This window comes from Nitrosospira briensis C-128 (assembly GCF_000619905.2).
Taxonomy (GTDB): Bacteria; Pseudomonadota; Gammaproteobacteria; order Burkholderiales; family Nitrosomonadaceae; genus Nitrosospira; species Nitrosospira briensis.
The window spans coordinates 1,498,005-1,555,675 of sequence record NZ_CP012371.1 but is presented as its reverse complement, the minus strand read 5'-3'; the positions used below and the strand labels follow the sequence as shown (position 1 = coordinate 1,555,675).

42 protein-coding genes and 1 riboswitch (2 of these 43 cut by a window edge) are annotated in these 57,671 nt (G+C 55.7%); of the genes, 33 read left to right on the top strand and 9 right to left on the bottom strand.

Annotated features, from left to right (window positions below; genetic code table 11):
• The 5 genes from F822_RS06970 to F822_RS06950 all read right to left on the bottom strand — a co-directional run.
• Positions 1-1,166, bottom strand: partial view of a Y-family DNA polymerase gene (locus F822_RS06970; protein ID WP_025041372.1) — the 5' portion only. 337 nt of this gene lie to the left of the window's left edge; the window shows 1,166 of its 1,503 coding nt (coding positions 1-1,166); it begins with the start codon at positions 1,164-1,166; its stop codon lies beyond the left edge, outside the window.
• Positions 1,167-1,179: 13 nt separating this feature from the next.
• Positions 1,180-1,908, bottom strand: a complete 729-nt coding sequence (gene imuA / locus F822_RS06965) for a translesion DNA synthesis-associated protein ImuA (RefSeq protein ID WP_025041371.1) — start codon at positions 1,906-1,908, stop codon at positions 1,180-1,182.
• Between the two features lie 12 nt (positions 1,909-1,920).
• A complete protein-coding gene (locus tag F822_RS06960; protein WP_231623592.1) occupies positions 1,921-2,580 on the bottom strand; it encodes a LexA family protein in 660 nt (219 codons plus the stop codon).
• Between the two features lie 386 nt (positions 2,581-2,966).
• Entirely contained in the window at positions 2,967-4,079 is a 1,113-nt protein-coding gene (locus F822_RS06955) for a hypothetical protein (RefSeq protein WP_197272886.1), read from the bottom strand.
• 126 nt (positions 4,080-4,205) lie between these two features.
• The gene (locus tag F822_RS06950; RefSeq protein WP_025041368.1) at positions 4,206-5,153 is read right to left on the bottom strand and encodes a polysaccharide pyruvyl transferase family protein; all 948 of its coding nucleotides are present in this window, start codon (positions 5,151-5,153) and stop codon (positions 4,206-4,208) included.
• Positions 5,154-5,734: 581 nt separating this feature from the next.
• Here F822_RS06950 and gspG point away from each other — a divergent pair.
• Genes gspG through F822_RS06895 form a run of 11 tightly spaced genes read left to right on the top strand, consistent with a single transcriptional unit; the run spans position 5,735 to position 15,409 of the window.
• Positions 5,735-6,169 (top strand): type II secretion system major pseudopilin GspG, encoded by a 435-nt coding sequence (gene gspG, locus F822_RS06945; protein WP_025041367.1) that lies wholly within the window; start codon positions 5,735-5,737, stop codon positions 6,167-6,169.
• 6 nt (positions 6,170-6,175) lie between these two features.
• Positions 6,176-7,360, top strand: coding sequence for a type II secretion system F family protein (locus F822_RS06940; protein WP_025041366.1), 1,185 nt, complete (start codon positions 6,176-6,178; stop codon positions 7,358-7,360).
• Positions 7,361-7,365: 5 nt separating this feature from the next.
• A complete protein-coding gene (locus tag F822_RS06935; RefSeq protein WP_082204687.1) occupies positions 7,366-9,057 on the top strand; it encodes a GspE/PulE family protein in 1,692 nt (563 codons plus the stop codon).
• Positions 9,038-9,859, top strand: a complete 822-nt coding sequence (locus tag F822_RS06930) for a hypothetical protein (RefSeq protein ID WP_025041364.1) — start codon at positions 9,038-9,040, stop codon at positions 9,857-9,859. Before F822_RS06935 ends, F822_RS06930 begins: the two co-directional genes overlap by 20 nt.
• The gene (locus F822_RS06925; protein WP_025041363.1) at positions 9,859-10,395 is read left to right on the top strand and encodes a PilN domain-containing protein; all 537 of its coding nucleotides are present in this window, start codon (positions 9,859-9,861) and stop codon (positions 10,393-10,395) included. The genes F822_RS06930 and F822_RS06925 overlap by 1 nt, the downstream gene beginning before the upstream one ends.
• Positions 10,377-10,946: a hypothetical protein gene (locus F822_RS06920; protein ID WP_025041362.1), complete on the top strand. Its 570-nt coding sequence runs from the start codon at positions 10,377-10,379 to the stop codon at positions 10,944-10,946. The genes F822_RS06925 and F822_RS06920 overlap by 19 nt, the downstream gene beginning before the upstream one ends.
• A complete protein-coding gene (locus F822_RS06915) occupies positions 10,943-11,524 on the top strand; it encodes a hypothetical protein (RefSeq protein WP_025041361.1) in 582 nt (193 codons plus the stop codon). The genes F822_RS06920 and F822_RS06915 overlap by 4 nt, the downstream gene beginning before the upstream one ends.
• Complete coding sequence (locus F822_RS06910) at positions 11,521-13,791, top strand: secretin GspD/PilQ domain-containing protein (RefSeq protein WP_025041360.1); 2,271 nt, start codon at positions 11,521-11,523, stop codon at positions 13,789-13,791. The genes F822_RS06915 and F822_RS06910 overlap by 4 nt, the downstream gene beginning before the upstream one ends.
• A 3-nt stretch (positions 13,792-13,794) precedes the next feature.
• Positions 13,795-14,295: a type II secretion system protein gene (locus tag F822_RS06905; RefSeq protein WP_025041359.1), complete on the top strand. Its 501-nt coding sequence runs from the start codon at positions 13,795-13,797 to the stop codon at positions 14,293-14,295.
• Positions 14,296-14,298: 3 nt separating this feature from the next.
• Positions 14,299-14,724, top strand: a complete 426-nt coding sequence (locus tag F822_RS06900) for a type II secretion system protein (protein WP_025041358.1) — start codon at positions 14,299-14,301, stop codon at positions 14,722-14,724.
• 13 nt (positions 14,725-14,737) lie between these two features.
• Positions 14,738-15,409 carry a type II secretion system protein gene (locus tag F822_RS06895; protein ID WP_025041357.1) on the top strand — a complete coding sequence of 224 codons (672 nt, stop codon included), beginning with the start codon at positions 14,738-14,740 and terminating at the stop codon, positions 15,407-15,409.
• On the opposite strand, the gene F822_RS15280 is transcribed toward F822_RS06895, so the two are convergent.
• Positions 15,410-15,559, bottom strand: a complete 150-nt coding sequence (locus tag F822_RS15280; RefSeq protein WP_156304365.1) for a hypothetical protein — start codon at positions 15,557-15,559, stop codon at positions 15,410-15,412. It abuts the gene before it with no gap.
• Between the two features lie 141 nt (positions 15,560-15,700).
• On the opposite strand from F822_RS15280, the gene epsA reads away from it, so the two are divergent.
• The 5 genes from epsA (at position 15,701) to F822_RS06870 (ending at position 31,540) form a co-directional block, all read left to right on the top strand.
• On the top strand, positions 15,701-16,468 hold the full coding sequence (epsA, locus tag F822_RS06890; RefSeq protein ID WP_025041356.1) for an XrtB/PEP-CTERM-associated transcriptional regulator EpsA: 768 nt from the start codon (positions 15,701-15,703) through the stop codon (positions 16,466-16,468).
• A gap of 321 nt (positions 16,469-16,789) precedes the next feature.
• Positions 16,790-16,871: riboswitch (cyclic di-GMP riboswitch) on the top strand.
• A 51-nt stretch (positions 16,872-16,922) separates the two neighbouring features.
• Positions 16,923-17,819 (top strand): PEP-CTERM sorting domain-containing protein, encoded by an 897-nt coding sequence (locus F822_RS06885; protein ID WP_025041355.1) that lies wholly within the window; start codon positions 16,923-16,925, stop codon positions 17,817-17,819.
• A 251-nt stretch (positions 17,820-18,070) separates the two neighbouring features.
• The gene (locus F822_RS06880; protein WP_025041354.1) at positions 18,071-19,570 is read left to right on the top strand and encodes a hypothetical protein; all 1,500 of its coding nucleotides are present in this window, start codon (positions 18,071-18,073) and stop codon (positions 19,568-19,570) included.
• Between the two features lie 121 nt (positions 19,571-19,691).
• The gene (locus F822_RS06875; RefSeq protein ID WP_051536697.1) at positions 19,692-21,260 is read left to right on the top strand and encodes a ShlB/FhaC/HecB family hemolysin secretion/activation protein; all 1,569 of its coding nucleotides are present in this window, start codon (positions 19,692-19,694) and stop codon (positions 21,258-21,260) included.
• A gap of 71 nt (positions 21,261-21,331) precedes the next feature.
• A complete protein-coding gene (locus F822_RS06870; RefSeq protein WP_025041352.1) occupies positions 21,332-31,540 on the top strand; it encodes a filamentous hemagglutinin family protein in 10,209 nt (3,402 codons plus the stop codon).
• A 110-nt stretch (positions 31,541-31,650) separates the two neighbouring features.
• On the opposite strand, the gene F822_RS06865 is transcribed toward F822_RS06870, so the two are convergent.
• Both F822_RS06865 and F822_RS06860 read right to left on the bottom strand, forming a co-directional pair.
• Positions 31,651-33,033: a glycerophosphodiester phosphodiesterase family protein gene (locus F822_RS06865; RefSeq protein ID WP_231623591.1), complete on the bottom strand. Its 1,383-nt coding sequence runs from the start codon at positions 33,031-33,033 to the stop codon at positions 31,651-31,653.
• A gap of 19 nt (positions 33,034-33,052) precedes the next feature.
• On the bottom strand, positions 33,053-35,170 hold the full coding sequence (locus tag F822_RS06860) for a PhoX family protein (RefSeq protein WP_025041350.1): 2,118 nt from the start codon (positions 35,168-35,170) through the stop codon (positions 33,053-33,055).
• Between the two features lie 303 nt (positions 35,171-35,473).
• Between F822_RS06860 and F822_RS06855 the strand changes: the two genes are divergently transcribed.
• From F822_RS06855 to pnp, 17 genes are all read left to right on the top strand, one after another.
• Positions 35,474-37,132: a DUF2341 domain-containing protein gene (locus tag F822_RS06855; protein WP_025041349.1), complete on the top strand. Its 1,659-nt coding sequence runs from the start codon at positions 35,474-35,476 to the stop codon at positions 37,130-37,132.
• Between the two features lie 11 nt (positions 37,133-37,143).
• On the top strand, positions 37,144-37,548 hold the full coding sequence (locus tag F822_RS06850; protein WP_025041348.1) for an ExbD/TolR family protein: 405 nt from the start codon (positions 37,144-37,146) through the stop codon (positions 37,546-37,548).
• Positions 37,549-37,551: 3 nt separating this feature from the next.
• Positions 37,552-38,217 carry an energy transducer TonB family protein gene (locus tag F822_RS06845; protein ID WP_025041347.1) on the top strand — a complete coding sequence of 222 codons (666 nt, stop codon included), beginning with the start codon at positions 37,552-37,554 and terminating at the stop codon, positions 38,215-38,217.
• 23 nt (positions 38,218-38,240) lie between these two features.
• Positions 38,241-39,938 carry a putative porin gene (locus tag F822_RS06840; RefSeq protein ID WP_025041346.1) on the top strand — a complete coding sequence of 566 codons (1,698 nt, stop codon included), beginning with the start codon at positions 38,241-38,243 and terminating at the stop codon, positions 39,936-39,938.
• Between the two features lie 5 nt (positions 39,939-39,943).
• Positions 39,944-40,774 (top strand): DNA repair protein, encoded by an 831-nt coding sequence (locus F822_RS06835; protein ID WP_231623590.1) that lies wholly within the window; start codon positions 39,944-39,946, stop codon positions 40,772-40,774.
• A 477-nt stretch (positions 40,775-41,251) separates the two neighbouring features.
• Positions 41,252-41,815 (top strand): anthranilate synthase component II, encoded by a 564-nt coding sequence (locus tag F822_RS06825; RefSeq protein ID WP_025041343.1) that lies wholly within the window; start codon positions 41,252-41,254, stop codon positions 41,813-41,815.
• Positions 41,816-41,880: 65 nt separating this feature from the next.
• Positions 41,881-42,933, top strand: a complete 1,053-nt coding sequence (trpD, locus tag F822_RS06820; protein WP_025041342.1) for an anthranilate phosphoribosyltransferase — start codon at positions 41,881-41,883, stop codon at positions 42,931-42,933.
• 3 nt (positions 42,934-42,936) lie between these two features.
• Positions 42,937-43,776 (top strand): indole-3-glycerol phosphate synthase TrpC, encoded by an 840-nt coding sequence (trpC, locus tag F822_RS06815; protein WP_025041341.1) that lies wholly within the window; start codon positions 42,937-42,939, stop codon positions 43,774-43,776.
• Positions 43,777-44,039: 263 nt separating this feature from the next.
• Positions 44,040-45,305, top strand: coding sequence for a porin (locus F822_RS06810; RefSeq protein ID WP_025041340.1), 1,266 nt, complete (start codon positions 44,040-44,042; stop codon positions 45,303-45,305).
• A gap of 500 nt (positions 45,306-45,805) precedes the next feature.
• A complete protein-coding gene (gene hpnH, locus F822_RS06805) occupies positions 45,806-46,912 on the top strand; it encodes an adenosyl-hopene transferase HpnH (RefSeq protein ID WP_025041339.1) in 1,107 nt (368 codons plus the stop codon).
• 283 nt (positions 46,913-47,195) lie between these two features.
• The gene (locus F822_RS06800) at positions 47,196-47,825 is read left to right on the top strand and encodes an HpnM family protein (RefSeq protein WP_051536708.1); all 630 of its coding nucleotides are present in this window, start codon (positions 47,196-47,198) and stop codon (positions 47,823-47,825) included.
• Positions 47,826-47,876: 51 nt separating this feature from the next.
• A complete protein-coding gene (locus F822_RS06795; protein WP_036576106.1) occupies positions 47,877-50,534 on the top strand; it encodes an MMPL family transporter in 2,658 nt (885 codons plus the stop codon).
• 220 nt (positions 50,535-50,754) lie between these two features.
• Entirely contained in the window at positions 50,755-51,552 is a 798-nt protein-coding gene (locus F822_RS06790) for an MlaA family lipoprotein (RefSeq protein ID WP_025041336.1), read from the top strand.
• 217 nt (positions 51,553-51,769) lie between these two features.
• Positions 51,770-53,710, top strand: a complete 1,941-nt coding sequence (gene shc / locus F822_RS06785; protein WP_025041335.1) for a squalene--hopene cyclase — start codon at positions 51,770-51,772, stop codon at positions 53,708-53,710.
• Entirely contained in the window at positions 53,707-54,450 is a 744-nt protein-coding gene (locus F822_RS06780; protein WP_025041334.1) for a phosphorylase family protein, read from the top strand. The genes shc and F822_RS06780 overlap by 4 nt, the downstream gene beginning before the upstream one ends.
• Before the next feature lie 198 nt (positions 54,451-54,648).
• The gene (gene rpsO / locus F822_RS06775; RefSeq protein ID WP_025041333.1) at positions 54,649-54,918 is read left to right on the top strand and encodes a 30S ribosomal protein S15; all 270 of its coding nucleotides are present in this window, start codon (positions 54,649-54,651) and stop codon (positions 54,916-54,918) included.
• Between the two features lie 122 nt (positions 54,919-55,040).
• Positions 55,041-57,146: a polyribonucleotide nucleotidyltransferase gene (gene pnp, locus F822_RS06770; RefSeq protein WP_025041332.1), complete on the top strand. Its 2,106-nt coding sequence runs from the start codon at positions 55,041-55,043 to the stop codon at positions 57,144-57,146.
• Between the two features lie 212 nt (positions 57,147-57,358).
• Here pnp and dksA read toward each other — a convergent pair whose 3' ends face one another.
• Positions 57,359-57,671: the 3' portion of an RNA polymerase-binding protein DksA gene (gene dksA / locus F822_RS06765; protein ID WP_025041331.1), read on the bottom strand. It continues 110 nt past the right edge of the window; the window shows 313 of its 423 coding nt (coding positions 111-423); the start codon falls outside the window, past its right edge; its stop codon occupies positions 57,359-57,361.

The window sequence follows — 57,671 nt, the reverse complement described above, 5'->3', positions numbered from 1 at the left end:
TCCGGCCGATAGTCAGAGACAGCTTGCAGACTCGTGATGGCTTGCGGCCCCAGGCGGGAGGAAAGTTTTTCAATAAACCGGCTCAATGAAGTCGCTTCCGATTGCGCGGTCGGGAACAGTTCCAGATTGGCCTCCATTCCCGTTGTTATTTCGTCCGCTATCAGCTCCAATCCGCAAACCGGAACCATCAGTTTTGTACGCTCCAGGCGTTCACGGAGCAAAATCATTAAATGACCGGGATCATTACTTTGCTCGGAAAGCCGTATGTTTATGGGCGTGGATCGATGTGGCTGCCGGAGAGAATATTCATGGTGCAGAATGAGCGAGAACGCTGAAACCGCCGTATAGCGTGAAGCCAGCCAGCCGCACATTTGCTCGATCATCCGCTGTACGGGAAGCAGCAACATGCCGGCATTTTCAACTTGCGCCATTAATTCCATCTTTCGCTGGAAATATTCCGGTGCTTCAAACCATTTTTGAGGGTCTGGCGAGTCGCCGTAAGCCTGATCCAGTTCCATCAGAAGACCCGTGCCAAATCGACGCGCCATTCCTCCACGTGGCAATCGCCGTAAATCAGCCAGCGTTTTGCAGCCTATGCCGCGAATGACTTCAAGATGAGCCTGGGCCGACTCCAGCAAACTGACGGGCAGGAAGTCGAGCAATAAGTGGAATTTAGCCCCCGCGCCATTGATGACGGTGTGCGGTGGCGTGGACTGTGCGAGAAGCCATGCTCCTTTTGCAGTGGGAGCTGCGCCCACGCAGAGTTGCAAGCCTTGTGCAGTCACTGCCCGGTTGAGTAATCGGCACAATTTTTTCAGGCCGCCAAACAGCTTCAGGCTTCCGGAAACCTCCGCGATCAGGCCGCTGCATTGCAGCACAATATTGGGAGTGAAACGCAAAGCGGCATATGCAGCTTCCTGCAACGCTTTCATTTCTTCATTCGGGTCATGCTCCAATACCACCAGGTCGGGAAAAAGAGACAGGGCGCTTGCCAAGGGTTGATGAGCCGTTACTCCCCATTGTTGCGCCGGCTTATTGGCTTGCCGGATATAAGCCTGATTACCCTTGCGAATAGTTACCGCCATTGCGGGGATCAGTGCGGCAGGAAACCGGCGTTCAATCCAGTCGAGCGATAATGTTGGACAATGTAGAGCGATCCACAACATTTTGATCCAAGACTCAACAATGGACTAAAGCAGATCCGGATACAGCGGAGCTGGAGAAGGGCTTTATCTGAGGGAGGACAATGTAAATGGGCAGGACAGTCGGAGCACCCCGCCGTTTCAGCAGGCGCACAGAAAGCGTATGCTGCGCTACCGGACCGAGCCATATTCTAAGTGGGGCCGCGGAGGATTCGAATTGCGCGCTCACCGGCCTGAACAAGAAAACCAGGCTGGCAACAGTTCGCGCGATGACCTGTAATCTGCGCGTCGTTTGCAGGCTGGATTCGGGCAGCCAGCCGATAACAGCTCCGAAAGCGGCGCTTTTGATCCCTTGTTCAAGTACCCATAATCGCTCGGCCGGTTTGTCGACTCTGGCAATTACAATACGCCGACTATCAATATGCAGGTTCTCCCACGCATGCATATAAGGAATATAAGGCGGACCCACCAATAGAATATTTCTCCCGTCTCCGGTGATCTGCTCAAGCGGTCGACCCAATAATCTGATTTCTCCCAGCCCTTCTGCCGGTAGCAGCAATTCCGTCAGATTGTGAACAGGCCATCCCCCTCCGGGCAAAGCTTTATCCAGTTCGCTGAAACCACTGGAAACAACCGGATCCGCTGAAGATCCCGATGGATCACTCGAAGATCCTGATGGATCGCCCCTCCATATCCTGTTTTTGAATCGAGCTTCGATTTGCAAAAGCGATAGCGGCGCAGAGGGTGAGGAAGCAAGCATCGACATGGTGAAGTTCCATTAACCACGGCTGGGACCGAGGTGGTTTCCGGCAGCGGGGGCTTTTCGAAACAGGCCAACATAAAACCCGTAGATTTCCAGTTTCTGCTCGGGCCGGATAGGCAGGTACTCCTTGCTTCGCCTATCATTGCGCGCTTCCAGGTAATAGCCTTCCTTGTCCCTGGCCAGGACCTTGAGGGTGAATTCGTTGTCCACGATAGCCAATACGACCTGGCCAAGTGAAGCTGAATTGCTGCGTTCAATAACCACCATGTCGCCCTCGAGTATTCCCAGATCGATCATCGAATCGCCCTTGACGGGAAACAGGATGGTTTGAGAAGGCTTTTCGATAAGATAATCATCTATACGCAATAATTCAGGCTGAACGTCGGGAGCCTCTTGAGGCAACCCTGCACGGACCGTATGCCCGACCGCTCGCTCGAAAAAGCGTGGCCCCGGGCGCAATCTTCCGCCCGGACCATTTTCCAGAAAACCCTCTTCTTTTAAACGCTGGACGATCCGGTGTGTCCAGGAACGGGCCTTTCCGTTCCATAGCACAGATAATTGAGTTGTCGAGGGAATGATTCTTTCCCGGACGTAGTAATCCTGAAGCTTGCCAAGATAAGAAGAAATGTCGAGTTGCTGCATGGCGAGAGCTGAATAGAGAACGATTGATCTCATTATAGAGAACAATCGTTCTCTATTCAAGTCGCTCCATGTCTGCTGTTTTTCTACCCCAAACTTCTGCAATAGGGCAGCAAGTTCGCAAGTACTCAAGAATAGGTCGGCGATAGGGTTGATTGCGGTTTTAATGCATAAATCTGAATTGGCTTACGCCCGCCGAAAGGTGGACTGGGACGACCCAGAGCCATACCCATTTACCCTATCCATGATTTTGAAAATGAATTCGTTGCCGTTTTCTATAGTCATAATGCACGGGTGACAGCAGGCTTGCTGATGTGGATGAGCAATTTCCGGGAACCTGCGATTTGTAAACCTATGCGGCTCGGGACAATCGCAACAATACAGACCTGCCTGCCTCGATTGATCGCAATGCCGGAAAGCTTTCAAGCATCTGCTGTATCACGGTTAATGATTTCTTCTGACCGCTGAATCAGCTTACGTAATGCTCTATCAACAGGCGGATCAAGATGTCCCACCAGCTCCCTTCGAAAATTAAGTGATAAATCATCCGTTATTGGGGGCAAAGCCTCAATAGCTTGAACCAGCGGTATATTTTCCGGCAAAGTATCGAGCTTGAAATCAGGGGCATGCCAACTCAAGGTCATGCGCAGCAGGACGCATTTACGGCAATAACCGCAGTTACCAAGTGATGTCGGGTGTTCCCAGCATACGCGTAGATGGCGCTTCAGAAGTGGTTTGGCAATAGTATGATTCACCAACCGCTTTATCTTTTCTGATCGAGAAACCTCATGTCCTATGCTTTTGACCGAAAGTCGGCTGGAGGACCAGCAAGGATCGAGCTCAGGGTGCGAACCCCAGGGACCCAGATGATCCTGGTCAAAGCTCGATGAAATAAGCAAGGAACCGATGCGTTCTTGCAGGAGGTGCCCTAAAAATGCAACCGCACCCCCATGGGAGAATTCCCAGGATAATCTCCGAAAAAGACGATGCCTTCTGAGATCAGTCTCAATCATTGTCCAATCTTTACCCGTTGCCTCGGCTACTGTGGCTAGAGAATTACACATGGATGCAAGGATATCTTTTCTTTCTAGCGGGATATCAAATCCGGAAGCCAGAATTAAAAGATCGGGTGCTGGATCGGCAAAAAAGCAGGAATAAAATGAATCAACTCCTAAGCTAAACGCCAGCCCGACACCTTGGTTTGGCCGACCAGGATTACCGGGTGCAAAGTCAGGCTGAACTGCCCCATAATCCCACCACGCATTTACCTGATCAAGTATGCGTTGCGTGTTCTCCAGCCATACCGGATCGCACGATTCCCCGACAAGACGTCTGCCCATCGCGACAGTAGGCAGCAGGAAAGCAGTACCCAGTGCCTCCGGGGATAGAACAAGTTTCGTGCGTTTACTTCGGATATGCAGAAAATTACCGTCGATCCTGGTGCATAAATCATTACCGTGCTTTATAACCCCTGGCATATGAACGGGGATGTCGAGAAAACGAGCTATCTGATCACGCAATTTTGGCTTGGGCATAATAATAGGGGTTGTTACCAAGAGAATTGAGCGGACGCACGCAAGCATCGTGAAGTTGGATGAGACAGCTCACTCTCCTGACGGCTTGCCGTCATTCCTCTTCCGAAGGAGGATTATTCTTCGATTTTATTCAACGCTTTTCGCTTGGTAATCCACGATACTGCTCGACCCGGTCCACGCAGTGATATAAGAATAATTCTTGCCATAAGAATTATTCAAGACCGTATTCGGAATCCCCATCAGACAAGACAAGATGTGGGCATGCAACCGGTCAGTCGTAACTACCTCGAATCTGCTGAAAAGATCGATCGCCTCGCCAACCAGCTTCGTTGCGTATTTGATCCACAAGTCCATCTCAAGGGACAGGATACCCGAGTCGAGGTGCACCCGGTGCAAGGCAGCCAGCACTCCCCGCATCATCCGAATCCAGGTATTTTTATGCCTGACCAACTCCCGCCAGTCGGCACGCATATCAAAATCGATAACCTCGCTCCCTGCGGACTCGGCATCAGCTCTCAATAGCGCGAGACGATGGCCCTCGCAATGCCGGGCTTGTTGTATCGGCCATAACTGGTGCGCCATATCCGGGAGAAGATAAACATGCCGCGACATGGGGACCGCCAGTTCAAATGACTTATGGTCCCTGACACAAATATGGAGATCGGGGTGCTTTGCAAAAATCCTGCAGCATTGCGCATACGCATCCGGGGAACGGAAGTGAATGGTCTGAGGGAAGATAATTATCCTGTTCCCCGGTAGCTTCTCCACCACATGTTGGCGCATCTGCTGCGGTCCTGCGTAAAGATCGCCAAGATTACCGCCGCCCTGGAATACGATCACATCCCCGGCTCTTGCCCAGCTTGGGCGGTAGGTAAAATACGCCGCCTTGAGGTTTATCTTCAACTCATGGAGCGCGAAGAAGCGGAGCGTGCCCAGCATGATCAGCAGGTCACCTATGTTCCTGTGAACAGGTAAATCGACGTAATGAACCGGAGCTGTCCCAATCAAGCCGGCAAGGACATGGTGTTCGCCCGCCAGAGAGCGCATTAATTCAGCATGAGGTGCATCGCTCATTGTTTTTATCTGTTCGATTAGGGCATCCCTCCTTGATCAATTCCCTGTTGAATATCTCGACATAGCAGTTACCCATCGGCTGCCAGGCCGGCTGAAATCCTTCTGCCTCACTCTGAAGCTCAAGCAGAAGGAGCACGGCGCGCGCCGCTATCGTAAAGGGTACCACACACCAGAAACGCCTTATCAGCGTGCCATGGATTACGAGAGTGTAACCGAAGAGACCAGGTCAAAACTGCGAACACTGCACGAAATACTGCACCCATTTGATCTGAAACAGCAGATCGATGCCGAATAAGTCACATCTTTTCCATGGTCAAAGTTACCTCGGTTATGAGGCAACGATCCTGACCTTCGGTATCCTTTTGTGATGAGGAAACGCGTTGAAATCTCCGCGGAGCATAACAGTGCCGGGAGATCAAGGATCAGGTTTGTAAATACCGTCAATACGCCGCCCGCGGCGCTTCGTTTCTAGTCCAATCGCTTCAGCTATCCCGTCATTTCCCTGTAATGGATTTGTCATGTAAGACGCTTACACTTCGTATCGTTTTGCAAAGTCTACTAATGGATTCGAGGATACTGAAATGAAGCGTTGGCGTATCCAGCGGCGTACGCATGCGGCATATGGATTCACACTGCTCGAGTTGCTAGTCGTAATGGTCATTATAGGATTGCTGGCTGGCTATGTGGCGCCCAAGTATTTTTCGCAGGTGGGCAAGTCCGAAATAAAAGCGGCTCAAGCCCAGATTGATTCCCTGGAAAAGGCGCTGGATCAGTATCGCCTGGATACCGGTCACTATCCAGCTACCGAACAAGGACTGATCTCTCTGGTGACGCGTCCCACCAATGAACTGAAGTGGCAGGGGCCTTACCTCAAGAAGATGGTACCGCCAGATCCCTGGGGGCGACCATATGTCTATAAATATCCGGGCGAACGCGCGGAGTTCGATTTGTATTCCTATGGCAAGGACGGTCAACCCGGTGGTACGGGTGAAGCGGTCGATATAGCGAACTGGTAGGCTCGGATGCACTACGAAGTGAAGGCCGTACTTGTCGGACAAGGCACGGTATTGCTGAAACTCGAGGCGGATAGCGAGAAGGATGCCCGTCTCCAGGTAATGGCGCAGGGCGGCATGGTTTTGGACATACGCCGGCGGTTTACCGGTTGGATACCGAAACCCCGACTACGTTTTCCACTGGCGCATTTCAGCCAGGAGTTGCTCTCCCTGTTGGGGGCGGGGCTCAGCCTGGTAGAGAGCATCGAGACGCTGTCGGAAAAAGAGCAGGACGCCGGCATACGAAAAATCATGGGCGAACTGCTTGAGCGGCTTTATGAGGGCATGACTTTCTCGCGGGCATTGGAATTTTATCCGCAGGCGTTCCCGCCTCTTTATGTCGCCAGTGCGCGCGCAAGCGAGCGCACTGGCGACCTGCCTGAAGCCTTGACGCGTTTCATGACTTATCAGGCGCAGATGGATCTGGTCCGCAAGAAACTGATTGGCGCTTCCATTTATCCGGTTCTCCTGCTGGTGATAGGGCTGCTGGTGGCAATGTTCCTTCTGGTTTTTGTGGTGCCGAAGTTCAGCGCTATTTATGAGGATCTCGGATCCGATTTGCCGTGGCTCTCCGTACTTCTGATCCAATGGGGGCATTTCGTGCATGACCAGGGATGGCAATTGGCGGGTGTGGGGACAGTCACGCTAGGAATTGCCATCTATAGCCTGACGCGGCCGCTGTTCAGAATATGGGTATCGCAACAATTATGGCGCATTCCGGCCATCGGAGAACGCATGCGCGTTTATCAACTTGCCCGGTTTTACAGGACGCTCGGTATGCTGTTGCGTGGGGGTATTCCGGTGGCAAAGGCGCTGGAAATGGTGAGCGGTCTGCTACAGCCGCACTTCAGGCCAAAAGTGCATGCGGCCGCTGCCAGTATCCGCGAGGGAAAAACAATCTCCAGCGCGATGGAGGCGGAAGGACTCACGACGGCCGTTGGCAGCCGCATGCTGCGGGTCGGGGAAAGAACCGGTTTGATGGGGGAAATGATGGAGCGAATCGGTAATTTTCATGATGAAGAAATTGCGCGCTGGGTCGAGTGGATGACGAAGCTGATCGAACCCCTGTTGATGGCGGTGATCGGTGGGGTGATCGGCGGAATCATCATCCTCATGTATATGCCGATATTCCAGTTGGCGGGAAGCATCAATTGAGCCGCGTGATTGAATCCGCGTTACAGCCATCGGCATTGCAGCCGATCGATTTGCGTCAGCTTGGCGAGGCACGCCGGGAAGCGTCGAATCGGGGTGTTCCAGTCATGGCGGTTCTGGAAGAAGCTTGCGGCTATGCGCCAGGCCAGTTCGTTATGGAGCTTGGCAGGCTGCTCAGGATGCCCGTGTTGACAATGGAGGATCTGCGGACATGCGATCCCGCATTCGAGATGCTGTCTTTTAACGAAGCGGTCATGCAGGAGTGCGCGTTGTTCCGGCGGGAAGAAAAATACCTTTTTGCTGTCGGTAATCCATTTTCGCCCAATCTGAGAGCATGGGCAGAAGAATGTATCGATGTCGCAGCCACGTGGCATCTGGTGCATCCCGCCGATCTGGCCGCTTTTTTTGCGCAACAGGAAAAAACGATGCGCGCGATGGATAGCGTGCTTTCCGCGGCGGAGCGCAGTGCGATACAAGTGGGAGAAGAAGATCTTTCGCTCAAGACAATTAACGAGGGCACCAGTCCGGTGGTGCGGCTGGTTCACTCCACGTTATATGACGCTCATAAATCGCAGGCAAGCGATATTCATCTCGAAATGGGGATGGGTACCCTGTCGATCAAATACCGGATCGATGGCGTACTGACGCTGATCGGCGTGATGCAAGGCATGGAGCTGGCGGAACAGGTGATTTCCCGCATCAAGGTAATGTCCGATCTGGATATTGCCGAGCGTCGCGTACCGCAGGATGGCCGCTTCAAAATTTCCATCCAGAGTCGGGAGATTGATTTTCGTGTATCGATCATGCCGAGTATTTTCGGTGAGGATGCGGTGCTGCGTATCCTCGACCGGCAGGCCCTTGCCGATCATGTCGAGGGGTTGACACTCGATCATCTTGGTTTCGACCAGGACACGATGGCGAGTTTGCGCCGCCTCAGCGCCGAGCCCTACGGCATGTTATTGGTGACCGGTCCCACCGGAAGCGGCAAAACGACGACGCTTTATGCCGCAATTTCGGAAGTCAATGATGGTCAGGACAAAATCATCACGATAGAGGATCCCATCGAGTACCAGTTGCCGGGTGTGCTGCAGATACCGGTCAACGAGAAAAAGGGATTGACCTTCGTACGTGGCTTGCGCTCGATCCTGCGCCACGATCCGGACAAGATCATGATCGGCGAAATCCGCGATCCCGAAACGGCGCAAATCGCAATACAGGCCGCGTTGACGGGGCATCTGGTGTTTACCACGGTCCATGCCAATAGCGTATTCGACGTGATCGGGCGTTTTGCGCACATGGGCGTGGATCCCTACAGTTTTGTTTCCGCCCTGAACGGAATCGCCGCGCAAAGGCTGGTTCGCCTGCTTTGTACGCATTGCGCGGTGGAAGAGTGCCCGGACGAGCGGTTGATTGCCGAGTCGGGCATTGATCGCGCTGGTGCGGGCACCTTCCGGTTTCGTACGGGTAAAGGATGCGGCCAGTGCCGCGGCAGTGGATACCGCGGACGCAATGCAATCGCAGAGATGCTGGTGCTGAATGATGAAATCCGCGAACTCATCGTAGCGCGGGAACCCATACGCCGAATAAAGGAGGCCGCGAAGCGAAGCGGTACCCGTTTCCTGCGTGAAGCCGCGCTAGCGATGGTGATGAAGGGGCAAACGAGTTTACAGGAGGCTAATCGTGTCACCATTGTTGCGTGATCGGATACAGGTTTTTTTTGCCCCCGATCGGATCGACCTGGTGCGATCCTTCCGCGGAATAAAGCCGAAGGAGGACCTCAGGCTCGTGGTGCCTTGCGAACGCGAGCCGGGCTTGCCTGCCTGGGAACCGCCTCTCGGGCAATTGGAGCAGATGATCGAAGATGCTGCTGGCGTAGACATGAGCATCACTATTTCCAACGATCTTGTGCGATACGCTGTGGTATCGGCACAGACGCAAATCGCGAGCCCCAGTGAACTGTATGCATACGCGGCTTTTCACATGCGCGAGGTGTACGGAGAGCGCGCAGGGACATGGGCGCTCAGCATCAGTGCGTGGGATCCGTGTGGCGGGGCCGTCTGTGCCGCGATCGAGCGCAATCTGCTCGAGCGATTGGGGGACATCGCCATCCGGCGCAAGGTAAGGTTGAAAAGTATAAAGCCTTATCTGACGAGCGCATTCGATCGATGGCGTAAACGGTTTGATGGATCCCAGGTGTGGTTTGCCCTGATCGAAACCGGGCGTCTTTGTGTTGTCTTGCTGTCGAATGGCGCCTGGCATCGCATAAGCAATCGAAGGATGCTGCATCGTCCCGAAGACGAACTGCTTGCGGCACTGGACCAGGAAGCGCTCCTTTTTTCGCGACAAAAAGAAGCGGTCCAATCGGTCTATCTGTTTGCACCGGATCATCCCGAAATGAGACTGCCGGGCGACTGCGGCTGGCAAGTTGTCCCCTTGCTGACGGAGGGTAAGCCTGCGCCACTGCATTACCCGTCTGTCCTGGTCTCCGGCAGGGGAAGCTGATGCGCAGCTTGAATCTGAATTTCCCGGATGGCGGACAGGAAGCTCGCAGCGCCGGATTTATCGTGTTGATACTGGGCATAGCCGCTTTGACAGGTGTGCTTTACCAGTTCAAAGCGGCCATGGAAGAGGTGGCCTACTGGGATTTGCGCATTGCGGGGATGGATCGCCGGACGCAACGAAAAACGCTGCCGCAGGGTGCATCCACACCCGGAGGCCGGGAAATAAAACAGGAAATAAAAAGAGCCAACGCAGTACTGAGTGAGATTGATTTGCCCTGGGAGGCTCTTTTTGATTCCGTCGAATACGCGACCGGTCACGACGTGGCTCTGCTGTCATTCCAGCCGGATGCCTCCGGCCACACGATGCTGATTGGCGGCGAGGCGAAAAATATGCTGGCGCTGCTCGATTTTGTCGGCGCCCTGGAGCGTGAACCGGTTCTCAAGGATGCGTATCTGCTCAAGTATGAAATCAAGCGGGAAGATCCGCAGCAGCCGGTTATTTTTTCCCTGACGGCATCATGGATCGAGATTTCCTGAGGAATACCTTGCTGCGAGTGCGCTGGCAGACGGCGCGACTCGGTACACCCGGAAAAATAGGTTTCGGATTGATGATCTTTTCGGTCGTTTTTTTCATTGTGGCAGTGTTGCCGCGCCGTGCGGAATCGAGCGCACTGATGGGCAAAGCCGAAGCGATGAAAGTGCTTATGCAAACAAAACCTGCAATGGCACCGGGCAGAAAAATACAAGGCGATGAGGCGCTGCAGGCTTTCTACGCCTTTTTTCCGCATATCGATTCCTCGCCATTCTGGATCAAGGAGTTGGTGCAGGTTGCGGGGCAGCACAATGTAGAGGTCAACGGGAGCGACTATCGCATGGTCCGTGAAAAAAACTGGAAGCTTGCACGCTATGAAATGGCATTGCCCGTCCGTGGCAAATATTCCCAGGTACGTGGCTTTGTTGCCGATGCCTTGCGTGTCGTGCCTGCAATGGCCCTGGTGGATATCGCCATCAAACGTGAAGGTGTGGACTCCGAATTGCTCGAAGCAAGTCTCAAATTCAACCTCTATCTGAGCGAAGACAAGAGATGAAAGGAGCCGTGCAAGGACGCACATTGTGGCTGGGCGGCGCGTTGTTGGCAGCGCTCCTTTCCGCCCAATGGGTGAGCGGAGAAGACGGCCACTCGGACACCGCCCAACCCGCGTCCGGAGAAACCCGCCCGATTGCGGTGCAAGGCGGCGCTTCCGCGGATCGCGCGGATTCGGGGTCATCGGCATCCGAAGAAAGGACCCTCCAGGAGGGACTATTCACGAAAGATGAATCCGGTCAATTGGAACTCGAGCGGTTGGAACGTAGAAAATTCGGCGTACAGGCAGGTGATATTTTCACCCGTAAATCGTGGATACCGCCGCCGCCAGCCATGAAACCCCAACCGCCATCGCCGCCGCCCCTATCGTTCAAATATCTCGGTAAGGTTACGGAGGGGGATGAAACGCGAGTGTTTCTTTCTCTTTCCGAACGTAATTATGTGGTCAAGGCCGGGGAAAACATCAACGATCGATATCGGGTGGAAGAAGTCAGCGATCACGCGATCATCCTGACTTATCTACCCCTTAACATAAGACAGACTCTTGTCACCACCAGTGGAACGGCAGGAAATTTTCAATGAGAGCGGTTGGATGCATCATGACCGTGCTGATGTTGGCCGGGCTTGCCGGATGCGCTTCGGACAAGGCGTTCGAGGAAGGGAAACGGCTTATTGCGGAGGGCAAGATGACACCGGGCCTGACAAGTCTGGAACAGGCCGCGCGCGAGGAGCCGGACAATCTCGAGATCCGGACGGTGTTGGCGCGCCAGCGTGAGGCGGTAGCCGGACGTCTGTTGACCGACGCCGACAATGCCAGGCTGTCAGGCAAACTGGATGCCGCCCAGCAGGGATACCATGACGTGCTTGGGATAAACCCTCGAAACGAGCGTGCACACGCAGGCCTGGCCGCGCTGGACGTGGAGCGCCGCCATGCAGCCAAAATCAAGCACGTCGAAACGTTGCTGGCGCACAACAATTTGTCCGGGGCCGAAACCGAGATTCAATCGGTACTCCAGGAAAACCCCATGCAGCGAGATGCCCGTCGGCTCATGAAGCAAATCACCGAGGAACTGGCGGGAGAAAAAACAGAGACGGTATTAAAGACCGACTTCAAACAGTCGCTGACCCTGGAATTTCGTGATACTCACCTGAAATCCGTCTTTGAAATTATTGCCCGCACCGCAGGGATCAACTTCGTTTTCGACAAGGACATCAAACAGGATACGAAAATCACGATTCTGATCCGTAACAGTAATATCAACGATGTACTCAAGCTGTTACTCATGACGAATCAACTCGCTTACAAGGTGCTCAACGAAAACTCATTGCTGATTTATCCCAACACGGCGGCCAAGCAGAAGGAATATCAGGAGTTGATGGTGCGCGGGTTCTATGTGGCAAATACCGATGTGAAGCAGATCGTCGCCATGGTCAAGGGATTGGTCAAAACAAAAGATATTTACGTGGACGAGAAGTTGAATCTTTTTGTGATGAAAGATACGCCGGAGGCAATCCGTCTGGTCGAACGACTGGTTGCGTTGAACGATCTGGCCGATCCCGAAGTCATGCTGGAAGTCGAAGTGCTTGAAATCGCCCGTAATCTCTTGCTCAATCTTGGCTTGCGCTATCCCGATTCAATCAACGTCAGCATGCTCAATGCGGCCGGCGCCGCCGCCGGCCTTCCGAATCCCATACCGCCTTTCCAGATCAACAGTGGCGGGATCAATGGCAATGGGTTCAGCATCGACGGATTAACCGCGGTGATTACCAACCCGGCAGTCTTGATTAACCTCAAGCAACAGGACGGGATTATCAACGTGCTTGCCAATCCACGCATCAGGGTGAAGAATCGTCAGAAGGCGAAGATTCTCATTGGCGATAAAGTGCCGGTGGTTACCACGACCGCTACCGCCAACGTTGGTGTTGCGTCATCGGTGAGTTATCTCGATGTCGGGCTCAAACTGGATGTCGAGCCTATCGTTTCGTTAGGGGACGAGGTGTCGATCAACGTCAGCCTCGAAGTAAGCAATATCGTCAAGGAAGTACCGATAACCAACGGGGGGCTTGCCTATCAGGTAGGCACACGCACCGCAACCACAACGCTGGCGTTGAAGGATGGGGAGACACAGATTCTGGCAGGCCTGATCAATGACTCCGAGCGCACCACTTTCGACAAAATACCGGGGCTGGGTGATTTGCCATGGGTCGGCAGGTTGTTTTCGAGCCAGAACCATACTCGCAACAAGACAGAAATCGCTTTGCTCATTACGCCGCGCATTGTGCGCAATATTGCACGCCCATCGAGACCGGATAGTCAACTTTCATTTGGTACCGAGAACGCCGCAGGAATGTTTCCGGTCACCATTGCCAAGATGGCGCCAAGATCGCTTGCGATGTCGTCTTCTTCCTCAGCGGCCGTAGTTGCCAGACCCGTTGTCCGGCCTGAAGAGCCATCCGATGAGCCCAAGGGGGAGCCTGCCCGTTCCGCTGCACAGACTGCACCGCCACCAGTCCTTACCCTGACGGCACCTACGGAGGCGTCTCCCGGCAAGGAATTTACGGTAAATATAAGTCTTGCGGGTGGCGAAAGCGTGCCAGCCGCGGAACTGGAACTTAATTATGATGCGAGTGCGCTCGAAGCGCTGGATGAAGGGGCAAAAACGGGGGCGCGGCTGTTGCAGCTGAGCAAGAGCGAAGGTGCTGCGGCAACTGCCGAGGTGCGGTTCAAGGTTATCGCGGTGGAATCAGGCTCAACCCGGATCACTGTCCAGAATCTTTCATTGCCGGGTGAAAGCGAGATGGCGGCACAGGTTACCCTGCCGCCCGCAGCGAACATCGATATCCGGTGAGGCATGGCAAACGGTAGCTTGACAGTGAATCCATCATCCAGCCGGGGTTTCACGCTGGTTGAACTGATGATCGTCATGGCGGTCATGGCGGTGCTGGCTTCCGCGGCCATGCCCTTATACGAACTCACCTCGCAGCGCGACAAGGAAAAAGAACTGCGAACAGGACTGAGGCAAATACGGGAAGCCATCGATGCATACAAACGGGCGGTAAACGATGGACGTATTGCCCGGAATGCTGACGAATCTGGTTATCCGCGCAAATTGGAGGATCTCGTCGCAGGGGTGCCCGATGCGAAGGATCCGGAAAAGCGCAAAATCTATTTTTTACGTCGATTACCGCGTGATCCCATGACCACCGATTCCGGACTTACCGACGCCGACACCTGGGGTAAGCGTGCCTATGGAAGTCCACCGGATAGTCCTCAGGAAGGAGACGACGTTTTCGACGTGTATTCACATTCGCAACAGGCTGGTTTGAATGGCATTTCCTATGACGCATGGTGAATTATGCAGCGAATACGGTCGACGGAGAAAACAAAAGCCAACGCAACGCTACCGATCAACTGGAGTTGCTCTGGTTTTACCCTGGTCGAATTACTGGTAGTGATGGCGATTATCGCCACTTTGCTCAGCATCGTGGCGCCAAAATATTTTAATTCACTCCATCGATCCAAAGAAACGGTATTGCGGCAGGATCTGAACATCATGCGCGATGCCATCGACAAATTCCATGCTGATACTGACAGCTATCCCGGCACGCTGGTCGAATTGGTGGAGAAACGATACTTGCGCAACATTCCGGTGGATCCGCTGACGGAGAGTGCGGAAACCTGGATCGTGGTTTCCCCTCCCGGCGATCTCGATGGGGTTTATGACGTGCGCAGCGGTTCGCCTGAACAGGCAAACGATGGAATCTCTTATGAGGCGTGGTAAGCGAGAGTGAGGCATGCGCGGGGAAAGCGGTTTTACCTACATCTGGATGCTATTCGCGGTCGCATTGATCGGCATCGTGGTGGCCGGCGCAGGCCAGGTATGGCAAACCGAAGCACGACGGGAAAAAGAAGTGGAGCTCATGTTCGTCGGCGAGCAATTCAGGCTGGCGATAGGGTCGTACTACGAGAATTCACCTGGGATGCCCAAGCGCTACCCTGATTCTCTGGAGAAATTGCTTGCGGACGACCGCTTCCCGATAATCAAGCGGCACTTACGCAAAATCTTTTTTGATCCTGTGACAGGCTTTGCCCGATGGGGGCTGATCAAGCAGCCAGGCATTGGAATTATCGGCGTGCACAGTCTCTCGACCCGGAAGCCATTCAAGCGAGCTAATTTTCAGGAACGCTATGCCACTTTCGCGGAAGCGGTAACTTATCAGGATTGGAAGTTCATTTATCTGCCAGGAGAAGCCGGCGGATCCTCGCCACAATCGGAATTACAATCACAGCCTCAGGCAGACCCACCATCACAGCCCCATTCTCAGCCGTGGAACGAACCAGGGCGAGACCTTCAACCCCGGGCGCAACCGGAACAACCGCCATTCCCGGTTTCTCCCGACCCATCGGCTGAAGCCGATCCCGTTCCCCAGCCGCCAGGTTTTCCTTCCGGAAACGCACAGTATTAGTCATGGGCTGTGATGCCGTCGGGCAATACCCATGAAATTGACGGCGATTCCCGCCAACGATATTCCGTATCGCGCAAAAATGACATCGTCACAGGATGTCGCCTGCGCAAGCAAGTGGGCATGATCCTTTCTGCCCAGCATCATGTTCATCTATTTGACACGCTTCCTTAATTATCCCGTCATGCAACATGCTGAGAATGAGCGGGCTGCCAAGGTTGAACAAGAACAGCGGTGCCAATATCGTTGCCGGGCATGCGGCACAAATAAAAATCAAGGCACGGGAGCCGGTATATGAGGAGCATTACGCTGACAGAGAGAGAAACGGAATATCTGTTTCGGATTATTGATTCATCGACGGCTATTTCCTTGCGTCATCAATTTTTCCTGTGGGCCCAAGGCGAGGTGCAAAGTCTTTTACCGCATGGCATGCTCATATGCATATTCGATGAAGGATCCGGCCAGTCGGTCAGCATGGAAAAATTCAGCCGTACCAGCATAAACGATGCTACGTTTTCCGAGCTTTGCCGGCCGGATGGCGGTGTCATGACCCGCGTCATGTCGGCATGGGCTGCAGGCAAGAACCAGCCATTCCTGCTGTGTCCACAAAATTCGAACGGCATTGCATACAAGCTTTTCGCAAACGACCTCAAGCGTGACAATCTGGAACGCATCGCAGCGCACGGCATGTTCGATGTCAATGGCCGGGTCCGGAGTCTGTTCGCCTTTACGCAAATTTCCTGTGCATTAACCGAGCGTCACGCCTATTTTCTCGAACTGCTGATGCCTCACATGCATATTGCGCTGGTACGCATGCTGTTCCACGAGCGCGATTGCAAGCACGGCGTTACGGTGGAAAAAAGCAGGAAGCTCATCACGGATCGGGAGACGGAAATCCTGCGCTATGTGCAAATGGGCAAGAACAATCTCGAAATTTCGCATTTGCTCGATATCAGTCCGCTTACCGTTAAAAACCATGTTCAAAAGATTCTGCGTAAGTTAAATGTCAATAACCGGGCTCATGCGGTAGCCAAGGCAATGGCGTTGAAGCTCACGCTTTAAACGACCCTTCGCAGGGGTGCCGCAGCTTCCTTCCCTGCCCCTCCTCCTCGGCGCACCAAGCTCCGGTTCCTGCCGCATAGTCCGAACGCTTCATGAAAAGCCCGGGCGAACTCCCTATCTACCGTCATATGGCATCTCTAGCATTGGGAGCGGCATGACCAGGTGTCGACCACGTTTTCGACCACGTTTAAGCGCGGGTGCCGTGCACAGAAAAAATGGACAAAAAGTACTACGAAAACCACGGGATCGCTTCACGCGCGCTTCACGATGGCTGCATATAGTGGCAAGGGTTCGGTAACAGGCGCAAGCGCTTGAGCCGTTCAGGAACAAAGCCAAACCTGTCGCGAGGCGGGGACGGAAAGCTGCGGGTCTACGCACAAGCGGAGGCAGCCGGGTTGCTCCAATAGGTTGATCTGAATGTTTGCAACATTAACTATTTAGGGAGTATTCGGTAATGAAAATGAATTTCAAGCTTGGCGCACTCGCAGCCGCCATCATCATGGGAGCCTCGGCGCCGGCCTTTGCTTTCATGGAGGGCGGCGTTAGCGGCAATGGCGAATTGCTGCTCAACGTGCGTTACTACGGCGGCACATCCGCCACCTCCGGCGGCGACGACATTTCCGCTTTGTTCGATCTCGGCATGCGGATGGACGATATGATCGCCGCTAATGGCCAGGCCGGCTTTAGCAAGGCCTGGGATCTTACCACCGGCGCCTACGGCGCTTCCTGGAACCAGTTGTTGAGTTTCGTTGGCCCCGCCAACGCAAGCCGTATCGAGTTCAGCGTCATCGCTCTGGATAACACCGATTACGACACTGTCGGTGGGAGTCGCTATCTGAGCACCATGAATGTCGAGAAAGCTCCAGGTCTGACGAATGCCAACCTGAAGGGGTTTCAGAATATGGAACAGTATATCAATGCCAACAACAGCCGTGGCACCCATGTCACCGATGCCAATGGCGCCAGTGTCGCCATGCCGACCGACGCATCCAATACTTTCTTTGGTGCTATCGGAGGGTTGACACAAGGTGACAACTGGGTAGCAAAAACCACGGTCGATACGACCATGCCGCTGGGTACGGAACAGAATTTCTGGTTTCTGACCACCGGCCCTGCTGGCTCCACGGGCCCTGCTAGCCCCTTCGGCCAGGCTGTCAAGACGCCTTTCGGTGTGGACCTGAATCACGACAGCGTTATCGGTACGGGCGAGTTCAGCAAATTTACCCTGAACGAAGCCGGTGTCCTCAGCTTCTCGGCGGTAAGCGCCGTGCCTGAAGCGGATACCTGGGCCATGCTGCTGGCAGGCCTCGGAATGCTCGGCATGATGGTTCGCCGCCGCACCGGCGTCTAGCAGCCTGTCGGACTTAAAGGAAATCGGCTGCAAAAGCGTCTGGCTGGTTCATATTTCGCCGCTTTTTCGGCCAATAGAATAACTATTGGCCTTCAAAATCCGCAAAATCTGCCCTCACCCAGTCACTTTTTCGCTGCGATTCTTCAAGTCAGACAGGCTGCCATGATTTCTTTGCCTGCCCATGTCCCCGTTGGGAAATCGGAAAGACGCAGGCTCGTTCGCTGTACCAATCAGTTTAAAAGGATATCAAGATGAAAATGAATCTGAGCAAGATCGCTGTGGCTGTGGCTGCGCTTGGCGCCGCCCAGGCCGCGTTCGCATTGACCCCCGCCCAGGTCAACGCAGGCCCCACCACCTACGTGTGGCTATCCGGCGCGTCGGCCCCCACCAATGCCGTATTCCGTAGCGTGATGGCGCTTTGCAATGGCTTGGCCGGCAACGGCGGCGCCAACGACGCACATATGTACCTGGAAGGCGCGGGCACCGAGCCCGGCAAGAGCAGCGGCGACCGGGTCGCCTATGCCTGCACCATGAGTTCAGCCGCAGGTTCGCTGGCGGGGAAGAAAGTGGTGGTGTATCACACCGTGGAAGGCGGTTCCTTCAACGCCTACGCTCCGCACCTGAGCATGGCGGGTGAGCCGAATCCCCATGGTTATCTGCCGGGCAACCTCAAGCGCGTCAATGACTTGAAATCCCTGGGTGCGGGTGGCAAATGTGCGGCCGGTACGCCCGCAATCACAAATGTCACGCTCAACGGGGTGGCTTACCCCATCGGGCGCTACAACAATTGTAGCGACACCATCACCAAGACCTTCACTGCTTCACTCAAGGGCGATGCGGCGGGCAAACCCGGGGAGAGCTACCCCGATGGCGGCTTTTCGGATACCGAGTATCTGATCAACCGGCAAAATCTCGATATCGGGCTTGACCTGGGCGCAATCGGCGGTGAAGTGGCCACGAACGTCGGCCAGGCTTTTGGCGTGGCGGTGAGCTATCCGCTGTACCACCAGTTGCAGAAGAACGATGTCGCCAGCGGTATACTGGCTTCGACCTGCGATGACGGCTCCCCTACTGCCCCTGTTCTCACGCCCGCTTCCTGCCAGCCCAGCCTTCCAGCCCAGCGCTATAGTGCCATCGCCAACAGGGATACGGTTGGTAGCGCGGACGGCAGCTTGTTTGGAGGCCCCGCGGGTTCCATCGTCAATCTTGTCCGGCGCGTTCCCACTTCCGGCACCCAATCCGCTTCGAACATGCGTTTCCTGGCCAAGCCCTGCTCCACCGGATTGTCGGGAGGCTCGCTGGAGCCCGCTCGGGCGACAGGCAGCACGCCGACGGTGGTGATAACCGAGCAATCCAGTACCGGCGGCGTGAAGAGTGCATTGAATACGGCAACCGGTGCGGGCCAATTCGCCCTGGGCGTGGTATCCGCGGAAAATACCCCGGCGCCCACCGCCACGGCCGACCGCTGGGCCTTCGTCAAGCTGGATCGCGTGTCGCCCAACTCCGATGCCCAACAGCGCGCGGAAGCGATGGATGGTTCTTACTCCTTCTGGTATGAACTGGCCGCATTTACGGCCGGGGGCTCGGTCAGCCCTGCCAGCGCTGCGGGTACGGACCTGATCGCCGCAGCCGCCGCCACCCTGGGGGAAAGCGATCTGAAGGGTATCTTCGCCACGCCGGCCGCCGGTTCAAGCGGCCCCACCTCCAAGGGCGCGCGTCTCGGCAACTCCTGCCAGCCTGCAATCCAGTAGGCATCGCGCTCTAACGGCGGTGCAACGCTGCCGATAAGTTGTTCGGGACAACCCATTCCGGGTTGTCCCATTTGCATTTATGTAAAAAGCGGTCTGAGCCCAGCTTGTGAATATTGATCGAATGTGGCGAACAGTAAATAAAGTATTGCGGGTGTGCTGCCTGTTTTGTCTTGCTGGATGGATGCAGGCATCCCATGCGCAGGATGCGCAATTCGATGTGTTCGAATATCGGGTCGAAGGCGCGACATTGCTGCCTGTCACGGTGGTGGAACAGGCGGTTTATTCTTACCTGGGTGAAAATAAAACGCTGGCGGATGTGGAACAGGCGCGCGATGCGCTGGAACGCGCCTATCACGACGCGGGTTATCTGACGGTGCTGGTCAGCATCCCGCAGCAAAAGGTAGAGGACGCAGTGGTCAGGCTGGCAGTAACCGAGGCGCCGGTGAGACGTATGCGCGTGGTCGATTCGCGCTATTTCAGCCCGGCCGATATCAAGGCCGCGGTGCCTGAGCTGGCCGAGGGGAATGTGCCGAATTTCAAGGAAATGCAGAAACAGCTTGCCGGCTTGAATCGCTCGGCCGATCGCAGGATCACGCCGGTGTTAAGGGCCGGCAAAACACCCGGCACCGTGGAAGTCGATCTGAAAGTGAAGGATCAGTTGCCGCTGCATGGCAGCGTGGAACTGAATAGCCGGCAGATCCCGAATACGACGCTGACACGGCTCAGCGCGAACCTGAGTTGGGACAACCTGTGGCACAGGCAGCATAGCCTGGGGTTGACCGGGCTCATTACGCCGGAGAACCCGGACCAGAGCAAGGTATTTTCCGCCAATTATACGCTGCCGCTGGAATCCGGCGGGTTTCTCGCCCTGTATGGCATCTATTCCGCATCCACCGTCGCCTCGCTGGGTACGCTCAATGTGCTTGGGAATGGCATGATATTCGGGGGGCGCTACATCCTGCCGCTCCCCGGCGGCGCGAAATTCTTCCATACCGCAACGCTTGGGATGGACTACAAGGATTTTACCCAGAAAATCAATCTCATTGACGGTGGCAACTTCAATACGCCGATCACTTACATGCCTTTCACCGTGGGCTGGGATGGTACCTGGATGGGAGAGGGGCGTACTACCAAACTGGGGCTGTCGTTGAATTTCCACGTGCGCGGACTGGTGGGAAGCGAAACGGAATTCGCCAACAAACGCTTCAAGGCGCATTCGAACTACTTATTTCTGCGTGGTAATTTTTCGCATACCGAAACCATGCGCCAGGGCTGGGGCGTGACCGGCCGGGCGACTTGGCAGATTGCGGCGCAACCGCTTATCAATAATGAGCAAACCATCGTGGGCGGGATAAGCACGGTGCGTGGCTACTATGAAGTTGCCGCATTGGGCGACGATAGCGCGACCGGGCAACTGGAAGTTTTTACGCCCGACTACGCCAGTTATCTGCTGGAGGCGCTGAATGAGTTTCGCCTGCTGGCTTTTATCGACGGCGGAACCGTGCGTGTGCAGCAGCCATTGCCGGGACAGAAGGACCGGTTCGATCTGGCTGGCACCGGGATGGGTCTGCGGATCAGAGGCTGGGACAGCGTATCGGCCGACTTTAGCTGGGCCGTCGCGCTGGAAGAAGCCGGCAGAACGAAAGCGGGAGATAAACGCGTGCATTTTCTGGTCCGGCACGCATGGTGAAACATGAATGACCCATACGAGAACCGGCTACATAAAGCCGCACGACAGGCCATCCTTGAAGGAGCTGACGGATGAATCGCAATATATACCGGTTGATTTTCAACCCGGCTTTGGGAATGCGGGTTCCCGCAGCGGAAACGGCGCGCAGCCGTGGCAAGGCGGCAGGCGGGAGGGTGTTGCTGCTAACGGGACTTTTGCTGGCCGCATCCGCGCAGGCCGAGTTGCCGGTGCCCTGCGGGGGCGGGTGCGGCGCGGGAGTGCCGGGTTTTGTCACCGCAGGTCAGGCGAGCTATCAGGACCATGGTCATCAGGCCGTGGTCAATCAGGTAGGCGAAAAAGCGATCCTCAACTGGGAAACGTTTAATGTCAGTCCCGGACATTCGGTACAGTTTCAGCAGGTGGAGAGCCTTGCCGCGCAGAATCTGGTGCAGGGCGCGAATTTCACCACCTTGAACCGCGTCTGGGACAGCGACCCCAGCGTCATAGCCGGCATTCTCACCCAGGCAGCCGGGCAAAATGCTAACGTCATTCTCGTCAACACAAACGGCATTGCCTTCATGGGCTCATCGCAAGTGAACCTCGGCAGTTTTACCGCCAGCAGCCTGGATATTCACGACAACTTCATTCTTAACGCTTTTCTGACCACGCAGAAAACGGTCCCCCAATTCGAAGGCGCGGGCGGGTTCATCAAGGTATTCGAAGGCGCGCGCATTACAGCCGGGAGCCAGGGACGGGTGATGCTGATCGCCCCCACGGTGATCAACAAGGGCACGGTGGAAGCACCGGACGGGCAGGTGATCGCCGCTGCCGGCACCAAGGTATTTTTACGTTCGGCGTCCGCCGAACCGGTGGATGCCAATGTGCGCGGCCTGCTGGTTGAAGTGGAGAGCCCGGCCGGCCTGGGAGATTTCGACACGGCCAACACCGATATCAAGGATGGCGTTCTGGATGGCCGGGCCGTGTCGTTGAAAGAAGGCGCGCTGGACAAGCTTGGTCACGTCACCAACCTGGGTGAACTGAGCACGCCGCGCGGCAACGTCACCATGGTGGGGTATGCCGTCAACCAGAAGGGTATCGCGCGGGCAACGACATCGGTAACCGCCAACGGTTCGGTTTATCTGCTGGCCAAGGACGCCGCAACCGCGCAGGATAATTCGACGCGTGCGGGCCGCGTGGTTCTTGCCGGTGGCAGCCTGACGGAGGTGTTGCCGGAGATGTCGGACAAGACCGGTCTGGTGGATGGGCTGACGGGTACGGGCCTCGTGCTCCCATCCCAGGTGAGGGTGCTGGGGCAGGACATACGGATGGAAAACGGGGCAGTAATCAATGCACCAGCGGGTGAGGTGAATTTTATCGCCATCGATGATCCCGGCATGGTCGTGAATAATGATCCGTTCAAGCAGCAATTTAATTTGCCTGCCTCCAGCACGGCGCGCATTCACATCGCCAGCGGTGCCCGCATCAGCGTATCCGGACTCGAAAACGTGCAGGTTTCCACGGCACGTAACGGCGTGGAAGTCGAGTTGCGAGGGGACGAATTGAAGGATTCCCCAGTGAATCGCGACGGTCCGCTGCGTGGCCAGAAGGTTTATGTCGACATCAACCGTGCCCTGAACAACGCTAATACAGGCATGCCTACCCTGATCGCCAAGGATAGTTTGCAATCCTATCAGGCGCGTCTCGAACGCACCGTCGCAGAGCGCTCGACCCAGGGTGGCACGGTGCGCCTGAACTCGCTGGGTGAAGCCATCATCGAATCCGGGGCGGTGATCGATCTATCCGGCGGCAGCCTGCGCTACACCCCGGCCAGCGTACCCACCACCCTCGTCATGTCTCGCGGCGTAACGACCGATATCGCCAGTGCGCGCGCCGATGTGCGTTACGACGGCATTGCCACCCGTTACATCCAGAATTTCGGACGCTGGAACGTAAAAGAGGTGATCGATCTGGGGCAGAGCTACAATTATGACCCAGGCTATACCGAAGGAAAGAATGCGGGTGCCCTGGAAGTAATTGGTCTGCGCGCCATCGTGATGCAGGGGGAAGTTCAGGGCCGCACCGTTGTCGGCGAAGTGCAGCGTGACGCAGGCGTCATGCCTGCCGGCGCCCGTCTGACCCTGGGCACCGGGGCAGTTACCCATGCCACCAGCACCGGAGATGACTATAAATTAAACCAGCTGGTCGAACTGAACAGCACCGGCGCCACGCTGCCGGACGGGTTCAGGTTTGGTGATGCGCTTTCACCCGATCTCGTCAATACCTTACGTCTCAGCCCTACGCTGCTGGGCAAGGATAAGGTCGCCAATCTGGAGATTTTCAGCAATCAGGCGGTAGCGGTGCGCGAGGCGTTGCGTACCCCACAAGGCGGCAGCATAAATATTACCGCACAAGGATTGACGGTCGATGCGGATATCGTGGCCCCGAGCGGTTCGATTGTGCTCGATGCGCGCAGGAACGACGTCAATATCGCTTCCGGCCCTGTGGATATGGTCGTGGCCGATGGCGTGACACTTTCGGCACGAGGCGCCTGGGTGAACGAATTGCGCGGGGTCCCCGCGGGCTCGGGCGAGGTTGCGCTGCCGAATGGTGGGAAGATCGCGCTCTCGGCTTCCGATAATCTCGCCCTGGGGCACGATACACTGATGGATGTCACCGGCGGCGGCCGGCTCAAAGTCGATGGCCGAGGCAAGGTCATGGCAGGGAACGGGGGTGAAATCAGGCTGTCGGGCAATGCCTTGTCGGGCCTTGGCGACAATGTGCGCGGCCATGGCCTCGGCGGTGGCGGCACGCTCACTGTTTCCAGCAACAAAATACAGATAGGCGGCACGCCGGACAATAATTCCGGCACAGTGAATCTGGATACGGGATTTTTTGAGCGCGCGGGTTTTGCCAATATCAATCTTGGCGGAATCGAGAGCGTGACGTTATCCGAGGGGGTTCGGATCAAGCCGACCGTTCTCAGCCTGGAACTGCTGCCCGAATATACGCTACGGCCGAGCGGCAGCAAGATCGAAGGTTTCAGCCACCAGGTAAAACTGGATGACCTGGTGCGCCAACCGGTAAATCTGAGTTTCGTGGTGAGAAATCCCGACGAGCAGGGAGCGGCCGATCTGTTGATCGGCGCAGGCGCGCATATCGAGGCGGACCCCAAGGCTGAAATCATGCTTGCCGCCGATCGGTTGGTGAACATACAGGGGCGGATCACCGCTCCCGGCGGCAGCATTACGGCGACACTCGATCACAGCCACGAGTTCAACTTCAATGCCGGCAACGGCATCTGGCTGGGCAAACAGGCCGTACTCGACGTATCCGGATTGGCGCTGACCTATCTCGACAACCAGCGGCTGACGCAGGGCGAAGTGCTGAGCGGCGGCAGAGTAGCCTTGAATGCACAGTTCGGCAATGTCGTCGCCGAAGCGGGTTCAAACATCAACATTGCCGGCGCCGTGCCGGTCCGGCTGGATATTCTGAACGCGGCCGGAGGCCTGGGGCAGTGGGTGGGCAGCGACGCCGGCTCCGTCAACATCGTTGCGCGTGAAGGCATATTGCTTGACGGCGGCATCATGGCGCGGGGAGGCAGCGCATCGAATCGCGACGGCACGCTTGATCTCGTCCTGGGGCTTGTGGATGTGAGCAATCCACAGGATAAAGGGTTTCCCGCCGGTGAGCGCGTATTGAGCCTGGCGCAGACAGTGGCACCTCAGGCGGGCGGCCTCGTTCCGGGTGTCGCCCTCCCCGTCGGACTTGGACGGCAGGCCCGGCTGGGCGCCACGGCATTTGATGCAGCCGGTTTCGACCGCATTGCGCTGAAAAGCCTGGATGCGATCCGCCTGGAGAACGGCCTGAACCTGGGCGCCAATCGAGCCCTGCCATTGAAAGAGCTGGTGCTGGATGCGCCGCGCATCGAGACAGCAGGGGGCGAAGCCGCGCTGAAGGCGGAAACCATCCGGCTGGGCAATTTCGATGTGGTGCTTCAGGATCGGATGAATACACCGGTTGCGGGCACCGGCAACTTCAGGGCTGACGCGCAGTTGCTGGAGCTCGCGGGCAATCTCAGCCTGACCGGCATGGGGCGTTCCGAATTCATGGGCGCCCGGGAAGTAAGGCTTTCGGGGGTGAGCACAGGCGCTATACCGCGTCCGACAGCCGTGCTGTCGAGTGCGGCCGATCTCATTTTTCATGGCGCGGTGGTTACCCCTGCGACCTATAGTCAAGTCGATATTCGGGCGCCAGGGCAAACGGTCACATTCAGCGGCAATACCACACGGCCGCCGCAGCCGTTGTCCGCCTTGGGGAGCCTTGCGGTAACCGCCGCGAATATCATCCAGGGCGGCAATATATGGGCGCCGTTCGGCCAACTGGTTTTCACTGCCGCCGATACACTTGTTTTCAAGGACGGAAGCCTGACTTCCATCGCTGCCGTTCCCGGCAGCCTGATTCCCTTCGGCATGACCGTGAATGGCCGTAGCTGGTTATACAGGCCGGACTCACAGGATATCCCACAGCTTGCATTGTCTGAAAAATCCATTCGTACCCAGGCGGCGAATATCGACATGCAGGCGGGTGCCACCGTTCATCTCGCGGGTGGGGGAGATTTGCAGTCTTACGAATTCAGCGTGGGACCGGGAGGGGCGCGCGACATTCTGAACGATCCGGGCATTTATGCCATCCTGCCGGGCTACGCGAGTTCCTTTGCACCCGGCGACAGGCAGGAAAACACCGGTTTCGATCGCACGGCGGGCGATGCCGTCTATCTTTCCGGCATACCTGGGCTGTCAGCGGGCACCTACACGTTACTACCCGCCCACTACGCACTGCTGCCCGGCGCTTATGCGGTCCGGCTCAACCCGGACGTATCCAATCTGCTGCCGGGGCAGGCTTACAGTAGACAGGACGGCATTCAGGTTGTGCCGGGCTATGTAACGGACAGCCGCGCAGCATCGGGCGGCCCGCGTGATGCACTTTGGAGCGGATTTGAAGTGCTGACCCGCGATCAGGTTTTGCAGCGGTCGGAAATTACGCTTACCCGCGCGTCCGATTTTTTTGCAAACGACTCCAGCCGTCCGCAGGATGGGGGCCTGCTCACCCTGGAGACCACCGGTGGCCTGACGCTGGATGCCATTTTCAAGCTGGCCGCAGCCGAAGGCGGCCGCGGGGCGGCAGTGGATATCAGCGCGCCCGACATTGTTGTCACCAGCGGCAACCCATCGGGAATCGATCCCCTGGCTACCCGCATCGAGGCTGCTACACTCAACGCCATGGGCGCGACCAGCCTGCTGCTGGGCGGCACGCGCAGCGCGGGTGTCGCGAACTCTGCCACCGGCGGCACTACGATCGGCCTCACGGTCGGCGCGGATAAGGTGACGTTGGCCAATGACGCCGGTCACGCCCTGAAAGGCGATGAAATCATCCTTGCGGCGAAGGATACCCTCACGCTGAAAGCCGGCAGCGCCATCGAAGCGCAAGGCAATGCGATGAGTACGGGTGGAATGCGCAGCTACAGCGCCGATGGAAACGGAGCGCTCGTGCGGGCGGCTTCCACGGTCGCTGGTTTTTCGCGTAGCGGCAGTCCGGATCAGTCCCGGGGTACGCTGGCCGGGGAAGCCGGCAGCATCATTCATGCATCGAATTCGATTACGCTGGATGCCACCCATCAGAATACGTTCGCGGGCCTGCCCGTTTTTGCGGATGGCAAGGGTAATCCGGTCGCTGGAAATTTGTCGATTGGCGCGGCACGCGTTAATTTTGGTGATGCACCGGCAGGTGCCGACGGCCTGACTCTCGGCCAGGGCGAACTCGATGGGTTGAACAGTCTGAATTCACTGACGCTGACGAGCTATAAGACATTCGACCTGTATGGAGATGTCAGCATTGGCGGGGTAAACGCGGACGGCAAACCGACGCTGCAAGCCTTGAATCTGCAGGGTGCCGGACTGGCCGGCCTCGACAATGGCGGTAAAACCGCACATCTGCGTGCGAACAGCATCGCGCTGTCAAACCCGGCGGCAGCGGCCTTCACGCCAGGCGGAGCGCTCGGCAACGGCACGCTGGCAATACAGGCGGATAAACTGGTGTTGGGCGAAGGCGTCAAAGCCATCCAGGGATTTTCTCAGGTTGACGTCATGGTGACCGAACTGATCGGACGCGGTACCGGCAGCACCGATATCGGCGCCACCGGAAACACGAATCTGAATGTGGCGCGGATCAGCGGCGAGCAAGGCGCCGATCAGACGCTGACTGCAGGCGGCAGGCTCGATGCCGCTATGAGGGCGTCCGATCGTGTTCTTGCGGCGATAAACACGCTGGGCGCGAAGTGGGTGCTGTCGGGTACGGAGGTGACGTTCGACACTCAGGCAATTCTGCCATCAGGACAGCTCAAACTTGCGGCAACCGCCGGAAATCTGGTGCTGGGCGCAAATGGCGAATTGAATGTGGCCGGCCGGCCGGTGGTTTTTTTCGATGCGATCCGTACAGCACCAGGCGGCATGATCGAATTGGCAAGCGATAACGGAGGCATACTCGTGCAAGACGGCGCGCGGGTGAATGTATCCGGCGCAGAGGGCGGCGATGCCGGCAAAGTAATCATGCGCGCAGCCAATGGTACCGCAAACATTGCCGCGAGCAGTCTGCAGGGTTCGGCCACGGCGGATAACAGCGGCGCGAGAGGCGATGGGGCGCGTTTTGAGCTGGATGTGGCGATGCTGCCGGATTTCTCCACACTTAATACGGCACTCAACCAGGGTGGATTCGATGGCGCAAGAACGCTGCGCGTACGCACGGGCGATATCCATCTGGCGGCAGCCGATACCGTCAAGGCAAAAGAAATACACATCGCTGCGGATGGTGGCAAATTGGGCGTGGCCGGCCACATTGACGCCTCAGGCAAGGATGCGGGCAGTATCAATCTTTACGCAGGGAATGACGTGACCGTGCTGACGGGCGCCAGGCTCGACGCCTACGCAACGGGTGCGAATAGAAGTGGCGGCGAAGTCGAGATCGGTACGACGGAAGGTAAGCTGAACCTGGCCGCGGGCAGCGTGGTGGATGTGCATGGCGGCAGCGGCAGCCAACCCGGCGAAGGTGGCAAGGTATTGTTGCGCGCCCCCCGTTCGAGTGCAGGCGATGAGGTGGGAGTGAGCGCCATCGACAGCAGTATCAGCGGAGCCGGATCGGTCGTGGTGGAGGCGGTAAAGGTGTACGGCAATATCACCACGCTCACCGATACCGGCACAAGTAGCGGTACAACGCTGAGTCTTGCCACAGTGAACGCCGATAACACCCACTTTGCGTCCCACGCCGGCGCGATCGCCTCGCGCCTGGGCAAGACCGGCGATACCCTTTTTCATGTGCGTCCCGGTGTCGAGGTACGATCGGCAGGGGATATCACGCTCAGCAAGGACTGGAATCTCGGCGTAAGCCGAGCGGGTGGCGAACCCGGCATGCTGACCCTGCGTGCCGGGGGCAACCTCAGGATTAACAGCAATCTGTCGGATGGATTCAACGTTGCGACCCCATTCAGCAGCGGTATGACCCCCGCAACCCTGCTCACGGGAAATTCCTGGGGTTACCGGCTGGTTGGTGGAGCGGATGCCGGCGCTGCCGACCCGCTGGCAGTGAGGGCGGGCAGTGGCGACATCACTCTGGCAGCAGGCAAGCTGATACGCACCGGCACGGGAGATATCCGCATGTCCGCCGGACGCGACATCAAGCTTGCCGACAGCAAGGCGGCGATATACACCGCTGGGCGCGTGGCAGATGTGGCCGATGGTTTCATTACGCCTGCCGATGCCCAGTTCAGCCAGGGCGGGGGAAGCATCGGCATGACGGCAATGGGCGATATCATCGGATCGCCGTCAGCGCAACTTTATTCCAATTGGTTATTCCGCCAGGGCCGGCTGAATGAAACCACCGGAGCGTATACGCTCCAGCCTGCCTGGTGGGTGCGCTTCGATCAGTTCCAGCAAGGCGTCGGGGCGCTGGGCGGCGGCGATGTCACGCTGACCGCTGGCGGCAGGATCCAAAACCTCTCCGCCAGCACGCCGGCCCAAGCGCGCATGACGGCCATGACACCGGATGCGGGCAGTCTGGTGAAGACGGGTGGCGGTGACGTGCGGGTGGAAACCGGCGGCGATCTGCTGGGTGGGCAATACTATGCGGATCGCGGAGATCTGGTCGTGAATGTGGGCGGCAGGATAGACAGCGGGCAGAACGTGAGTGGCAAACCACTCTACACTATCCTGGCTTTAAGCGACACACAGGCGCGGGTGCGCGCGCAAGGAGATGTCAACATTCATTCCGTGCTGAATCCGCATCTCGTGATTCAGGCCACCGGCAGGGGGACGACATTCAATCTCAATGCCAGCGCGCCCAGTTCCACCAATCCCAGCTGGAGCCTGTTTTCGTCTTACGGCGAAGACAGCGGCGTGCATCTGCAGAGCCTGGATGGAACGGTGACGCTGCACAACGATACCAGCGTGCTGACAAATGCTTACCGGGCGCCGCTGAGTTTTAATGTATCCGCTAATACCTATACGACTGAATTGTTGTCCATCCTGCCGCCCAGCCTGTTGGTTACGGCGTTTCAGGGAAGCATCGTCCTGCCGGATACGCGCACAACGGTGCTGAGTCCCGCGGGGCGCGGAAACCTGGAGCTGCTCGCATCGGATTCCGTCAATATTCATACGCCGGTAGTCATGAGCGACCGGGATCCGGCACTGATCCCGACTGCGATCAGGCCGGGTATAAAACCGAATCAGTTTCCGCTTTCCACCGTGAGCCCTGCTGATCGGGAACTTGTCCATGCCACCACGCCTGTCCATGCGGGCGATACGCGGCCGGTGAGAGTCTACGCCGTTGCGGGCGATATCCAGGGTAATTTCAATGAACTGACTCTCGACCTTGCCAAGGCGTTTCAGCTCCGTGCGGGGCAGGACGTACGCGACGTGGGTATCGTTGCGCAGCACGTCAACGCGGGCGATCTCAGCCGCGTGGTGGCGGGCAGGGATGTCGCCTTCACCTCCGGTAACGACCGGACGGACAATGCCAGGATCTGGGTGGGCGGTCTGGGCCGGTTGGAGGTGACCGCGGGACGAAATATCGATCTGGGGACGTCGGCGGGCATCGTCAGCCGCGGTGATCTCGACAATGCGCAACTGCCCCGCGGCGGCGCCGATATTGATGTCGCAGCGGGAATGGGCGCGCAGGGAATCGATTATACCGGCGCTGTCGACCGACTGGTAGCTGAACTGGAAAAGGCGGGCGGCAGCCCGGATAATGCCCTGTTGTGGCAGGCGCGCTGGCTGGTGGGGAATGATGTCCTGAGCGGTTCCGATGCGCTGCAAGCAGTGAAAGCGGTACAGGCGCAGGATGGGGAAGCCCAGCGCGGCCTGGTGCGCGAGATGATTTATTCGGCGTTGCTCGTTACCGGGCGGGACTCGAACAATCGCGAAAGTCCTTATGCCGCCGACTATGAGCGGGGTTATGCGGCGCTGGAACTGGTGTTCCCGGGCATACGGGAACAAAACCCGGACGGAAGCTTCAAGAATTATCAGGGAGAGATCAACTTGTTCGCCAGTCGCATCAAGACCGAGCGCGGCGGCAACATCGAGTTCATGGCACCGGGAGGAGGCGTGATAGTCGGCCTCAGCAATACGCCGGAAGTACTGATAAGCACAGGCAACGATGTGTTGGGCATGGTGGTGGTGGCTGACGGCAACATTCGCGGCTTCGCCCGCAACGACATCCTCGTGAATCAGTCACGCATCCTTACCGTGGGCGGTGGCGATGTCCTGTTATGGTCGAGCGAAGGCGATATCGATGCCGGTAAAGGCAAGAAGACCGCGGCCGCAGTGCCGCCGCCGGTCGTCAAGGTGGATGCGCAGGGCAATGTAACCCAGGAACTACAGGGAGCTGCGTCAGGCAGCGGGATCGGGGCGCTTTCCAGCGGCGGCGCAGCCGCAGGGGACATTGACCTGATTGCGCCCAGAGGCACGGTGAATGCGGGTGATGCCGGCATTCGGGCGGGTAACCTCAATATCGCCGCACAAGTTGTGCTGGGTGCGGATAACATTTCCGTATCAGGCACTTCCACCGGCACGCCGGTAGCGGACGCCAGCGCAGTCACCGCCACCACCTCGGGCGCCACATCGCAAGGAGACGATGTGGCGAAGGCTACCGCTGCGTTATCGCAGAATCTGTCGGATGCCGCACGCACATCCGACGAGATGAGGCAGCTTAAACCTACTTTTATTTCAACCGAGGTGATCGGTCATGGGGAGTAAAGGCGCGGCAACATGCCGCTATGCCGACGCACAAAACGCCTGACCGGGATCCTGCATGGCGCATATCCGGTCGGTATCAGGCAGACACGTCCACTATCGGCTATCAGCGATCAGCGAAGGTTCATACAACTGGCATAGTAGCTCACGGTTGCCGGCCAGTCGCTGAAGATGCCGATAATGCCGATATCCTTCGCGAGCACGTCCAGCACTTTCATCACATCGCCTTCACGCGCGATCGCCGAGTCGAAAGTCTGATAATAAAAGCCGTTGTCGCCATCCGCCAAAATTCCCGAGCGTTCCAGCGTCCAGGTAATCATGTCGAGTCCCGCGGACTTCGCCTGTCCGGCGTACCTGGAGGGCACGATGTTGCCGCTGCCATCGGTAGCCAGCAGGGCAAACAGGGGCGGAGCGACGATATTGATGCCCTCGGCCTTGTATGCGGCCAGTTGCGCGGCCTGGGGCAGATCAGCGACGACGTTGGCATCGTCAAGGTAAACTGCCTGTTTGCCGAACTGCGGTTCATTGGCGATCCAGTAGCGTATGTCGCGGATATCGAACGACTGGACGTAAACATCCCGGGGATTGACATCCGCAGCCTTGTATTCGTCGATCATCTGTTGAGCGTAGTCCTGCTGTGTGTAGTCGCCCACACCATCGCCATCGCTGTCATAAGGCATCGCCATACCGGTGCTCTTGAGCTCAGGCATCATTTTTACGCCCAGGTCCGTGAACAGTCGTATGCTTTCTTTATGGGTAAGGAGAGTCCCGCTGGTGGGGCCGGCATACAGACCCGTACGCCAACCCGGGATGTCACCCAGATATTCCGGGAAACTCCTCGCTGCGGGGTTGAAGCTGTCCATTTTGCCTTTGAGACTTTTGAATTCATCCACGGTGAGATCGCTGGTGCAACATCGAGCGGACGCCTCCCGAACAAGATTTCCGGAAGCATCGAACTGAGCGGGTATAAAAGGCCTGCTGCATTTTTCCGCCAGCGGTGTATTGAGAATATCGGTCGTCATATGCAAATCGCATTGCGAATGACGGCAGACCAGTATCTTGTCCCGGGTAAAGGTTACGTCGCACTCCACAATGCCCGCGCCCATGCGTGCGGCTGCCTCATAGGACTCTTTCGTATGCTCCGGAAACTGCAGGGCCGCGCCACGGTGGCCAATCGAAAAATCGGTTTTACGGAATGGCCCGTTGCCGCAGCGCTGCAGCCTGCTCTTGAGTTTGCCGGGCTCCATGTCTTCGACGAGGAAAAAAGGACGCGGGCCGAGCTGGATATTCATGCCGGCTTCCGCCTCGCGATCATGGCGGGCGCTTTCTCCTCCGTTATCGCTTTCGCCCGCTGATGCAGGCGCGATAACGATGGATAGTGCGGCCAGCATGAAGCGTGTTATCAATGCCAGCAAGACGAAATTGCGCGAGGGCATGCCGACCGGAGTCGCCTGCTGTATCCTGGTGAGGCGATTTACGGCGCGAATACTCAACACTCGGCAGCCTTTGCAGGGATCAGGAACCGATTACGCCGCCATCATCCTTGGTGATGACCACTACGGCGGAGCGTGGTTTCGATACCGGCTTGCGGCCGCTGGCTGTGGTCGGGCCGTTGACCCCGCTATCGGGCCAGGTTGAGTTTTCGGTAAAATTATCGCTCCAATCCTCACCAGGGTGCTGAATCCCCAGGAACATGGTTTTTCCGTCCGGGGTTGTAGTCACACCGGACACTTCGCAATTTTTCGGGCTGGTGAGAAAGCGCCTGGTTTCCCCGTTGGCGGGGTCGGCACACAGCATCGCATTGCCGCCGATATTGATCCAATCACCCGTGGCATCGCCGGCCTGGTCGGTCTGAATCCACAGGCGTCCATCCTTATCGAACCAGAGACCATCCGGAGAACCGTAATCATCACCGTGGATGTTGCCGGCATAACCGTCATGACCGGCCTGATTGTAGCTGGCGCCAAGGTTTCTGTTCGCGCCGCCGCCAGCCTTGTCACCGCACTGTACGAAGACCTCCCATTTGAAGGTGGTGGCGGTCAGCTTGTCCATGTGCTCACGCCAGCGGATGATATGGCCATAGATATTATCGGGGCGGGGGTTGGCCGCATCCACCGGAGGATTGGCACGTGCGACGGTACTGGTGCCATCGGACGCGTTGCTGGAAACCGGGTTATTACCGCGACGATTGTTATTGGTCAGGGTGAGGTAAATTTCCCGCGTGAGAGGATGCGCAGCGGTCCACTCGGGCCGATCCATCATGGTGGCGCCGACGCGGTCGGCAGCCTGGCGGGTCTTGATCAGCACCTCCGCCTGGCTGTTGAAGCCGTTCTCCGGCGTCAGCCCATTCATGCCCCAGGTCAGGGCTAACCAGACCCCGGACCCGTCGCCATCGAATCGCGCCACATAGAGCGTGCCCGAATCCAGCAAATCACGGTTGGCCTTGGGATTTTCAGGGCTATAGGCTTTACTGCAAACAAATTTGTACACATATTCGTTGCGCTCGTCATCACCCATGTAGACCGCAACCCTGTTTTCGTCGTCAACGACAACCCACGCGCCCTCGTGCTTGATACGGCCAAGGGCGGTACGCTTGACAGGAATGCTATAAGGATCCCAGGGATCGATTTCAACCACCCAGCCAAAGCGGTTGGGTTCATTGCAATGGAGATCGGCGCGGAAGCGTTTGTCCACCTCGTGCCAGCGATAGCCAAAGCCTCCCTTCACAATGCCATAGCGATTCTGGCTGGCGAGAATGTCGGTTTTCCGAGCAGGGTCGCTTATGCCCGCAACGTTTCCGGTCTCATTGGAAAAGTAACTATTCCAGTTCTCCTCGCAGGTCAGATAGGTGCCCCATGGTGTATAGCCATGGGCGCAATTGCTGAGCGTGCCTTGTACATTCAGACCGGCAGGGTCGGCGGAGGTGGTCATCAGATCGTGTCCCGATGCGGGACCGCTAAGCCTGCAGAGTGTATTGCCAGTAATGCGCCGGTTGAAGGGAGACTGGGATACGACACCCCAGGCACCCTTCTCCCTTTGGACCGTGACAATGCTCACGCCATGAGCGGCCTGCTGGGCGCGCACCATCTCCAGCGTCAAAGAAACAGTTCTATACGATGATGCCGGCTTGATGTTATTCACCAGGGCCGGGTCGCAATACTCGTTGCCGGCCACGAGCAACCCGCGCGAGTTGCCGAGGTTACCCGGGAACGGAGAGAAATGTATCCCATCGGAATGAGCGCCGAAGGAGTGCAACTGGGTCGCTTCGTCCATTGCGCCCACGGTATCCCAATGGGGCGCCGTGGTGAGGGAATCACCCCAGGCTATCAGTACCTTGGCGGTGTATCCGTTCGGAACCGTGACCGCGTCGGTCATGGGCAGAATATTGGCTGGAACCGGCGTGAAGCCGATGCCGTTCGGGATAGAGGAAGCGGCCCGGGCGTGGTAGCCTCGTCCGTCGAACCAGCACCCACCGAATAGCGAAAGCATGGTTACGCCGAAGGACCCCTGGAGAAATCCGCGCCGGGAAAGTTTGCGCGCGTCAATCAGATTCCGGATGGACTCGTTACCTGATTCGTTGCAGCTGGTCAAACCGGGATTTATCCTCCCGTCGGGATGTAAAGTGCTGGTCATGATGTGTCCTTTGCCGGTGAACGGTTTCGATTGTGGCTGTGCTGTCGGCATGGATACCGTACATGGGCTATTTTCATCATCCAATGTTACAAAAGTTATATTGTCATTTAGACAAGCTCATACTTGATAGACCGGGCGCTACCGCGCCGGTTTCATCGCCTGCGCCACTGCTTTCCCGTAATCCGCTCCGTTTCCGATCGTTTTGCCTCCATCGTGTGATGATCCGTTCGGACCATATCTCTGCCTAATGGCTGTCATCTGGTGCATGGATAATCGCTGATTATTTTATTCAGGCGGATACCCATGCGCGTCCTTGCGCCCCTTCTTGCTTTCGTGTTGTGTAGCTTCTCGTTGTCCAGTCATGCCTGGTGGAACGATGGATGGACGGCGCGCAAGAAAATCACACTGACGAGCGCGGCCGGAGAGGTGGTGGATGCACCGGTACTCATTCGCTTGCATACAGGAAACTTCGATTTTTTTTCGGCGAATGATGACGGTAGCGATTTGCGCCTGGTTTCCGGAGATGACAAGGCTGAACTGAAATTTCATGTCGAAAAATGGGATAGTGCGAATCAGCTGGCGTTGATCTGGGTGAAGGTACCCAGGCTTTCCGCGCAGACAACGCTTTTTCTCTATTTCGGTAATGAGAATGCGGCATCCGCGGTAGACCCCAAAGGAACGTACGATGCCGGCAGCGCCATATACCATTTTGCCGAGCTGGAAGGGAACCCACGAGATAGCGGGCTCAACGGTCTGCATGCGCAATCCGCTGTACAGCGGATTGCCGCGTCGTTCTCAAACGGCGGCGCGGGGTTCGACGGATCGCAAACCCTGACGTTACCGCCGGTGAATGCGGGCACCGGGTACAGCTTCTCGGTATGGATCAAGCCCGCGTCGCTCAAGGGCACGCTATTCCAGTCGGACAATGTCAGCGCGGCGCTCGAGGGCGGCCTGATCAAAATGAAGTCGGGTGCGGCAAGCGTTGCTTCAAGCACGGCGCTTGGCGCAGGCCAATGGCACCACCTGGGATTCACGGTCGCGGATGCACTGCGTGTATATGTGGATGGCAAGCTGGCGGGCGAGTTGCCGGGTGCCGCGTTACCGTCGGGAAGCGTCGTGCTGGGCGCCGGCTTTACGGGCGAAATGGATGAGGTGCAAATATCCGCGATCGCGCGCAACGCAGAATGGATGGCGGTGCAGGCGGCACAAGGGCCGGATGGCAAGCTTGTCACGATGGGCGAGGAAGAGACCGCCGAAGGGGGTGGCGACGAAGCTTCGCACCTGGGCATCATCCTGAAATCGTTGACCGTGGATGGGTGGGTTGCGATTGGACTGCTGGCGGTCATGCTGGTGATCGCGATCTGGGTGATGTACAGCAAAACGGTCTATATCAATCGCGTGGATAAATCCAACAGCCGTTTCATGGACAAATTTCGCGAGCTTTCCACCGACCTGACGACGATAGATAAAGCGCAGGGATTGGGGAAAGACTTCAAATATTCGCCGCTCTACCGCATTTACCACATCAGTGCGGTTGAGCTGGCACATCGGTTCGATGATACCGATGCAGCGCATCTTTCCAAGTCGCTGTCGCCGCAATCGCTCGACGCGATCCGTGCCAGCCTCGACGCAGGGTTGGTGGAGGAGATTCAGCGCATGAACAGGTTCATGGTACTGCTGACCATCGCTATCTCCGGCGGACCCTTTATCGGGTTGCTGGGTACGGTGATGGGGGTAATGATCACATTTGCGGCGATTGCCGCCGCCGGGGATGTCAATGTCAACGCAATCGCACCGGGCATTGCGGCGGCGCTGGCTGCAACGGTGGCCGGTATGGGCGTGGCGATTCCTTCGCTGTTCGGCTACAACTATCTGGCTTCGCGCATCAAGGCCACCGTATCAAGGATGCATATTTTCGTCGACGAGCTTGTTACCAAACTTGCCGAAAACTACAGTCGCTGATCGGGATTGTCATGAAACTTCAGGAAGACAACGAGCTTTACGACGAAATCAATGTCGTGCCCATGCTGGATCTCGCCTATGTGTTGCTGGTAATTTTCATCATCATGACAACAGCATCGGTGCAGGGAATAAAGGTCAATTTGCCCAAGGCCAGCAATTCTCCCAGTCTGGCCAAGCCCCAGACCAAGGCGATCACGATCAACGAAAGCGGGCAGATTTTTCTGGATGCCTATCCGGTAACGCTGGATGAATTACGAACCCGGTTGGGCGAATTGAGAGCTGCCAATCCCGAGTTGCCGGTCGTGGTCAAGGGAGATACGGTAGTGCAGTACGGCAAGGTAATGGAAGTGCTCGAATTACTGGGGCAATTGGATATTACGCAGTTGGGCCTTGTCACCCAGAGACTGGTGAAGTAGTGCATGGAAGAATCAAGCGAAGACCAAAGGCCGGCCTGGGTGCGCTGGGGCGTCGTTTTACTTGTCGTGAGCGGCGCGGTCACGCTGGGATTGTGGCTGAAAGATTTTCTGGGAAGTGACCAGCCGCCGCCGAAGCCATCGCTTCAGCAGATCACCTTGATCAAGCCGCCACCTCCGCCACCCCCTGAGCAAAAGCCGCCGGAGCCTGTTGTAAAGGAAGAGATCAAGCTTTCCGAGCCCGACCCCGAACCAATGGATCAGGCGGATGAACCGCCGCCAGGGCCGGATCTGGGTGTGGATGCGGAGGGAACCGGCAGCGGCGATGGATTCGGGCTCGTAGGAAAAAAAGGCGGGGCCGATTTGATCGGTGGCTCCAAAGGGAATCCATGGGCCTGGTATGACGCCATAGTGAACGATGCGGTGAACTCCGCTTTTCAGGATGCGTTGGCGCGCGAGAAGGCGCTCAAGGACAAAAGCTACAAGGTGGTGGTGAAGGTATGGATCGATGCCGGGGGGAAAGTGGCGCGAATTACGCTGGTCGATAACACCGGAGATGCAAAGGTTGATGAGTTACTCAAGGATGTGCTGCAGAACCTGCGGGCCATGCGCGAGGGTCCGCCTGCCGATATGCCGCAGCCGTTGAAAATACGCGTGACCTCGCGCGCCTGATGGGTCTGGAGAAGAAAAATAAAATGAAGATCCTTATGATGCTCTCGGCTGCCGTCGTGATAGCGGTACTTGCGAGCGGCGCCCAGGCAAGAACCGAGGAGCGCCAGAAGGTCGAGATTCTGTATGAGACCACCTTGAATCTGATTCATCTTCTGGTTGAGCAAGGTGTGATCAAGCGAGAGGCGGCTAATGAAATGATCCGAAAGGCGGAAGAAAAAGCCAGGGTTGCGCAGCAAGCCCAGGAAAAAGCCTCACCACCCGCTGTCGAGGGACCGAAAAAGGGTGAGGTGCGCGTTACCTATGTGCCCGAACATATCAAGAAGGAAATTCGCGATGAATTGCGCGACGCGGTGGTGGGGCAAGCCAAGCAGGAAGGTTGGGGGGATGTGAATGTCGTACCCGAGTGGACTAGCCGCTTCAAGCTGGAAGGAGACATACGCCTGCGCGAACAGGCCGACTTTTACGCCAGTACCAATGCGCCCGCCGCTAATTTTCAGGCCATTGGCCAGCAGATCGACAACACCACCGAGGACAGCCTTCACCGCGAAAGGCTCCGCATGCGTCTCGGCATTAATGCCAATGTCACTCGTGGAGTGGATATGGGGTTGCGCTTGACCACCGGTAACATCAATGATCCGGCGACGACGGGGAGCACACTGGGGGGGCCGTTATCCATGGGATCTCCCACATCCACCCTTCAGACGCTGGGAACATTCAATAGTAAATTCGGCTTTGTGCTGGATCAGGCTTACCTCAAGCTCTCCCCCTGGGACTGGATCACGGTTAAAGGTGGACGTTTCCCCAATCCCTTTTTCGTCGGCACCGTGGGAGACGTATACACCGGCACCATCAGGGACGCGCCTCACACGATACCGACGGCCGGGGTCATACATACCGATCTGTTATGGGATGCCGACCTGAACTTTGAAGGTCTTGCGATCAATCTTCATCCCTGGCTCAAAGAAAACAGAACCATGAAACCGTTCCTCAACGCAGGGATATTTCCCTTGCAGCAAATCAACCAAAGCGAGACGGTCAAGGCTAAGGATAAGTGGTTCTACGGGGCTCAGGCGGGCGTGGAATGGATCCCGGACGACCTCGACACCAAAGTCAGGGTTGGAGCCGCTTATTACGACTATCGCAATATCAGCGGGGTCCGCAACCCGGCCTTCGGAGATACCCTGTTCAATCAGACGGCCACCCTGTTCCGGCAGAAAGGCAACAGCCTCTTTAACATCGATAACGATGGGGATCCCACCACCAACCTATGGGCCCTGGCAGCGGATTATCGCATCGCCAACGTCACCATGGTGGCTGACTACTCCCGATTCAAGCCCATCCACGTTGTTGGAACCGTGGACTATGCACGGAATGTGGGCTACAACCAGAACAAGATATTCACCCGTACCGGGCAGAATATCAAGCCGGAAACCGATGCTTATCAGATTCGCTTGACGGTTGGCTACCCTGTTATTTCGGAGCGGCACCAATGGCAGATCTTCGGCTTCTATCGTTATTCTGAACGGGACTCGATGCTGGATGCCTTTACGGATTCCAATTACCTTTTGGGCGGTACCAATCATAAGGGGTACACCATCCATGGTTTATACGGCGTGGCCCATAACACCTGGTTTGGACTTCGATATAACTCCTATAACCAGATCAGTGGCTTGCCGCTGGGCATCGACTCGATCAATCTGGATCTGAATGCCAGGTTCTAAAGTGCGTGACCGCCAGATGGACCGATACGGCGTTGTCATTGATGGGCATGGCGGATGTGGCGCGTTTTGCGGTGAGCTTAATACCTTTATTACGCGGCGTTTGTTTCATCGGCGATCATCGTTTCGTTGCAACCGGGAAAGGTTCCTGTATGAATAACCGTAAGACAGTGGGTTCGCGCTTGTTGTGCCAGGTAATAGCCGTCGCGCTTGTGGCGACCTCGTGGCCGTCCGACGTCATCGCTGCCAATGATAAGGATCAAAAAAAACAGAGGCAGGCGCTGCGACGCATGCAACAGCAATTAAGCGAGATCCAGCAGCAAAGATCGGCGTTGGACCAGGAGAAGACAGTGCTGGAGGAAACGTTAAAAAAAACTCGCGATGAAACTGAATCTCACAAGCGATCCGCCGCGAGTGTTGCCGCCAAAATCCCCCGTCTTGAAAAAGACCTCGATGCGGCAAGCACGGAAAGAAAGGAATTGCGCTCACAGCTTGATGAAGCAATCAAGCGGAATGAAGAATTATCCGGTCAACGGAATCAACTGGAACAGGACCTGAAGAATTCCACAACGGCGCTTGGGAAGCAAAACGACCAGAGGAAGCTCTGTGAAAAAAATAACGACGAGCTTTATCAAATAGGCCGGGAACTGGTCGATTGGTATGGCGGCAAGGGGGCCTTGAACGCCATCCTGGAGGCGGAACCTTTTACTCAGATCAAGCGCGCCGAAATGGAAAATCTGCTCGAAAACTATCGCGAAAAGATTGAAGACCAGCATTTGGAATTTCAATCAATCAAGGAGATTCCCGAGTACCTATCGCAAAAAAAGAGTTATGATTGATTCTGGCTCCAGCCGAATCGAAATCGCAACACAATAGAATCGTCAGGCTCGCTATCCGCGTATCGTGCCGATCGTCTGCGGCAACTCTTGTCTCAAATATCGGTGCCTGGAGCGCGAGGTTTTACCGGTAAGCGGGAGATCGCTGCGAGCGCATAAGCAGCATGAAAACGCAATCAACATGCATTGGCTTCAAATTGGCTGTCGCTGTGCCGTCGGCAGACCAGAGCCCCCCTCTTCAAAGAGCTCATGCGCGCGGCATTCCATTCTTCTGATTTTTCCTGCCCGGATATTTACTTCCCCAGCCGGCGCTGCAAGCCCCGAACTAACGATTTCAAGCGGCTGCGGCGTACGCAGCGTCGCGGCACAGATAACTTTCAACAAAGACGCGGTCCGAACGGGAGACTTGCCAACGCTCGCGGGCGACCCCCGCCGCAAGCACACACGGGTATAATGACCGATTTCATCGAAGTAAATCATATGCTGCTCATGATCGACAACTATGATTCTTTCACCTACAACCTGGTGCAGTATTTTGGCGAGCTGGGCGAGGAAGTGAGAGTGTTTCGCAATGATGAAATCACATTCGATGAAATTGCGCGGCTAAAGCCTGCGCGCATCGTGATTTCACCGGGCCCCTGCACGCCAGATGAAGCGGGCATATCGGTATCGTTGATTGAGCATTACAACAGTCAAGTTCCCATACTGGGCGTCTGCCTGGGTCACCAGAGCATAGGACAAGCTTTCGGCGGGAAAATCATCCACGCCAGACAACTCATGCATGGAAAAACTTCGCCTATCTTTCATAATGGCGTCGGCGTATTTCGTGATTTGCCAAACCCGTTCACCGCGACTCGCTATCATTCGCTGGTTATAGAACGCGAGAGCCTTCCGGAATGTCTTGAAATCACTGCATGGACTGAAGATGGGGAGATCATGGGCGTGCGCCATAAAACTCTCCCGGTCGAAGGCCTGCAGTTTCATCCGGAATCCATCCTCACCCAATACGGACACCAGTTGCTGGAAAACTTTCTGAGCCAGTAAGAGCTTTCTGAGCGACCCTGAAGAGGGCCATGTGAAGCTGACGCATTCCGGAAAAGGAAAGATTTATGAAGCCGCAAGAAGCGCTGGCCCGCATCATAGAACATCGTGAAATCTTTCACGATGAAATGCTTTCACTCATGCGGCAGATCATGCGTGGCGAGTTGTCACCCGCACTGATCGCCGCTATCGTCACCGGACTGCGGGTAAAGAAAGAAACCATTGGTGAAATCGCCGCCGCGGCACAGGTGATGCGCGAATTTGCTACCCGCGTGGAAGTGGCGGATAACCGGCATCTCGTGGATACATGCGGGACAGGAGGCGATGCCGCCCACACTTTCAATATTTCAACCACCGCGGCTTTTGTCGCGGCGGCTGCGGGTGCACGGGTCGCCAAGCACGGTGGGCGCTCCGTCTCCAGCAAATCGGGTAGCGCGGACGTGCTTGAGGCCCTTGGTGTCAACCTCAACCAGACCCCTGGTCAGGTAGCCGAAGACATAAAGGAAATCGGCCTCGGATTCATGTTCGCCCCCAATTTTCACAGCGCCATGAAACATGCCGCACCGGTGAGGCGTGATCTGGGCGTGCGTACCCTGTTTAATATCCTGGGGCCGCTGACCAATCCTGCCGGGGCAAGAAATCAGTTGCTGGGCGTATTTCATCCCGATCTCGTCGGTATATTGGTTCGGGTACTGCAGCGCCTGGGCAGCCGCCACGTGATGGTGGTCCACGGCAGAAATGGGCAAGGTGGATTGGATGAGATCACCATCGCCGGCGAAACCTGGGTAGGTGAACTCAGGCACGGCGAGGTGATTGAATATACTATCAAACCCGAAGATTTCGGCATGAGTACCGCTGCCATTGAGTCGATACAGGCACAAGATAGTATTCAATCCAGAAAGATGTTGCTGTCGGTGCTGGATAATCAGCCCGGCCCGGCGCGCGATGTCGTATTGCTCAACGCAGGCGCGGCGATCTACGTTGCCGGTGTAGCGGAATCACTGGAGCAAGGTTTGGAAAAAGCCCACGTCGCGATAGAGAGCGGTGCAGCCAAGGCAAAATTGCTGGAGCTGGTCGAATTCTCAAATCGTGAAAATCGGAATGAAGCTTCCCGAGTTTAGTCTATGGCCGACATTCTGCAAGAGATTTTAGCCGTCAAGCGGCAGGAGATCGCTGCCGCAAAGGCGGTGAGGCCGCTTGACGAATTGTATCGCGAAGCCGAGGCCGTGCCCCATCCCAGGGATTTTGCCGGGGCACTCCGCTATAAGATGGGTGCCGGGTTGCCGGCGGTCATTGCGGAAATCAAGAAAGCCAGCCCCAGCCGAGGTGTCTTGCGGGAGCAGTTCGACCCGGCTGCCATCGCGGCCACCTATGCGAGACATGGAGCAGCCTGTCTGTCGGTATTAACCGATAACCGGTTTTTCAGCGGTTGCGCGGAGTATTTAAGGCAGGCCAAGGCCGCTTGTGATCTGCCGGTATTGCGCAAGGATTTCATGCTGGATCAATATCAGGTGGTTGAGGCCCGCGCGATGGGAGCGGATTGCATCCTGGTTATCGTGGCGGCCTTCCGCAAGGCTTCTCTCATGACTGGAGAGTGCCGGCAAGAGACGGAAATAGTAGCTCGGATGCTCGAGCTTGAATCGCTCGCGCACGCGCTCGGCATGGGGGTGCTGGTTGAGGTGCATGACGGTGCAGAGCTGGAGCTCGCGTTGCAATTAAGTTCCTCCCTGATCGGCATCAACAATCGCAACCTGCATACGTTCGAAACTCGCCTGGACACTACGCTGCAATTGCTCGATCGCATTCCGCCCGAGCGCATTGTAATAACCGAAAGCGGCATACTCGTACCCGCCAATGTCGTGCTGATGCGCAATCATCAGGTCAATGCCTTTCTCGTGGGCGAAGCTTTCATGCGCGCCGATGATCCGGGAGCGGAGCTGGCGCGACTATTTGGGCAGGATTGACACACAAGTGTTACGGTTTACCATGCCCGAACCGGCGCTTACCTTTTACCTGGATCGCGAGCCGAACCTTTTTGTTGCAAAAAAGCAACACATACATCTTCCATACTTCGAAAGTCTCGTTATTTCCTTGCTAGCCGTTGCTACGTTAGGCACAATCTCTCAACCCTCTCATTCAGAGAGGTCCAAGCAGCGGGACACTACATCACCGAAATAGGGTCGGTGAGAGGCACCCCACCGTTTCAACTTTAAAGGAGATTTTCCATATGAAAAAGAAACTGATTGCACTGGCTGCTGCTGGTGCACTCGCGGCCCCGGTGGTTGCATCCGCTCAGGGGACGAACGTCACAATTTTTGGCCGGGTACAAGCTGAATACAGCCTCGTCGATTTTGCCAGCCAACCCAGCCAAGGATCGCTGCAAGACAACTCCCGCTCATCACGTTGGGGTCTGCATATTACCGAGGATCTCGGCAATGGATTCAGGGCAAATGCCCGTCTGGAAATGGGCTTGAACGCCGGTTCCGGCTCAGCCACCACACCTCGTGAGCAATGGGTGGGTCTTTCCAGCAACCAGTGGGGTGATGTCAAATTTGGCCGCGTTCAATCTCCCTTCAAGGACTTCGCCGGTGGTATGACCATTGATCCGTTTGCGTACACCACGCTGCAAGCCAACGGTGCCGGCGGTACCATGTCTGCTGGCGCCAACGGTATGGGCTCGGGTGCAAATGGCTTCGTCAACAGTGCCATCCGCTACGACTCGGCAACGATAGAGGGTTTCTCTTTTTCCGGCTTGCTTATGCCGGGTGATGCAAATACGCTCGATCCCCTGCAATCCGGCAGCCTGATAGCTGGTTTCGCTCCGGGCGGACTGGGCAGCCAAGGCAATACCGGTGGTAGAAACGGTGAGTTCGACGGCCAGGCTGCTGCCAAATATCATGTCGATTTCATGGGCATGGGGCTTGATATATTTGGTGGGTACTCCAGAGACAACGCCAATGGAACACAGAAGAGCATCGGTCTCAAGACAGAAGAAGTATGGCGGGTTGGTGGTGCATGGACTTGGGAAAACTTCAAGTTCAGCGGCCAATATGAAAATATCAACAACGCGCTCGGCTCCGCCACCTGTACCACAGCAGCCGCGCTGGTAGCGAACCCGCTCGACTCCGCTGGTAGCGGCACAGGGCAGTGCAATTCCGCAATGAACTGGGGCGGCGATGGCAACATCTGGTTCGCAGGCGCGCAATACAAGTGGGGCAACACCACTCTGGTGGCTCAGGGCGGTATGACCAAGGCCCACGCAGGCGGCGTCAATAACTCAGCAGCACGCAAAGCCGATAGCTTTACGGTAGGTGCAATCCACAATCTGAGCAAGCGCACGAGCGTGTTTGGTGGTTATCAGCATGTATACGTGAGCAACCCGAATGGTTCAGATGCAAATAACCTCGGTACCTCTACTGTCAGCTATGCTGCCCCCAGCTATGCAACAGGTAGTCGTGCTACCTACACGATTGGTATCCGTCACAATTTTTAATTGAAACGAACCAATTGAAAATGGGGCGCCTAGGCGCCCCATTTTTTTCCTTCTTTTATGGAATCGGCTCCCCCCCTGAAAATCGAAGCGGAAGGGGATCGAGCATAGCGCAAAACCGCCGTTACGTCCGCGTTGAGGGTTGTTCGGAGCCTCATTAGACCCTGAAAATGTTGTGTGTTTAGTTTGAAAAATATCCGTGCTAATATGCTGTTGTAACAAGAATGTAAGCGAAAAAAATGACTGGAACCTGATCTGTCGCAGGGCGCTTCGATGTAGCGGAATGAACAGCTTTTTGACCCAGAATGCATGATGGGCCAGGGGTTGGAAACCGGAGCACCGGCGAGCAGCTTGCAAGTATGCAAGAGTGGAATATGGGATCGTCCGGAGATCAGAACGTATTCTGACTATCAAGTTCGGCATGGGAAAATAACAGAAAAAACTGGGCACTTACTGCCTGTGGCTATCAATCGGTTTTATACAAGTTTTTGGAGGGTTTACTCATGGGAGTTCCTTTACGTCAACAAATAGCTGTAGGCACTTATCTGCTCAAGCAAAAGTTGAAAGGGGTAAAAAAATATCCTATGGTTCTGATGCTGGAGCCTCTGTTTCGTTGCAATTTGGCTTGTGCAGGCTGCGGTAAAATAGACTATCCGGACCACATCCTGGACCAGCGGCTTTCTGTTGAACAATGCATGGAGGCGGTTGATGAGTGCGGCGCGCCAATGGTATCCATTCCCGGGGGGGAGCCGCTGATACATAAGGAAATGCCGCAAATTGTCGCGGGTATCATTGCGCGGAAGAAGTATATTTACCTGTGCACGAATGCGCTCCTGTTGAAAAAAAAGATGGACGACTATACGCCGTCGCCTTATCTGACTTTTTCAATCCATCTGGATGGCCTGAAGGAGCGGCATGATGCCTCGGTTTGCCAGGATGGTGTTTTTGACCGGGCAGTTGAAGCCATAAAAATGGCAGTGGCAAGAGGGTTCAGGGTCACCGTAAACTGTACCCTATTCCAGGGCGAGACGCCCGAGGATGTTGCCGAGTTTCTTGATTATGCCATGGAGCTAGGTATCGAAGGCGCAACCATCGCGCCGGGATTCAGCTATGAACGCGCCCCGAGACAGGACATCTTTATCAAGGGGAAGGATACCAAGAATCTATTTCGAGGTATCTTCAAGTTGGGCAAGACGCGGAACTGGAAATTGAATCATTCCTCGCTTTATCTTGATTTTCTTGCAGGTAACCAGAATTATCAGTGTACCCCCTGGGGCAATCCGACGCGCAACGTGTTCGGATGGCAAAAACCTTGCTACTTATTGTCGGATGAAGGATATGCGTCCAGTTTTCAGGAACTGCTGGAGGACACCCCGTGGGAAAAATACGGTAACAGCAGCAATCCCAAGTGTGCCCAGTGCATGGCCCATTGTGGCTATGAGGCGACCGCCGTTGAAGATATGTTGCAGCATCCGGTGAAGGCATTACTCACCTCCCTCAGGGGTCCAAGAACCACTGGTCCGATGGTGGCTGAATCCACACCTAAATGGGCGTCCGAAAAACTGAAATCTCCAGCAACGCTCGCTGGAATTCCTGTTAAGGTGGAATGATAAACCAGGGTTATTGTCGTGCCCTTAAAGCCCGCAAGCCGGCTTTAAGGGCACCGGAAACCCGGTTTCCTCATGATGACTCGCTGTCCACAATGAGTCCATGGGGCGTGGCCTTTATCGACGCTTGTGACTCCCGGCCTTAAACAGATGGGGCAGCCATGGCAGGTTTAATCCAGTCATGGTAGCGCCCAGCCCATCGGGTATAACGTTTGGCCGACTGATCAGGCCTCACTTCGGCGCTACGGCGTATAGCGCGATTAGCGTTGCTATAAAGGTTGTCAATATGAAAATCCTGCGCGCCATTACGTCCGCTTTGAAATTTCAGGTGATAGCAGTCATGTTGCTGGCTGCGCCTGTATCCTGGGCCGAGACCCAGGATGCCTCCAGTCCGGAACAGGTAGTGAATGACCTGCACGAGTCGCTTATCAAGGCGATGCGAGAAGGGCCGAAACTCGGATATGAAGGTCGCTATGAATTGCTGGCCCCTGTTATTGATCGCACCCACGATCTTGATTTTATTGCCCGCACTACGCTAGGGGCCAACTGGACTCAATTGGATGCCGAGCAACAGCGCACGTTCAAGGACATTTTTCGAAAGCTCAGCATTGGCACCTACGTAGGTTGGTTCAGAAGTTACGAAGGTGAGCGGTTCGAATTTATAGAGCAACAATCGATGCCGCGGGATCAGATAATGGTACGCAGCAAGCTGTTTTTACCGACCGGCGAGCCCGTACGTTTCGACTATATCCTCCGGAATGGAAAGGATGGATGGCGCATTGTCAACGTCCTGGCTGACGGCGTCAGCGATCTCGCACTGAAACGGGTCGAGTACCGTGCTATCCTCCAGCGTGATGGTTTCGCGACACTCATCGACATGCTCAAGAAAAAGATCATCCTGACCGAGCAAGGTTAAAAAAACCTGGGCAGCACCGAGGATTGATCGTCCTAAATTGCTTCCTCAAGGATGGCCACACCAATCAAAGCTTCTCACAGCCGCATATACGACATCTTCGCGCGCTGGTCCACACTCTCTTACCAATACGCCGCCTGGATTCTTCTAGGGGCTTTGTTGGTCACTGTCGTGTGCGGATTATATGTTTCGCGTAACCTCGGTATAAACACCGATACCACGGACATGCTCTCGGAGCATCTGCCGTTTCGCGTCAATATGAAGCACTACAACGAGACGTTCCCGCAGGACATGGAAACCCTGCTGGTGGTGCTGGACGCCCCCACGCCCGAGCAGGTATATCTGGCAACCGAACGTCTTGCCGCACAGCTTAAAAAAGATACTGCCAGTTTTTACGATGTCTACACGCCTAACGTGGACGTTTTTTTTGAGCGTAACGGCTTGCTCTACGAAAGTATTCCCGAGCTGGAACAAATCACCGATCGCTTGGCCGCGGCACAGCCGCTCATAGCGCATATCTCCGAAAACCCCACCTTATCATCTTTTGCTTCCGTGCTTACCCGAGCGGTGGACGAGTTGCGCGAGGGACGCAGCATGGAGCTTCAACCCGTGCTGAACGGGATAAGCGCAACTTTTGACGCACGGCTCAATGGATCGCCCCGGGCCTTATCGTGGCAATCACTGTTCAATGGAGAACCGCAGAAGAATAATTACCAGCAGTTGATCGTAGTTAAACCGAAACTTGATTACACGCAGCTATCACCGGCGGAGCAGTCCATCGCAGCCCTTTATGCAGCAGCAAAAGATGTCGGCGTGTCGGAAAATGGACCGGTTCGGTTGCGAATTACCGGCGAGGTAGCGCTGGCTGAGGAGGAGCTCAACAGCTCGTTGCGCGGAATGGAGTATGCCGGAATCATCACATTTGTAATGGTCGCCATCGTGCTCTACTTCGCGATGCATAATGCGGGACTGATAATTAATGTGCTCGTTTGCCTGACGATGGGTTTGCTTCTTACCGCGGCGTTCGCCACTGCGGTGGTTGGTCACCTGAATCTGATCTCTATCGCGTTTGCAGTGCTCTATATCGGCCTGGGGGCCGATTTTGCCATCCATTTTCTGCTCCGATATCGTGAGATCCTGGAAAGCGGTACTTCGCCGGCCGAAGCCATGCACCTGTCCGGTGGCGATGCCGGGGCGGCACTGACCGCGTGTACGATCACCAACGCCATCGGTTTTTACGCATTCATGCCTACCGATTATAGTGGAGTCGCGGAATTGGGGATCATTTCCGGTACCGGTATGGTGATCAGTCTGCTCGTTACCCTTACCATAGGGCCCGCTCTGCTACGTTATTTTCCCAGGAAGTTGTCAACGAAAGCCACCACAAAGAGCTCAGTGGGGAAAGTGCTTGAGCTATCCCTGAAGTGGCACAAGTTGACTTATGCCGTCACTTTCGTCGCTTTGGTTGCTGCTCTTGCAATACTGCCTCGGGTAACATTTGACTATAACCTGCTGAATATGCAAGCGCAGAATGGAGAAGCGATACGGACATTCAAGGAACTTCTTCTGGACGTCGACAATTCCCCCTGGCATGCGACCGCATTGGCCCGCGATCGAAAAGAAGCAGAACGTCTGGCGCAGCAGCTGGCCAAGCTTCCTGAAGTGACCAAGGTGGTTACCATCTTCGATCTGGTGCCAGCAGAGCAGGAAGAGAAACTTTCGCTTATCGAGGAAATGGCTCTTACGATGGGACCGATAACGAATACAACGCAGGCTCGGCCGATGGGCGGTGAAGCCCAGGTAAATCAACGTAAATCGTTGGATACACTGGTCGCCGCATTGGATCGATTTATCGCCGAGCGTTCCGATCATCCCGCATTGGCAAGTGTTCGTGCTCTCAAAGCATCTCTTACCGCTCTGCTTGTCCGACTCGATGCGGCGAGTGCCGACGAGAGGAGTCACTTGCTGCAATCAGCGGAGGCCGATCTTCTGACTACACTGCCCTCCGCTTTGCAGAGCTTGCGGATTGCTACCGAAGCTGTCCCATTTGGCATGAAGGACCTGCCGGAATCGCTAAGCAGCCGGTGGGAAAGCCGCTCGGGCGAGTACCGGATCGCGGTCTATCCGGCTGAAGATCTTAACGACAACGATGCATTGCGGCGTTTTGTGCGTTCGGTGCAACAAGTCGCGCCGAACGCCACAGGGGCGCCCATGGTGAGCCTTGAAGCAGGTGAGGCAGTGGTGCAGGCATTTATCCAGGCATTTCTACTGGCGCTGGCGGGGATTGTCATCGCACTGCTGATAATATTACGCAGCATGAAATATACCCTGCTGGTGCTGACCCCGCTTTTGCTGTCCAGTTTATTCACTGCCGCGTTCACCGTCGTGTTGAATGTACCGTTCAATTTTGCAAATATCATTGCTTTGCCGCTATTGCTTGGCCTCGGTATCGACAGTAGCCTGCACATGGTGCACCGAAGCCTGAATAACGAGATGGTGAGCGAAGTCTTGATCCACACCAGTACCGCAAGGGCTATTTTCTATAGTGCTTTGACTGCACTGGTCGATTTCGCAAGCCTCATGTTTTCGTCGCATGAAGGTACCGCCAGTATGGGAATAATGCTTACCGTAGGACTGACTTTTACGCTCCTCTGCACCTTGGTAATACTGCCGATCTTATTGAAGGCGCCCGCCCAAAGCATCAAGGTATGATCAAACCTGACGTCGCTGCGAATGAGTCCGGGAATGAGGATGAAGGGGTTGAGAGACCGGTTACCGCCTCTGCCCGGCGGACTTATTCTCCCTTTGTTTACGTAAGCGAAGTTATGCGCTAAATTGTCATTTATTGTTTATACTCCCGACTTGGAGCGACCGCTGCATTATTAAAGTAGCAATGCCTGGAGATTAGCAGTCATGCCTATCTTAATTGATCATGATACATAACTACCGGACAACCGTTCTGCTCGCAATATGTGCCGTATTGTTCGCGGGATGCGCTACCACACGAACGAGCGACTCCGGAACGAGCGACTCCGGTATAAATCCGATTGATCCTAATGAAGAAACCAATCGCAAGTTTTATAACTTCACGGATACGATCGACCGAAACCTGCTGGCGCCAGTTGCTGATGTTTATATAAAATACATACCTGACCCAATGGTGCGTTCGATTGGAAATTTCTATGACAATCTCGCGTACCCGAACGTTATCCTGAACGATTTTTTGCAGGGAAAAGTCCGTCAGGGCTTCCAGGACAGCCTCCGTTTTGTCGTTAATTCAACGGTCGGCCTGGGCGGCTTCTTCGACATGGCGGCGCCCATGGGTTTGCCGCAACATGACGAAGACTTTGGGCAAACACTTGGCGTATGGGGTGTCAATACAGGATCTTATCTTTTTGTTCCTTTGATCGGCCCCAGCACCTATCGTGATGCGCCGGGAATACCTGTAAGTGTTTTCAGCAACCTTTTATTTTATGCGGGCACCTTCGCCAGTAGCGCTATCGTAGGTCCCGTCACGGTTTTAAGCATTATCGACAAAAGAGCAAGGTTATCCGGCCCTATGCGAGTGCGTGACCAGGCGGCGCTGGATCCCTATCTATTTGTGCGAGAGGGGTTTTTGCAACAACGCAAGCATTTGATTTATGATGGAGATCCGCCACCCGAGAGCTACGAAGACCCAATGGACGAAGACCTCGGGCAGAACGTTCCGGAAGCGGCGGCATCGCGCTGAAACCAACGCTCGCAATATGCTTGATTGGCTTGAGGATCGGCCAACATCGATCTCATCGTAAAGCATTTCTCTCCCCCAAGCGCCAAACACGCGTAGCGGCATGGCGCATAGCAAGTCTATGCAGAACACAATATCATGAGTTTCTTTCGTTATTTTCTTATCATATGGATGGATTTCATCCTGAATTCCGCCAGAAACGCGACTTGGCTAAAAATTAATGAATAGATTCGGAGGTACCGCCACATTGTCATCTCAACAGGTTAGCCCAGCCAGTAAGACGTCGCTGGAAGATGGATTGACGGCAGCGCGTGATGCGTTGTTGTCGCTACAGAAACAAGACGGTCATTGGTGTTTTCCGCTGGAGGCGGACTGCACGATTCCGGCGGAATATGTATTGATGATGCACTTCATGGATGATGTCGATGTAGACCTGGAAGTCAGGCTCGCCCGATTTATCCGTGAAAAGCAGGATCTCGAGCATGGTGGCTGGCCATTGTATTATGGTGGCCATTTCGACCTCAGCTGTACGATCAAGGCATATTATGCTTTGAAGATCGTAGGTGATTCGCCCGATGCGCCACACATGATGCGTGCCCGTGCCGCCATTTTAAAACATGGAGGGGCCGCACGGGCCAATGTATTCACCCGCATACTGCTTGCCATGTACGGTCAGCTTCCCTGGCGCGGCGTTCCATTTGTGCCGGTGGAGATCATTTTGCTGCCTCGTTGGTTCCCTTTCCACCTGAGCAAAATTGCTTACTGGTCTCGTACCGTTACAATACCGCTGTCCATTTTATGCAGCTTGAAGGCGCGTGCGGTGAATCCGCGCAAGATTCATGTCCGTGAACTGTTTACGGTGCCTCCGGAGGAAGAGCGTGACTATTTTCCGGTTCGCACTCGTCTCAACCGCCTGTTTTTAATAATTGAGCGTACCGCTTCGCTATTCGAGCCGCTCATTCCACAGGCTCTGCGCCGTATTGCAATACGCCGAGCTGAACATTGGATCGTGGAGCGGCTAAACGGCGAGTGTGGTCTGGGAGGGATTTTTCCTGCCATCGTGAACGCCGGCGAGGCGCTGGCATTGCTGGGCTATGCCTACGATCACCCTTATCGGGACCAATGCCGCCAGGCGCTCCGCGGGCTGCTGGTGGAGGAAGGCCAACGCGCCTGGTGCCAGCCGTGTACGTCGCCCGTGTGGGACACCGTCCTTACCTGCCTCGCCATGCAGGAAAGCGCCGATGTGGATCAAAAGCCCGTCCGTGAAGCGCTCGACTGGCTCATCCCCAACCAGATACTCGATGCGCCCGCGGATTGGCAGGAAGATCACCCCAACTTGCCAGGCGGTGGCTGGGCCTTCCAGTATGCCAACCCGCATTACCCGGATCTGGATGACACCGCAGCCGTGGCGTGGGCGCTATACCAGGCGGATCCTCAAGCTTATCAGGGAAGTATAGTACGCGCTGCGGACTGGCTGGCGGGAATGCAGTCGCGCGACGGCGGCTTTGCGGCCTTCGACTCCGACAATACCTATTATTATCTCAACGAAATACCATTTGCCGACCATGGTGCCTTGCTTGATCCGCCGACCAGCGATGTCACTGCGCGTTGCACCGGTTTTCTCTCATTGTATGGTGAACCCAGGCATAAGCCTGTCGTGGAACGAGGCCTCGCCTATCTGTTTCGCGAGCAGGAACCCTGCGGCGCCTGGTTTGGACGCTGGGGAAGCAATTATATCTACGGCACCTGGTCAGTAATGGAAGCGTTCCGTTTGGCCCGCGTTGATACCGGCCATCTCGCCATTCGCCGTGCGGTGCAGTGGCTGAAGTCAGTGCAGCGCGATGACGGAGGCTGGGGCGAAAGTAACGATACCTACTTCGAACCTCAGCACGCAGGACAGTTCGAGAGAAGTACCTCTTTTCAGACGGCCTGGGCGCTGTTGGCCCTGATGGCGGCAGGAGACGGGCATAGCCATGAAGTGCGCAGGGGCATTGAATACTTGCTGCGTGAGCAGGGCAGTGATGGATTATGGAATGATCCCTGGTTTACGGCACCGGGCTTTCCACGGGTTTTTTACCTGAGATATTATGGTTATACCAAGTATTTCCCGCTGTGGGCGCTGGCCAGGTTCCACACTTTGACGCGGAAGACCTCTGCGTGAGGGAGGTTGGCATCATCACGGCGATGCGGGTGGAAGCTCGATGCATTACCTCGCTCCGTCTGCCCTTCAATCAAAGAATCAGCTTGGGGGAAAGCGCTGCGATCTGGCTCTGCGGGATGGGTGAAGAGGCTGCTCGCGAAGCCGCAGCAGGGCTGAAAATGGGCGGCGCGCGTGCCTTGATCAGTTTTGGATTTGCCGGCGCATTGGATTCCAGCTTGCGTCCGGGGCACTTGATATTGCCTGAGTCCATCCATGCCGGTCAGTCACTACAAGTCGATCTGAGCTGGCGTGACAGCTTGCGGCAATGTCTGCCTGCCCACTTGAATGTTACCGGCGGCATATTGGCTGCGAGCCGGGGGATGTTGACCTCGGCTATTGCCAAGCATGAGCTGGCGCAGGCGACCGGTGCTTGCGCAGTGGATATGGAAAGCGGTGCGGTGGCGGAAGCTGCTGCGCATGCGGGTCTGCCGTTTCTGGCGATACGGGCGATCTCGGACCCGGTCGACTTTTCGCCGCCTCCAGTTCTGCTCGATGCAGTGCGTCCCGACGGAAGCGCCGATCTCGTTCGCCTTCTGCCGCTGCTGGTACGAGGATCTTTAGCTGTCGGCACGCTGCTTCGCCTGGCGATGGGCTCGCGCGCAGCACGCTCCACCCTGTCGGCGGTAGTGCGATATGCCGGCGCGGAAATGGGCGTGAGGACACGCAATTCTGCATCACCTCACGGATATGTGTCAGACTGACAAGCTGGCCAAGTATGATTTTGAGAGGGTACGCAAAGGCGGCTGTGGCTTGCCGAAGCAAAAATGCCCCCTGGCAAACTCGACGTCACCTACCAGCCTGATATTCGAAAATGAAATAAAGTCATCACATTACTTGAGAGTTGGTCCTGTTAAAGAGTAAAATGTCGCCCTTTCCTATTGGGCGTAATGGAGAGCAGTATGGCAGTCAAAACCGAACAAAAAGCGCAAGTGGTGCGCGACTATCAACGAGCAGACGGAGATACAGGTTCTCCCGAAGTGCAAGTGGCTTTATTGACCGCTCGCATCAACGATTTGGCCGGTCATTTCAAAGCGCACGTCAAGGATCATCACTCACGCCGCGGCTTATTGCGTATGGTGAGCCGTCGTCGCAAGCTGCTGGATTACCTGAAGCGTAGCAGCACTGATAGCTATCGGGCGCTGATCGAACGCCTTGGCTTGCGCAAATAGATATCGAGCAGCGGTGAGATGGCAGTGGCATGAACGAAATCGCTGTTTCCGCCAAGCGTGGCCGGAGCTATAGCCGTTGATCTGGCGTCAACCGGCATGATTTTATCGAAAAGGGCAGTTAATTGAAAATCAAGAAAAGCATTACTTACGGATCTCATCAACTAACACTCGAAACCGGGGAAATAGCAAGGCAGGCGCACGGCGCAGTGATGGTTACCATGGATGACACCGTGGTTCTTGTTACCGTGGTGGGTGCAAAAAACGCTAAACAAGGGCAGGATTTTTTTCCACTCACCGTGGATTATCAGGAAAGGACCTATGCCGCCGGTAGAATACCCGGTAGTTTTTTTAAGCGCGAAGGCCGTCCATCGGAGAAGGAAATTCTTACCTCCCGTCTTATCGACCGCCCCATTCGCCCGTTATTCCCAGAAAGTTTTTATAACGAAGTTCAGATTGTGGCCACGGTCCTGTCCTCCGATAACGAGGTGGATGCGGATATACCCGCCCTTCTGGGTGCCTCCGCCGCGCTGGTTCTTTCCGGCATACCATTCGATGGTCCTATCGGCGCGGCCCGTGTAGGCTATATCAATGGCGAATATATCTTGAACCCGAGCACCACACAGCTCAAGCAGACTCAATTGAATCTGGTGGTGGCGGGTACTCAGCGAGCTGTGCTGATGGTGGAATCCGAAGCACTGGAGCTATCCGAGGAAATCATGTTGGGTGCCGTCGTCTACGGCCACCAGCAAATGCAGGTGGTGATCGATGCGATCAGCGAATTGGCTGACGAAGCAGGAGTTACCGCATGGGATTGGGCTCCGGTGTCAAAGGACGCCGCTCTTGCCGAGAAAATTGCCGATTTGGCGGAAAATGACTTGCGCGCCGCATTCCAGCTAAAGCAGAAGCAGGCGCGATCGGAAACCATAGACAATATCTGGAAAAGAGTCTTTACCGAAATGGGTGTCAATTCGGAGGAAGGGCCGGACGCGCAATCCGTAAAGGAGGCCTGCTTTGCTCTGGAATCAAAGATTGTACGAACTCAGATATTGGATGGCGAGCCTCGTATAGACGGGCGTGATACGCGTACCGTCCGGCCGATTACGATCCGTAATGGCTTGCTGCCGCGTGCCCACGGCTCTGCGTTGTTTACCCGAGGTGAAACTCAGGCGCTGGTAGTTGCAACGTTGGGCACAGGTCGGGATGAGCAGAAAATCGATGCGCTGCAAGGTGATTACTCCGAACGCTTTATGCTCCACTACAATATGCCGCCTTATGCGACTGGCGAGACCGGTCGCGTAGGCACGCCCAAACGCCGTGAAATCGGCCATGGACGTCTTGCCAAGCGGGCTTTGGTTGCTGTGCTGCCCACTCCGGAAGAGTTTGGTTATTCTCTCAGAGTGGTATCGGAGATTACCGAATCGAACGGATCCAGCTCCATGGCGTCGGTTTGCGGTGGTTGTCTTGCATTAATGGACGCAGGTGTACCACTGAAAGCGCATGTGGCAGGTATTGCCATGGGATTAATTAAAGATGGCAACAGATTTGCGGTGTTGACCGATATCCTGGGAGATGAAGATCATCTGGGTGATATGGATTTCAAAGTGGCCGGTACCGAAGCAGGTATCACTGCACTACAAATGGATATCAAGATTCAGGGCATCACCAAGGAAATTCTGCACGCGGCACTGATACAGGCAAAGGAAGGCCGCCTGCATATTCTTGGGATTATGAAACAGGCTTTACCCACCACGCGTGAAGATATTTCGGAACATGCGCCGCGTATCATCAAAATAAAAATCAATCCTGAGAAAATCCGTGACGTGATTGGTAAGGGCGGCGCGGTAATTCGCGCGTTGACGGAAGAAACCGGAACCACTATCGATATCACTGACGACGGTACTGTGATGATAGCGTGTATCAGTTCCGAAGGTGGTGAATTGGCAAGGAAGCGCATCGAAGATATTACGGCCGAGGTTGAGGTGGGAAGAATTTACGACGGAACCGTTTTGAAACTTCTGGACTTCGGAGCAATCGTCAGCGTCCTCCCCGGCAAGGACGGGCTGTTACATATCTCGCAAATTGCCAACGAGCGTGTCAATAGCGTTACCGACCATCTCAAGGAAGGTCAGGTGGTACGTGTTAAAGTTCTGGAAGCCGATGACAAGGGTCGTTTACGCCTGAGTATGAAGGCTGTTTCCACCGAGGTCACCGACAACACGGTAACGTAGGTATAGCTGGACAACTTCTTGCGAGAACTGCGGCTCTTCAAAAAGGAGCCGCAGAGCATATACTGCTCTCCATCGCTGGAGGGCAGACCCAACCTGGTTTCCAGGGAATAAAAAAAGCCCTGATCGCGAGATAGGGCTTTTTATCTTACAACAATAATATTCGATTCAACTACATCCGCAGATATATTCCTGTAGAAGCGAGCCGAAAAATATTATTTGGCGACCTGCTTTTCCCTTATTTCATCCAGGGTCTTGCAATCAATACAGAGGGTGGCAGTGGGCCGGGCTTCAAGTCGTTTAAGACCGATTTCTACGCCACAACTTTCACAATAACCGTAATCGCCAGTATCTATTTTTGCGATAGTCTCATCAATTTTCTTGATCAACTTGCGCTCACGGTCTCGGTTCCGTAACTCCAGCGCCATGTCAGATTCCTGACTGGCACGATCGTTAGGGTCGGCGAAAATCGTGGCTTCGTCCTGCATGGTGTGAACCGTGCGATCTATATCTCGTCCCAGCTCAAAC

What these genes read in the sequence shown, in the direction of transcription:
- F822_RS06850 (WP_025041348.1), top strand. Translation starts at nt 37,144, where the DNA reads ATGAAACTTCAGGAAGACAACGAGCTTTACGACGAAATCAATGTCGTG.
- F822_RS06840 (WP_025041346.1), top strand. Translation starts at nt 38,241, where the DNA reads ATGAAGATCCTTATGATGCTCTCGGCTGCCGTCGTGATAGCGGTACTT.
- F822_RS06900 (WP_025041358.1), top strand. Translation starts at nt 14,299, where the DNA reads ATGCAGCGAATACGGTCGACGGAGAAAACAAAAGCCAACGCAACGCTA.
- trpD (WP_025041342.1), top strand. Translation starts at nt 41,881, where the DNA reads ATGAAGCCGCAAGAAGCGCTGGCCCGCATCATAGAACATCGTGAAATC.
- F822_RS06795 (WP_036576106.1), top strand. Translation starts at nt 47,877, where the DNA reads ATGGCCACACCAATCAAAGCTTCTCACAGCCGCATATACGACATCTTC.
- F822_RS06855 (WP_025041349.1), top strand. Translation starts at nt 35,474, where the DNA reads ATGCGCGTCCTTGCGCCCCTTCTTGCTTTCGTGTTGTGTAGCTTCTCG.
- F822_RS06905 (WP_025041359.1), top strand. Translation starts at nt 13,795, where the DNA reads ATGGCAAACGGTAGCTTGACAGTGAATCCATCATCCAGCCGGGGTTTC.
- F822_RS06880 (WP_025041354.1), top strand. Translation starts at nt 18,071, where the DNA reads ATGAAAATGAATCTGAGCAAGATCGCTGTGGCTGTGGCTGCGCTTGGC.
- imuA (WP_025041371.1), bottom strand. Translation starts at nt 1,908, where the DNA reads ATGTCGATGCTTGCTTCCTCACCCTCTGCGCCGCTATCGCTTTTGCAA.
- F822_RS06950 (WP_025041368.1), bottom strand. Translation starts at nt 5,153, where the DNA reads ATGAGCGATGCACCTCATGCTGAATTAATGCGCTCTCTGGCGGGCGAA.
- hpnH (WP_025041339.1), top strand. Translation starts at nt 45,806, where the DNA reads ATGGGAGTTCCTTTACGTCAACAAATAGCTGTAGGCACTTATCTGCTC.
- F822_RS06885 (WP_025041355.1), top strand. Translation starts at nt 16,923, where the DNA reads ATGAAAATGAATTTCAAGCTTGGCGCACTCGCAGCCGCCATCATCATG.
- F822_RS06870 (WP_025041352.1), top strand. Translation starts at nt 21,332, where the DNA reads ATGAATCGCAATATATACCGGTTGATTTTCAACCCGGCTTTGGGAATG.
- F822_RS06920 (WP_025041362.1), top strand. Translation starts at nt 10,377, where the DNA reads ATGGATCGAGATTTCCTGAGGAATACCTTGCTGCGAGTGCGCTGGCAG.
- F822_RS06800 (WP_051536708.1), top strand. Translation starts at nt 47,196, where the DNA reads ATGAAAATCCTGCGCGCCATTACGTCCGCTTTGAAATTTCAGGTGATA.
- shc (WP_025041335.1), top strand. Translation starts at nt 51,770, where the DNA reads ATGAATAGATTCGGAGGTACCGCCACATTGTCATCTCAACAGGTTAGC.
- F822_RS06875 (WP_051536697.1), top strand. Translation starts at nt 19,692, where the DNA reads ATGTGGCGAACAGTAAATAAAGTATTGCGGGTGTGCTGCCTGTTTTGT.
- F822_RS06810 (WP_025041340.1), top strand. Translation starts at nt 44,040, where the DNA reads ATGAAAAAGAAACTGATTGCACTGGCTGCTGCTGGTGCACTCGCGGCC.
- F822_RS06925 (WP_025041363.1), top strand. Translation starts at nt 9,859, where the DNA reads ATGCGCAGCTTGAATCTGAATTTCCCGGATGGCGGACAGGAAGCTCGC.
- F822_RS06845 (WP_025041347.1), top strand. Translation starts at nt 37,552, where the DNA reads ATGGAAGAATCAAGCGAAGACCAAAGGCCGGCCTGGGTGCGCTGGGGC.
- F822_RS06895 (WP_025041357.1), top strand. Translation starts at nt 14,738, where the DNA reads ATGCGCGGGGAAAGCGGTTTTACCTACATCTGGATGCTATTCGCGGTC.
- F822_RS06860 (WP_025041350.1), bottom strand. Translation starts at nt 35,170, where the DNA reads ATGACCAGCACTTTACATCCCGACGGGAGGATAAATCCCGGTTTGACC.
- F822_RS06940 (WP_025041366.1), top strand. Translation starts at nt 6,176, where the DNA reads ATGCACTACGAAGTGAAGGCCGTACTTGTCGGACAAGGCACGGTATTG.
- F822_RS15280 (WP_156304365.1), bottom strand. Translation starts at nt 15,559, where the DNA reads ATGAACATGATGCTGGGCAGAAAGGATCATGCCCACTTGCTTGCGCAG.
- epsA (WP_025041356.1), top strand. Translation starts at nt 15,701, where the DNA reads ATGAGGAGCATTACGCTGACAGAGAGAGAAACGGAATATCTGTTTCGG.
- F822_RS06825 (WP_025041343.1), top strand. Translation starts at nt 41,252, where the DNA reads ATGCTGCTCATGATCGACAACTATGATTCTTTCACCTACAACCTGGTG.
- F822_RS06915 (WP_025041361.1), top strand. Translation starts at nt 10,943, where the DNA reads ATGAAAGGAGCCGTGCAAGGACGCACATTGTGGCTGGGCGGCGCGTTG.
- F822_RS06910 (WP_025041360.1), top strand. Translation starts at nt 11,521, where the DNA reads ATGAGAGCGGTTGGATGCATCATGACCGTGCTGATGTTGGCCGGGCTT.
- F822_RS06790 (WP_025041336.1), top strand. Translation starts at nt 50,755, where the DNA reads ATGATACATAACTACCGGACAACCGTTCTGCTCGCAATATGTGCCGTA.
- F822_RS06955 (WP_197272886.1), bottom strand. Translation starts at nt 4,079, where the DNA reads ATGCCCAAGCCAAAATTGCGTGATCAGATAGCTCGTTTTCTCGACATC.
- gspG (WP_025041367.1), top strand. Translation starts at nt 5,735, where the DNA reads ATGAAGCGTTGGCGTATCCAGCGGCGTACGCATGCGGCATATGGATTC.
- trpC (WP_025041341.1), top strand. Translation starts at nt 42,937, where the DNA reads ATGGCCGACATTCTGCAAGAGATTTTAGCCGTCAAGCGGCAGGAGATC.
- F822_RS06960 (WP_231623592.1), bottom strand. Translation starts at nt 2,580, where the DNA reads ATGAGATCAATCGTTCTCTATTCAGCTCTCGCCATGCAGCAACTCGAC.
- rpsO (WP_025041333.1), top strand. Translation starts at nt 54,649, where the DNA reads ATGGCAGTCAAAACCGAACAAAAAGCGCAAGTGGTGCGCGACTATCAA.